Source organism: Streptomyces apricus (genome assembly GCF_008369065.1).
Taxonomy (GTDB): Bacteria; Actinomycetota; Actinomycetes; order Streptomycetales; family Streptomycetaceae; genus Streptomyces; species Streptomyces apricus.
This window is the reverse complement of record NZ_VDFC01000002.1, coordinates 1-44,145: the sequence shown is the minus strand read 5'-3', so window position 1 is coordinate 44,145 and position 44,145 is coordinate 1. Positions and strand designations below refer to the sequence as shown.

43 protein-coding genes and 3 pseudogenes are annotated in these 44,145 nt (G+C 70.5%); 27 read left to right on the top strand and 19 right to left on the bottom strand.

What is annotated here, in order from left to right; all coding sequences use genetic code 11:
• Nucleotides 1–928 (top strand): annotated as a pseudogene (locus tag FGF04_RS00380) (threonine synthase); the annotation flags it as partial.
• Here FGF04_RS00380 and FGF04_RS00375 read toward each other — a convergent pair.
• The 7 genes and pseudogenes from FGF04_RS00375 to FGF04_RS00340 form a co-directional block, all read right to left on the bottom strand.
• Nucleotides 911–1,372 (bottom strand): annotated as a pseudogene (locus FGF04_RS00375) (phage tail protein); the annotation flags it as partial. The pseudogenes FGF04_RS00380 and FGF04_RS00375 overlap by 18 nt on opposite strands.
• Entirely contained in the window at nucleotides 1,369–3,327 is a 1,959-nt protein-coding gene (locus FGF04_RS00370; protein WP_149509139.1) for a putative baseplate assembly protein, read from the bottom strand. The pseudogene FGF04_RS00375 and the gene FGF04_RS00370, both read right to left, overlap by 4 nt.
• Nucleotides 3,327–3,773: a GPW/gp25 family protein gene (locus FGF04_RS00365; protein ID WP_149509138.1), complete on the bottom strand. Its 447-nt coding sequence runs from the start codon at nucleotides 3,771–3,773 to the stop codon at nucleotides 3,327–3,329. Before FGF04_RS00365 ends, FGF04_RS00370 begins: the two co-directional genes overlap by 1 nt.
• 166 nt (nucleotides 3,774–3,939) lie before the next feature.
• Entirely contained in the window at nucleotides 3,940–5,841 is a 1,902-nt protein-coding gene (locus tag FGF04_RS00355; protein ID WP_149509137.1) for a VgrG-related protein, read from the bottom strand.
• On the bottom strand, nucleotides 5,841–6,566 hold the full coding sequence (locus tag FGF04_RS00350; RefSeq protein ID WP_149509136.1) for a CIS tube protein: 726 nt from the start codon (nucleotides 6,564–6,566) through the stop codon (nucleotides 5,841–5,843). Before FGF04_RS00350 ends, FGF04_RS00355 begins: the two co-directional genes overlap by 1 nt.
• A gap of 16 nt (nucleotides 6,567–6,582) precedes the next feature.
• The gene (locus FGF04_RS00345) at nucleotides 6,583–7,008 is read right to left on the bottom strand and encodes a phage tail protein (RefSeq protein ID WP_149509135.1); all 426 of its coding nucleotides are present in this window, start codon (nucleotides 7,006–7,008) and stop codon (nucleotides 6,583–6,585) included.
• 97 nt (nucleotides 7,009–7,105) lie between these two features.
• Nucleotides 7,106–7,411 carry a hypothetical protein gene (locus FGF04_RS00340; RefSeq protein WP_149509134.1) on the bottom strand — a complete coding sequence of 102 codons (306 nt, stop codon included), beginning with the start codon at nucleotides 7,409–7,411 and terminating at the stop codon, nucleotides 7,106–7,108.
• A 96-nt stretch (nucleotides 7,412–7,507) separates the two neighbouring features.
• On the opposite strand from FGF04_RS00340, the gene FGF04_RS00335 reads away from it, so the two are divergent.
• The 3 genes from FGF04_RS00335 to FGF04_RS00325 all read left to right on the top strand — a co-directional run bounded on the left by FGF04_RS00335 (nucleotide 7,508) and on the right by FGF04_RS00325 (nucleotide 10,097).
• The gene (locus FGF04_RS00335) at nucleotides 7,508–9,082 is read left to right on the top strand and encodes a cutinase family protein (RefSeq protein WP_149509133.1); all 1,575 of its coding nucleotides are present in this window, start codon (nucleotides 7,508–7,510) and stop codon (nucleotides 9,080–9,082) included.
• Between the two features lie 135 nt (nucleotides 9,083–9,217).
• Nucleotides 9,218–9,718, top strand: a complete 501-nt coding sequence (locus tag FGF04_RS00330) for a TetR/AcrR family transcriptional regulator (protein WP_149509132.1) — start codon at nucleotides 9,218–9,220, stop codon at nucleotides 9,716–9,718.
• A 28-nt stretch (nucleotides 9,719–9,746) separates the two neighbouring features.
• Nucleotides 9,747–10,097 (top strand): hypothetical protein, encoded by a 351-nt coding sequence (locus FGF04_RS00325; RefSeq protein WP_149509131.1) that lies wholly within the window; start codon nucleotides 9,747–9,749, stop codon nucleotides 10,095–10,097.
• A gap of 92 nt (nucleotides 10,098–10,189) precedes the next feature.
• Here FGF04_RS00325 and FGF04_RS41970 read toward each other — a convergent pair whose 3' ends face one another.
• Complete coding sequence (locus tag FGF04_RS41970) at nucleotides 10,190–10,270, bottom strand: hypothetical protein (RefSeq protein ID WP_408055571.1); 81 nt, start codon at nucleotides 10,268–10,270, stop codon at nucleotides 10,190–10,192.
• A gap of 558 nt (nucleotides 10,271–10,828) precedes the next feature.
• On the opposite strand from FGF04_RS41970, the gene FGF04_RS00310 reads away from it, so the two are divergent.
• From FGF04_RS00310 to FGF04_RS00290, 5 genes are all read left to right on the top strand, one after another.
• The gene (locus FGF04_RS00310) at nucleotides 10,829–11,047 is read left to right on the top strand and encodes a hypothetical protein (RefSeq protein WP_149509130.1); all 219 of its coding nucleotides are present in this window, start codon (nucleotides 10,829–10,831) and stop codon (nucleotides 11,045–11,047) included.
• 438 nt (nucleotides 11,048–11,485) lie between these two features.
• Nucleotides 11,486–12,565: an LLM class flavin-dependent oxidoreductase gene (locus FGF04_RS00305; RefSeq protein ID WP_149509129.1), complete on the top strand. Its 1,080-nt coding sequence runs from the start codon at nucleotides 11,486–11,488 to the stop codon at nucleotides 12,563–12,565.
• Nucleotides 12,562–13,230 (top strand): NADPH-dependent F420 reductase, encoded by a 669-nt coding sequence (locus FGF04_RS00300; RefSeq protein WP_149509128.1) that lies wholly within the window; start codon nucleotides 12,562–12,564, stop codon nucleotides 13,228–13,230. Before FGF04_RS00305 ends, FGF04_RS00300 begins: the two co-directional genes overlap by 4 nt.
• A 73-nt stretch (nucleotides 13,231–13,303) precedes the next feature.
• Entirely contained in the window at nucleotides 13,304–13,723 is a 420-nt protein-coding gene (locus tag FGF04_RS00295; protein WP_149509127.1) for an N-acetyltransferase, read from the top strand.
• A gap of 186 nt (nucleotides 13,724–13,909) precedes the next feature.
• On the top strand, nucleotides 13,910–14,218 hold the full coding sequence (locus FGF04_RS00290) for a GNAT family N-acetyltransferase (RefSeq protein WP_149509126.1): 309 nt from the start codon (nucleotides 13,910–13,912) through the stop codon (nucleotides 14,216–14,218).
• Nucleotides 14,219–14,454: 236 nt separating this feature from the next.
• Here FGF04_RS00290 and FGF04_RS00285 read toward each other — a convergent pair whose 3' ends face one another.
• Entirely contained in the window at nucleotides 14,455–14,871 is a 417-nt protein-coding gene (locus FGF04_RS00285; RefSeq protein ID WP_149509125.1) for a MarR family winged helix-turn-helix transcriptional regulator, read from the bottom strand.
• Between the two features lie 124 nt (nucleotides 14,872–14,995).
• Here FGF04_RS00285 and FGF04_RS00280 point away from each other — a divergent pair, with 124 nt between their 5' ends.
• From FGF04_RS00280 to FGF04_RS00270, 3 genes are all read left to right on the top strand, one after another.
• A complete protein-coding gene (locus FGF04_RS00280) occupies nucleotides 14,996–15,886 on the top strand; it encodes an alpha/beta hydrolase (protein ID WP_408055570.1) in 891 nt (296 codons plus the stop codon).
• Nucleotides 15,887–16,186: 300 nt separating this feature from the next.
• The gene (locus tag FGF04_RS00275) at nucleotides 16,187–16,846 is read left to right on the top strand and encodes a hydrolase (RefSeq protein WP_149509123.1); all 660 of its coding nucleotides are present in this window, start codon (nucleotides 16,187–16,189) and stop codon (nucleotides 16,844–16,846) included.
• Between the two features lie 196 nt (nucleotides 16,847–17,042).
• The gene (locus FGF04_RS00270; protein ID WP_149509122.1) at nucleotides 17,043–17,510 is read left to right on the top strand and encodes a MarR family winged helix-turn-helix transcriptional regulator; all 468 of its coding nucleotides are present in this window, start codon (nucleotides 17,043–17,045) and stop codon (nucleotides 17,508–17,510) included.
• An 18-nt stretch (nucleotides 17,511–17,528) separates the two neighbouring features.
• Here the strand turns inward: FGF04_RS00270 and FGF04_RS00265 are convergent, their stop codons facing one another.
• Nucleotides 17,529–18,461, bottom strand: coding sequence for a LysR family transcriptional regulator (locus FGF04_RS00265; protein WP_149509121.1), 933 nt, complete (start codon nucleotides 18,459–18,461; stop codon nucleotides 17,529–17,531).
• A 91-nt stretch (nucleotides 18,462–18,552) separates the two neighbouring features.
• Here FGF04_RS00265 and FGF04_RS00260 point away from each other — a divergent pair, with 91 nt between their 5' ends.
• Both FGF04_RS00260 and FGF04_RS00255 read left to right on the top strand, forming a co-directional pair.
• Entirely contained in the window at nucleotides 18,553–19,416 is an 864-nt protein-coding gene (locus tag FGF04_RS00260) for an alpha/beta hydrolase (protein ID WP_149509120.1), read from the top strand.
• A complete protein-coding gene (locus tag FGF04_RS00255; RefSeq protein ID WP_235882104.1) occupies nucleotides 19,413–20,924 on the top strand; it encodes an MFS transporter in 1,512 nt (503 codons plus the stop codon). Before FGF04_RS00260 ends, FGF04_RS00255 begins: the two co-directional genes overlap by 4 nt.
• Here the strand turns inward: FGF04_RS00255 and FGF04_RS00250 are convergent.
• The gene (locus tag FGF04_RS00250) at nucleotides 20,832–21,284 is read right to left on the bottom strand and encodes a carboxymuconolactone decarboxylase family protein (RefSeq protein WP_235882106.1); all 453 of its coding nucleotides are present in this window, start codon (nucleotides 21,282–21,284) and stop codon (nucleotides 20,832–20,834) included. The genes FGF04_RS00255 and FGF04_RS00250 overlap by 93 nt on opposite strands.
• A gap of 207 nt (nucleotides 21,285–21,491) precedes the next feature.
• Between FGF04_RS00250 and FGF04_RS00245 the strand changes: the two genes are divergently transcribed.
• The gene (locus FGF04_RS00245; protein ID WP_149509119.1) at nucleotides 21,492–22,481 is read left to right on the top strand and encodes a pirin family protein; all 990 of its coding nucleotides are present in this window, start codon (nucleotides 21,492–21,494) and stop codon (nucleotides 22,479–22,481) included.
• A gap of 157 nt (nucleotides 22,482–22,638) precedes the next feature.
• Nucleotides 22,639–24,378: pseudogene (locus tag FGF04_RS00240) on the top strand (pyruvate dehydrogenase).
• Between the two features lie 20 nt (nucleotides 24,379–24,398).
• On the opposite strand, the gene FGF04_RS00235 reads toward FGF04_RS00240, so the two are convergent.
• Nucleotides 24,399–25,823, bottom strand: coding sequence for an NAD-dependent succinate-semialdehyde dehydrogenase (locus FGF04_RS00235; RefSeq protein ID WP_149509118.1), 1,425 nt, complete (start codon nucleotides 25,821–25,823; stop codon nucleotides 24,399–24,401).
• Between the two features lie 240 nt (nucleotides 25,824–26,063).
• Between FGF04_RS00235 and FGF04_RS00230 the strand changes: the two genes are divergently transcribed.
• From FGF04_RS00230 to FGF04_RS00220, 3 genes are all read left to right on the top strand, one after another.
• The gene (locus tag FGF04_RS00230; RefSeq protein WP_149509117.1) at nucleotides 26,064–26,444 is read left to right on the top strand and encodes a DUF2267 domain-containing protein; all 381 of its coding nucleotides are present in this window, start codon (nucleotides 26,064–26,066) and stop codon (nucleotides 26,442–26,444) included.
• Nucleotides 26,445–26,614: 170 nt separating this feature from the next.
• The gene (locus tag FGF04_RS00225) at nucleotides 26,615–27,460 is read left to right on the top strand and encodes an aldo/keto reductase (RefSeq protein ID WP_149509116.1); all 846 of its coding nucleotides are present in this window, start codon (nucleotides 26,615–26,617) and stop codon (nucleotides 27,458–27,460) included.
• Nucleotides 27,461–27,745: 285 nt separating this feature from the next.
• Nucleotides 27,746–28,045, top strand: a complete 300-nt coding sequence (locus tag FGF04_RS00220; RefSeq protein ID WP_235882103.1) for a hypothetical protein — start codon at nucleotides 27,746–27,748, stop codon at nucleotides 28,043–28,045.
• Nucleotides 28,046–28,083: 38 nt separating this feature from the next.
• On the opposite strand, the gene FGF04_RS00215 is transcribed toward FGF04_RS00220, so the two are convergent.
• Nucleotides 28,084–28,968 (bottom strand): helix-turn-helix transcriptional regulator, encoded by an 885-nt coding sequence (locus FGF04_RS00215; protein WP_149509115.1) that lies wholly within the window; start codon nucleotides 28,966–28,968, stop codon nucleotides 28,084–28,086.
• A 186-nt stretch (nucleotides 28,969–29,154) separates the two neighbouring features.
• Between FGF04_RS00215 and FGF04_RS00210 the strand changes: the two genes are divergently transcribed.
• Both FGF04_RS00210 and FGF04_RS00200 read left to right on the top strand, forming a co-directional pair.
• Nucleotides 29,155–29,985: an SDR family oxidoreductase gene (locus tag FGF04_RS00210; protein WP_149509114.1), complete on the top strand. Its 831-nt coding sequence runs from the start codon at nucleotides 29,155–29,157 to the stop codon at nucleotides 29,983–29,985.
• A gap of 953 nt (nucleotides 29,986–30,938) precedes the next feature.
• Nucleotides 30,939–32,024: a pentapeptide repeat-containing protein gene (locus FGF04_RS00200; protein WP_149509113.1), complete on the top strand. Its 1,086-nt coding sequence runs from the start codon at nucleotides 30,939–30,941 to the stop codon at nucleotides 32,022–32,024.
• A gap of 362 nt (nucleotides 32,025–32,386) precedes the next feature.
• Here FGF04_RS00200 and FGF04_RS00195 read toward each other — a convergent pair whose 3' ends face one another.
• Entirely contained in the window at nucleotides 32,387–32,734 is a 348-nt protein-coding gene (locus tag FGF04_RS00195) for an STAS domain-containing protein (protein ID WP_149509112.1), read from the bottom strand.
• A 481-nt stretch (nucleotides 32,735–33,215) separates the two neighbouring features.
• On the opposite strand from FGF04_RS00195, the gene FGF04_RS00190 reads away from it, so the two are divergent.
• Together FGF04_RS00190 and FGF04_RS00185 are read left to right on the top strand one after the other, a co-directional pair.
• Entirely contained in the window at nucleotides 33,216–33,914 is a 699-nt protein-coding gene (locus FGF04_RS00190) for an ANTAR domain-containing protein (protein ID WP_149509111.1), read from the top strand.
• A gap of 395 nt (nucleotides 33,915–34,309) precedes the next feature.
• Nucleotides 34,310–34,774, top strand: a complete 465-nt coding sequence (locus FGF04_RS00185; RefSeq protein WP_235882102.1) for a hypothetical protein — start codon at nucleotides 34,310–34,312, stop codon at nucleotides 34,772–34,774.
• 132 nt (nucleotides 34,775–34,906) lie between these two features.
• On the opposite strand, the gene FGF04_RS39845 is transcribed toward FGF04_RS00185, so the two are convergent.
• The 4 genes from FGF04_RS39845 to FGF04_RS00170 form a co-directional block, all read right to left on the bottom strand.
• Nucleotides 34,907–35,332, bottom strand: coding sequence for a hypothetical protein (locus FGF04_RS39845; protein ID WP_188113904.1), 426 nt, complete (start codon nucleotides 35,330–35,332; stop codon nucleotides 34,907–34,909).
• 305 nt (nucleotides 35,333–35,637) lie between these two features.
• Nucleotides 35,638–35,814: a hypothetical protein gene (locus FGF04_RS41965; RefSeq protein ID WP_408055569.1), complete on the bottom strand. Its 177-nt coding sequence runs from the start codon at nucleotides 35,812–35,814 to the stop codon at nucleotides 35,638–35,640.
• 34 nt (nucleotides 35,815–35,848) lie between these two features.
• Nucleotides 35,849–36,883, bottom strand: a complete 1,035-nt coding sequence (locus tag FGF04_RS00175) for an SDR family oxidoreductase (RefSeq protein ID WP_149509110.1) — start codon at nucleotides 36,881–36,883, stop codon at nucleotides 35,849–35,851.
• 56 nt (nucleotides 36,884–36,939) lie between these two features.
• Nucleotides 36,940–37,989, bottom strand: a complete 1,050-nt coding sequence (locus tag FGF04_RS00170; protein WP_149509109.1) for an aldo/keto reductase — start codon at nucleotides 37,987–37,989, stop codon at nucleotides 36,940–36,942.
• A 75-nt stretch (nucleotides 37,990–38,064) separates the two neighbouring features.
• Here FGF04_RS00170 and FGF04_RS00165 point away from each other — a divergent pair, with 75 nt between their 5' ends.
• The 4 genes from FGF04_RS00165 to FGF04_RS00150 all read left to right on the top strand — a co-directional run bounded on the left by FGF04_RS00165 (nucleotide 38,065) and on the right by FGF04_RS00150 (nucleotide 43,717).
• Nucleotides 38,065–38,601: a TetR/AcrR family transcriptional regulator gene (locus FGF04_RS00165; protein ID WP_149509108.1), complete on the top strand. Its 537-nt coding sequence runs from the start codon at nucleotides 38,065–38,067 to the stop codon at nucleotides 38,599–38,601.
• A gap of 71 nt (nucleotides 38,602–38,672) precedes the next feature.
• Nucleotides 38,673–38,927, top strand: a complete 255-nt coding sequence (locus FGF04_RS00160; RefSeq protein ID WP_149509107.1) for a type II toxin-antitoxin system Phd/YefM family antitoxin — start codon at nucleotides 38,673–38,675, stop codon at nucleotides 38,925–38,927.
• Nucleotides 38,924–39,175, top strand: coding sequence for a type II toxin-antitoxin system RelE family toxin (locus FGF04_RS00155; RefSeq protein ID WP_149509106.1), 252 nt, complete (start codon nucleotides 38,924–38,926; stop codon nucleotides 39,173–39,175). Before FGF04_RS00160 ends, FGF04_RS00155 begins: the two co-directional genes overlap by 4 nt.
• A 630-nt stretch (nucleotides 39,176–39,805) precedes the next feature.
• Nucleotides 39,806–43,717, top strand: a complete 3,912-nt coding sequence (locus FGF04_RS00150) for a WD40 repeat domain-containing protein (protein WP_188113903.1) — start codon at nucleotides 39,806–39,808, stop codon at nucleotides 43,715–43,717.
• A gap of 236 nt (nucleotides 43,718–43,953) precedes the next feature.
• Here FGF04_RS00150 and FGF04_RS00145 read toward each other — a convergent pair.
• Nucleotides 43,954–44,145, bottom strand: a 192-nt coding sequence (locus FGF04_RS00145) for a transposase (protein WP_149509104.1), incomplete at its 5' end; no start/stop codon positions are given.

The window sequence follows — 44,145 nt, the reverse complement described above, 5'->3', positions numbered from 1 at the left end:
CACCCCGGCCCCGCTCAAGTCCCTGACGGGCCGCGTCAACTCGCTGTGGCGGTACACGGAGTGCCTGCCCCTGCCGGCCCCCACGGTCTCGCTCGGCGAGGGACGCACCCCGCTGGTGCAGCTGCGGGAGGGGGTCTCGGCCAAGCTCGACTTCCTGATGCCGACGCTCTCCTTCAAGGACCGCGGGGCGGTCATGCTCGCCGAACTGGCCCTGCGGCTGCGGCCGGGGCGGGTCGTCGCGGACAGCAGCGGCAACGCGGGCACGGCCGTCGCCGCGTACTGCGCCCGGGCCCGGCTGCCGTGCACGGTGTACGTCCCCGAGGGCACCTCCGCCAAGAAGCTGGAGCAGATCGGGGCGCACGGGGCCCGTACCGAGGTCGTCCCGGGCGACCGCGAGGCGGCGGCGTCGGCGGCCCGGGCGGCGGCGGACGAGGAGGGCACGTTCTACGCCTCGCACGTCTTCAACCCGTACTTCCTGCACGGCACGAAGACGTACGTCCACGAGGTGTGGGAGGAGCTGGGCGGACGGCTCCCGGAGGTGCTGGTCGTCCCGGTGGGGAACGGCACGCTGCTGCTCGGCGCGGCACTGGCCGTCGCCGAACTGCACGCGGCGGGCCTGATCGACCGCAGGCCCGCCCTGTACGCGGTCCAGTCGGCCGCCGTCGCCCCGCTGGCCCACGCCTGGCAGGAGGGCGCTGACGACCTGGTCGGGGTCACCCCGGCGGCCCCCACGTACGCCGAGGGCATCGCGATCCCCCGTCCGCCGAGGGCACGCCAGATCCTGCGGGCGGTCCGCGAGTCCGGCGGCACGTTCCTCACGGTGACGGAGGACCAGCTCCGCCACGCCCAGACGGACCTGGCCTCCCAGGGCCTGTACGTGGAATCGACAGCAGCGGCATGCTGGGCGGCAATCCGCGACTCCCCCCTCCGGCAGCCGCAGGTGGACGTGCAGGCGCGGGCGCCGCTCGCCGGGGACCGGGCCCAGCGGCCGGGCGTCCCAGGAGGCGCCGCCGCTCTCGGTGATCTCCGGGGCCACGCCGAACACCAGGCGCACCGCCTCGGACAGGCCGCGGCTGGTGCCCCGTACCCGGTGCAGGAACGCGGCGGCGGCGACGGCGTCCCGCAGCCGGTCCTCGGGCTCGCTGCCGTCGGTCTCGGCGCCCACCCAGCCGGCCAGCCACCGGGTGAAGTCCACCGGCGCGAGGCGCGGGTTGAAGTAGGAGTCCAGGTTGTCGAGGACGGCCAGGATCGGCGCGAGCACGTCGTCGAGCCCGCCGACGAACCGCTGCGCCAGGTCGTCGTCGGCGAACACGGCGGGCAGCGTCATCCCGATCGGCGCGGAGGACCCGAGACCGTCGACGGAGCCCCTCATGTCCGGTCCCCGATCACGCGGACCCGGTGGTCGAAGGAGAAGACCAGCGACGGGGCGTCCAGGTCGATGCGGTCGGTCGGGTCGCCGCGCTTGCCGGTCAGCGGGTCGGCGGGGTGCAGCTGGACCTCGTCGACCAGCTCCACGCCCGGCACGCGCTGCAGGACCGCGAAAACCTCACCGGACTGCACGGGCCGGCCGAAGCGCCAGCCGCGGCCGTCGGCGCCGCCGGTCAGCGGGTCGAGGTGGCGGTACAGGGCGTCGTGCGCCTGGCGGCGGACCCGGTCGGTGTCGGTGCCGCGGAAGGCGTGCACCGTCGCGACCACCGTGATGCCCTGGTAGAAGGGCGGGCCGACCGCCAGCCGGGTGCCGATCAGGCGCCGTTCGTCGAGGTGGCGGGTGATGCGGCGCAACAGGTCGTCGCCGGGCACCAGTTGCTCGAAGCGCAGCCGGCCGCCGGGGTCGGGCACGGCCTGCGGGACGACCAGCACCCGGACCGCGTACGCCCCGTGCTCGCCCTCGTCGCCCTCCAGGCAGGTGATCCTGGCCGTCTCGGGGGCCGCCCGGCGGGCCAGCTCCTCGTAGTCGCGCAGGGTCACCGCCCGCTCCTGGGCGCGCAGGGTGATCGGCGCGCGGGTCTTCGCCTCCTCGACCGTCTCGCCGTCGACCCCGCCGCGCGCGGCCTCCCGGTTGACGACCTCGGAGACGTACGGCACGGACGTGCGCAGCACCTGGACGGCGCCGCGCGCCACGTTCCCGGCCCGCCCGCCGCCGGTGCGGTAGCGCCGGGCGCGGATCACGGAGCCCTTGGGGGCCACCGCCCCGTACTGGCGCAGGGTGCCGTCGGGTTCCCGTACCGCCGGGCCGAAGGAGATGTCGCCGGTCGAGGCGTCCAGGGTGATGTGCCGGTCGTCCGGGGTGGACGCGGCGAACGACGGGACGACCTCCCAGTCGACCCAGCCGTCGTGCTCGGCGGTCTGCAGCAGCACCGGCGGGGTGTCGCCGACGACGGGCGCGTTGGCCAGCCGCAGCCGCTGCCCGGGCAGCCCGGTGGACTCGCCCAGCGCCTCGTCGTGCACGGTCTCCGCGTGCACGGCCGAGGTGGTGCCGCCGAGCGTGAACGCCTCCGCGGACCGCACGGTCGGCGAGGTCGTGTAGAAGGGCTGGCCGGGCAGCGGCTCGGTGACCCGGCAGCGCAGCCAGCCGGCCTCCTGCCCGCCGGTACGGGACAGGATGTGCGCGCCGGGCATGTGCAGGACGACCGCGCCCGGCCGGTTCAGACCGCCCGTGCCGTCCCGGTCGACCTCGCAGACGACCCAGCCGTCCTCGGTCCACGCCTCCCACAGCAGCGGGGGCTGGCGCGGGTCCACGCCGACACCGTCGACCCGGCTGTCCAGCTCCAGCGCGACCGCGCAGTGCGGCACGGCGGCGCTCAGCCCGAGCAGCATGCAGTCACCGGGCCGCGGGGACTCGGTGAAGCACATCAGGTCCTTGCCCTCAGCGAGGTCGGAGGTCCGGTCGGTGCCGGGCTCGCCGCTGCGCTGGACCACGAGGTGACGCAACTCGCAAGGCACGACGGTCAGTTCGCGCTCGGTGGCGAAGACCGCGGCCTCCTCGCTCTCGGTGCGCGTGGTGGCCACCTCGGTGCCCACCGGCAGCAGCACCGGCTCCTCCTGCGGCGCGGACAGCCAGAACGTGACGTCGGTGCGCGCGGCGGAGGGCGGGAAGAGCGTGATGCCCACCAGGTCCAGGAACGCCAGGTGGTTCTTCTCCGGCACCCGGTTGAGCCGGTAGACGATCTGGTCGGCCATGTGGGCGACCGTTTCCACCAGGGTGACCCCGGGGTCGGAGACGTTGTGGTCGGTCCACTCCGGGGCGCGCTGCTGGATGTAGCGCTTGGCGTCGTCGACGAACTGCTGGAAGCGGCGGTCGTCGAGGTTCGGGGAGGGCAGGGCCATCAGCGGTCGCTTTCAGGGGAGTCGCCCGGGCCGATGGCGTCGGGCTCCTCGTGGGAGGGGATGACGTAGAACGGGAAGACGAGGCTGCGCGGGTTGTTGGTGCCGCGGATCGAGTAGCGGACGTCGATGAAGAGCACGCCCTGCTCGGTCTCGGCGCCGGCGGTCACCTCGACGTCGCTCACCTCGATGCGCGGCTCCCAGCGGTCGAGGCTCGTGTACACCTCGTGCTGGATGCGGCCCGCGGTGGCCTCGTTGACCGGGGCGAACACCAGGTCGTGGATGGCGCAGCCGAACTCGGGGCGCATCGGCCGCTCGCCCGGCGCGGTCGCGAGGACCAGCCGGATGGCCTCCTCGACCTCGCGCTCCCCGCTGACCAGGGCGATGCCCCCGGTGGGCCCGATGCGCAGCGGGAACGCCCAGCCGGAACCGACGAACTGCTCGGCCATCAGGGAGCCACCCGCCCTCTCGTCGTCGCCCCGGTCGTCCCGGTCCCGGTCGTTCCGGTTCCGGTCGTTCCGGTCCCGGTCCTGTTCGTCCCGGTCGTTCCGGTCCTGGTCGTCACGGTCCTGCTTCTCCCTCCCGGCGGCACGCGCCCCGCGCAGCTCACGGCCGTCACGGGATCGGGTACGGCTTCTTGTTGACCGTCACGATGCCCATGAGGTCGATGTTGACGGCGCGCATGCCCACCTGGCCGATGGTGTTGATCTGCACGGTGCCCCCCGCGTTCACCGACGCCGCGCCGAGCGCCTTGAGGTTGAGGGCACCCATCGCGTCCACCGTCACCGCGCCGCCGAGCGACTTGAGGTTGACGATCCCGCGGCCCTGGAGGGTGAGCGGCCCGCCGCTCTTGATGCTGATGCTGCGCCGGGCGTTCAGTTCGAGGTCGGTGCCCGCGTCGACGGAGACCGAGGTGCCGCCCTTGATGCTGACGGCACCCTTGCTGTCCACGGTGATCTCGGTCTTGGTGCGGTCCAGGTTGATGACCAGCTTGTCGTTGCCGCTGGCCACCCGGACGCCCTGCTTGCGGGCGCCGGTCTGCTGGCTGAGCAGGTCCACCCGGTTGCCGTCCCGGTCGGACAGGGTGTGCCGGATCGCCTTCTTCTTGAGCGGGTCGTGCAGCGCCACGTCCTTCACGACGGTCGGCTTGTCGACGCCGTTGTAGAGGCCGCCGATGACGAAGGGATGGTCCAGCGCCCCCCGGTCGAAGGCGACCAGCACCTCGTCGCCGACGTCCATCGGGAAGATCCCGCCGCCGAGCTTCCCGCCCAGCTGCACGGACCGCACCCAGTCGCTGACGTACGCGTCGTCCAGCCACGGGAACTGCAGCTTCACCCGCCCCTGCTTGAGCGGATCCTGCACATCCGTGACCAGCGCGTTCGCCACGCTCGGCAGCCGGGGCGCCGTCGCACCGCCGCCCGACGCCAGGCCGAACAGGGAGCGCCACTGCCGGCCGCTGACGTTCACCAGCGTCTCGTAGTGGCTGCCCGCCTGGAAGGTGTGCCGTACGGAGGTGATCGTGTACTTGCCCTCGAAGGGGAAGCCCACGTCGGCGAGGGCGATGGTCACGCCGGGGCGCAGCACCGGATTGCCCTTCACCGTGACCTCCAGCTCGGCGAAGGACGCGGTGATGTCCTCCGCGAGCGAGGCCGCGGCCCGCTTCGCCTCGGGCCGGTCGTCGTACGGGGTGTCGGTCTCGACCAGCTTGGCGGCCTTGAAGGCGTTGGCCGCCTCCTGCGGGGTGCGCCCGATCGCGACGCCCGGGTAGGTCTTCGTGTTCTGGGGCTCGACGACCTTCTTCTTGGTCTTGACGTCCCAGCCGCGCACCTCGGCCTTGTCGACCTGGTCGGCGGCGGTGACGGCGGCCCGGCAGCGCAGGACCTCCTCCCGGCCCCGCAGCACACGGGGGTTGGCCTGGCCGGGGGTGGTGACCGGGGGCGCCGTGGACGCCGGGTCCGGCTTGCCGAACTGGAACTTCCCCTTGGCGTCCAGGGACATGACCATCTGGGCCTCGTCCGCGAGCCGCGCCAGGAAGTCCCAGTCCGTCACGTTGGACTGGGAGATGAACTCGTAGGGCTTCCCGGTGCTTTCGACCTTCCCGACGTCGACACCGTTCATCTTGGCCAGCTTGCGGGCGATGTCGGTGGCCGACTGGTTGGTGTAGGCGGCCACCCTGCGCACCCGCATGAGCCGGTGGCCGGGGTCGTAGCCGCGGACGACGGCGAACGTACCGGTGCCGTCGTAGTCGGCCTCCATGCCGGTGACCTCGCCGGTGAGCAGCGGTGTCGCCGCGCCCTTGCCGTTGGAGACGGGCGCGATGACCACCTTGGAGCCGAACCTGATGTTCAGCTTCTTGAGCACCTCCCGGTGCGGGTCGCGGAAGGTGAGCCGGAACTCGCCGGGCACGCCGGCCCCGAGGTCGACCCAGCCGGCGACGAGCAGGTGGATGTAGTCGACCGGGATCTTCTTGCTGTCGATGGTGACATCGATGATGTTGGAGAAGGACGGTTCGGGCATCAGAGACGCACCTCTTCGGCGGCCGGCAGCACCAGTTCGGTGCCGGGACGCAGCTGCGAGGGGTCGTCGATGCCGTTGTTCTCCGCGATCGCCCGCCACACGGCCGCGTTGCCGTACTCGCGCCAGGCCAGGGACTGCAGGGTGTCCCCCGCGACGACCCGGTGCACCCGCTGCGCGGTGAGCGAGCCCGAGGTCGGGTTCTGGCCCTTGACCGTCGTCGGGACCTCGTGCAGGGACACCCGGCAGGTGGCCCTGATCGGCACACCGGTCGTGCCGAACAGCGAGTAGGTGACGTCCACGGAGGCCACGTACGCGGTGAAGCGGGCCGTGGAGAACGAACCCCACTGGAAGATCACCCAGGGCGGCGAGGGCTGTTTCGCGGCGATGCTCTTGGCCGTCACCTCGCAGCAGTCCAGCAGGGACTCCACGTTCTTCAGCACCGCGTTGCTGCTCGGCTTGGTCGAGGAGTCCAGGAAGATCTCGACCGTCATCTCCCGCGGCTCGGGCCCCATGAACTCGGGGACCGTGCCGTTGCGCACCGCCGCGGCCGGGGTGGACTTCCACTGGGCGCGCCGGTTCAGCTGCAGCTGCGAGGGGTTGAAGTCGAAGTTGAACGTCTTGATCAGACCGCCCGGGGTGGTGCTGGAGCCGATGGGCGGTTCGTGGATGGCGAGCGTGGCGCGCACCAGGCTCTTGCCCGCGCCGCCCTTGCTTCCCTTGGCCATGTGGTGTCCCCGCCCTTCAGTCCGTGAACCCGTGGTGCGTGATCTCCAGGACCTCGGTGGCCACGCTCGGGTTGGCCGGGTCCAGGGAGGGGCCCGTCCAGCTCACCGGCAGCACGTCGATCAGCCCCCAGTGCGCCACCTCGGAGCCGTCCGCGCGCAGCGCGGCGATCTGGGCGGTCGGCCGCTTGATGCCCGTGGCCACCGACGAGATCCAGGCCGCGACCTTGGTGGTGTCGGGGGTCAGCGGCCGGGTCAGCCGGATGTTGGAGTACGTGACGCGCGACGGAAGCTGCCAGACGAACCCGTTGCTGCCGCCCTCCTGGCGTTGCTCGATCTCCACCGAGGACGAGAGCCCCTCGCACCCGTTGAAGTACCCGAGGCTCTCGCCGTCGATGGTCAGGGTGAAGAAGATGGTGGAGCCCGGGTCGAGATCGCGGGGCATCGGGGGCGGCCTTTCTGCGGACGTCGGTGGTGCGGGGTCGTGCTCTTGGGTTCCGGTGCGGGTCCCGGCCGCCGGTGGGCGGCCGGGCGGCGGAGGGTCAGCGGCGCGGGTCGCGCAGTCTGCCGATCCGCTCCCGGTCGAGCCGCAGCTCGGTGCGGATCAGCCGGGTGATCCGGCCGATCAGCCGGTGCGTGAGCTCGTCGAGCTGGAAGTCGGTCAGGGAGCGGGGGTCGAACTGCCCCTCGGCGACCGCCGTGTACCCGGGCGGCGGGTCCTTGGGGTCGTCGGGCGGCGACCCGCCCTTGCCGGATCCGGACGACCCGTGCGCCATGGTGCCGGTGGCCGTGACCGGGGCGACGGCCGTGGTGGCGCGGGCGGACGTGGGCAGCGGATTCCGCTGCACGGAGGGTGCGGGTTGGGCGGGCCGGCTCGGAGGTACGGGCGACCGAAACGATCAGAGGGAAAACGCACGCCACGCCGTGGGGCGATATGGACCGCGGTGCTCGCGCTGCTGGCCGGACTGTTCTCCATGGCCCAACTCGCCGGTGCCGACAGCGCGTCCGCGCTGCCGCCGCCTCCCCAGCCGGCCATGAACTGCGACAAGCCGTGGGTGATCATCAATGCCTACGGCACGGCTGAGTACGTACAACCGAACGTGACCACGCCCTACGGATCCGTCGGTGTGAACGACACCTACGTCCGGGCGGTGACCGCGGCGCTCAACGCGCGAGGCGTGCCGAGCAGCGACATCACCGCACGCAATCTGCCCTATCCGGCGTCGGCGGTCGACTGGGACCTGCCGTGGCCACCCTTCCTGGGCAACAACCCGGGGCCCGACGACTACTGGGAGTCGATGGGGAAGGGCCGCGACGAACTGGTCCGCGAGATCCAGTTCTACTCCGACTGCCCGAGCCGCCCGACGCTGGTGCTGATCGGGTACTCGCAGGGCGGTCAGGTGGTCAAGAACGCCCTCGCCGACCCTGCCGTCGCCGGGGACCAGCGGCGTTCCGACTCGGTGGGCGCCGCCATCKCCGTCGGGGACGCGTCCCGCCACAACGGCCAGGTCGGCATGGCGCAGAACAGGCAGATGCTCACCCTCAACCGCGACTACCAGGAGACCACCACCACCATCGACCGCGGCGGACTGATGCAGCGGGTGTCGGTGCCGTCGGTGTTCGCCGGATTCATCGGTGACGGGCGGTACTTCGACGTCTGCCGCACCGACGACCTCGTGTGCAACAAGCCGGGACGCCCCGGCACGGGCAACTGGCTGGCGGAGTTCGGCCTGAGCATCGACGACGGTACGACCAACCCGCCGCACGTCGCCTACCGGGACAACGCCCGGGTGAACGGGAACCCGGTGATCAGGTGGCAGAACGAGCAGGGCAGGCGTGTGGCGACCGACGTCGCCGGCCGTGCCGTCACCGCGGCGGTCGCCCAGCGGAACATCGTCCACCCACCGCCCGAGCCCGAAGTGCCGCCCGGCACCACGCCGGTCGAGATGTGGGCGACCGACGTCAACGTGCGCACGGCCCCGACGACCGACGCCGGGATCACTCATCGGTTCCCCGGTCCCACCACCGTCTACGTGCAGTGCCAGAAACATGCCGAGCCGGTGACGGACGGCGGTGTCACCAACGACGTCTGGTCCTACCTGCCCGTCCAGCACGGCTGGATCAGCAACCTCTATCTGCGCGGCCCCGCATGGATCCCCGGTGTGCCGGAGTGCGCGGGTTCCACGCCCCCGCCCGACCAAGGGCTCTACCACTGCGACATCGGGGGCGACCCCGAGAGCTGGTGCGCCCGGGTGACCGGCATCGACTCCGGATCGTTCCTCGGCATGTACAACCGGCCGGACTACGACCACGGGCGCAGTTCGTCCTACCAGGGCCACAACGGCGACGAGCTCATCGTGCTCTGCTGGACGACGGGAGCGGTCGACGCCGACGGAACGGGCAACCGGTACTGGTTCTTCGCCGACACCGGCGGAGCCCTGCCGGGTGGTTACGTCAACGACCACTACCTGACGACGGGCAGGTTCGCGGACTGGAGCCAGGTCATCCCGCCCTGCTGAACCGCGGCGGATGACACACACACCTACCTGGGGCGGCCGTGCGCGCACGGCCGCCCCAGGCTTGCCCGAAAGAGCGCGGTTTTTAGGAACGATCGTTCTTGACCGATCGTTCCTAAAGCGTCTACCGTGGTGGTCATGGGTAGGCCGAGGTCATTCGACGAGGACGAAGTGGTGCGCGCCGCCGTGGGGTTGTTCGGCGGACGTGCGTATGACGGTGTGTCCGTCGACGACCTCGTCAGCCACCTCGGCCTGCACCGCAACAGCCTGTACAAGACGTTCGGCAGCAAGCGCGGCCTCTACCTGATCGCCCTGCGCCGCCACCTCGCCGACGACGTTCGCCCGCTGCTCGACGCCCTCGCCGACGCGCCGGATGCCGCAGCCGTGCTGCGGCTGATCACGTCGGCCGACCTCGGCCTGCTCCTCCTCGCGACGGTCGACCGCGCGTCGGCCGACGAGGAGGTGGCCTCCGAGGTGGAGGCCGCCCTGGCCGCCGTCGACCGGGCGATCGCCGACGCGCTCGGCGTTCCCGCCGACCTGGCCGCCGCCCTCACCGCCGCCGCGCTGGGCCTTCTCCTGCGCGGCGCCCCCGACGGCGCCGCCACCGCGCTGTCCCGGCAGCTCATCCCCCCTACCTGAAACCCCCTACCTGAAAAGGGAGTCCGACATGGCACTGGTACGCATCGACGGCGACAACCTCGTCGTCGTGAACGAGGGTCTCGACAAGCTCTGGTCCTTCAAGGGCAGCCTGACCATCCCGCTGGCCAACGTCCGCGGTGCGACCGCCGACCCCGGCATCGCCGCCGACCCCAAGGGAATCCGCGCACCGGGCGCCCACGTACCCGGTCTGATCACCGCGGGCACCTTCCATCAGGAGGGTGAGAAGGTCTTCTGGAACGTCAAGAACGCGTCGAAGGCCGTCGTCGTCGAACTCGCCGACGAAGAGTACGCACGCCTGGTCCTCCAGGTGGACGACCCCCGCGCGACCGTCGCCCTGATCGAGAACGCCCTCGCGTGAAACCGCACGGGAAAAGGGACAGGCCGAGTTCCGCGACGTGGCCGCGGCTGTCCTGACGCCGGCCCGGCACCGGGGTGCTGCCGACGCGCGGGTCAGTCGGGCAGTTCCATCCGGAACACCGTCCGTACGTGGGGCCGGCTGCTGACGGAGACGTCTCCGCCGTGTGCCCGCACCAGTTGGCGGACGATGGCCGGCCCCAGCCCCAGCCCGCTGCTCCCTGTCCGTCTGCTGCGGGACGGTTCGGCCCGCGTTCGGCCCGCCAGAAGCGGTCGAACGCCCGGGGCAGGTCCTCATGATGAATACCGCTTCCCGTGTCCTCCACCTCGATCTCGACACCGGCCTCCACGCGGCGGGCGGCGAGACCGACGCGGCCGTGACATCGCCGCGCAACTGCCACGGGTGATCCGTATGCGCGACGGTCCGCCACCACCGGCTACGCGGCCCATCAGGGCTGACCCACGGTGATTCCCCCGGTGCCGGTCACGGGCGGCTGCCTCGGGGCCGCGCTGACAGGCATGCTCGCCGGCGCGTATCCCTCCGTCCGTGCTGCACGTCTCTCGCCCACGGAGGCGCTGACATCCGCGTGACCTGCCTGGTCGCGGGCACGATCACATCGTGGCCGGTCCTCTTCGGCGTGCCGTTCTCGCGGCTCCGATAACGCTCGGGTGGCGGAATGAACTCGTAACGGTGACCAGGCGTTACGGGGACCTTCTGAGGGACACCGGGAGCGAATGAGTGAAAAGAGAACGGATCTGCCGGTGACCGCCGTGTCCGACATGCACATGCCGGCCCATGGGCCTGAGACGGTCACCCACATACCCGGGACGGCCTCGCGTCGGCCACGCCTGACGCCCGCGGTCGAGCGCTCCCTCGACCGCGCGCGGGCGATCATGCTGCCGACCGCCGTGCTGACCACGGCCACCGCGCTCGTCCTCCAGGCCCTGGTCTGAGGCTGCGGCTGCTGCCGCTGCCGCGGCCTCATCCAGCCGTTCCCGGTCACTCACTGATCCCCCCACCCTCGCCGTCGGCCACAGGCTCGACGGCCTTTCCGTGTTCCGGTCCGGCCGCGGGCTCACGTGCCAGGTCACATGACGTGCGGTCGCGTCTGCCGCACCCCGATCTGGTTGACACGTAAACAGTCGAGTGTCATGGTTTACATGTCAACCAGATCGACGGAGGTGGCCGGATGACCCGTGAAGCGATGCCGCAGCCGCTTCGTCAGGCACACGCTCCCGCGTTCCCCGCCGTCGTACGGCCTGCCGACCGGAGATGACGACTCGTCACCCGACCGGCGGGGACGCCGCGCAGCCTGCCCGGTGGCGAAGGTTCCGCCTGCTCCTTGCGCACCGCGCACCGTCACGCCCCTACGAGCGAAAGCGCTGCAAGAAGTGAATACGACGGACGTTTCGCAGATCGAGTTCGGTATCGACAGCTTCGGGGACCGCCCTCGTGACGACCGGGGAGAGGTCGTCACGCACGCGCAGGCGATCCGGGCCGCCGTGGCCGAGGCGGTCCTCGCCGACGAGGTCGGTATCGATGTGGTGGCGTTGGGTGAGCACCACCGGCCCGAATACGCGATCTCCAGCCCCGAGACGGTACTGGCGGGGATCGCCACGGCCACGAAGCGCATCCGGCTCGCCTCAGGTGTGACGGTGCTGTCCTCGGACGATCCGGTGCGCGTGTTCCAGCGGTTCGCCACGGTGGACGCGCTGTCCGGCGGCCGCGCCGAGGTGATTCTCGGACGGGGCTCCTTCACCGAGTCGTTCCCCCTGTTCGGGTACGACCTGAAGGACTACGAGGTGCTGTTCGAGGAGAAGGTCGACCTGTTCCACCGGCTCCTGGACGAGAAGCCGGTCACCTGGAAGGGCACCACGCGCGCCGCCCTGCACGACGCGGACGTGTACCCGAAGACCGATTCGGGCCGGCTCACCACCTGGGTGGGGGTCGGCGGAACACCGAATTCCGTGCTCCGCACCGCTCAGCACGGCTTCGGGCTCATGCTCGCCATCATCGGCGGCGCCCCCGACCGGTTCGCTCCCTACGTGGACCTGTACCGGAGGGCGAGCCAGGAGTTCGGGACGGCCGCCCGGCCGGTCGGGATGCACTCGCCCGGCTTCGTCGCCGCCACCGACGAGGAGGCCAAGGAGCTCTTCCACCCCGGTTACAAGGAGATCCGCGACCGGATCGGGGCGCAGCGCGGTTGGCAGCCGCTGCGCCGGGAGGAATTCGACGCCGAGGTGGACCGCGGGTCGCTGTACGTCGGTTCGGTCGAGACGGTCGCGGCCAAGATCGCTCATGCTGTCCGGGCGCTGGACGTGGGCCGGTTCGACATGATCTACTCCGCCGCTGGCACCGTCTCGGCCTCCGCACGGCTGCGTTCGGTCGAGCTGTACGGCACCCAGGTCATCCCCCGGGTCCGCGAACTTCTGGCCGAGCGGCCCGCGACCACGGCAGGGGCGACGCGATGACCGACCCCGTCACCACGATCGGCATCCTGGGAGCGGGGAAGATCGGCACCGTCCTGGCGCGCCTGGCGGTCGGCGCCGGCTACCGGGTATTGATCTCCGGGTCCGGTGACCCCTCCAGGATCGCGCTGACCACGAAGATCCTCACTCCTGGGGCGACCGCTGTGTGGCCGGCCCAGGCCGCGGACGCCGCCGACGTGGTGGTCCTGGCCCTCCCTCTCGGCCGACACCGCGACCTCCCGGTCCCGCAGTTGGAGGGAAAGCTGGTCGTCGACGCGATGAACCACTGGTGGGAGGTCGACGGCCCCCGCGACACGATCCTGCCGCCCGGTGTCTCGTCGAGTGAAGCCGTCCAGCGGTTCCTGCCGGGCGCCCGTGTGGTGAAGGCCTTCAACCACATGGGCTACCACGACCTCGAAGACGAGGCCCGTTCGCCGGGCAGCGACCGGCGCAAGGCCATCGCGGTCGCCGGTGACGCGCCCGATGACCTGGACATCGTGTCCGTGCTGGTCGACAGGCTCGGATTCGACCCACTCGTCATCGGCGACCTCGCGACGGGCATCCGGCTTGAGCCCGGAACCCCCGCCTTCGGGGCCGACGTGGAAATCGACCAGCTCCGCACGCTGACCGGCAGCCCCGCTCCCACAGCACTTTTCGAGGACGCGTAACGCACCGGAAGCACCGCGGCCGAACCGGAAGACCGCGGCCACGCCATGACGCTCTCCCGAGAAGGACAGCCGGATGACGCGAGAAGTGACGGGCAACACCGGTGCGTCGATGACGGTCGAGCTCGATGGGGGCAGCCCCATGAGCTCCTACACCGTCAGACGCGCCGACCGGACATCCCTCGGCACGGCCGACTTCGTCGTCGTGTCCGACGTGCGCGAGGAGCGAATATTTTTCTGCACCGAGGTGTACCAGGATGTCGGCAGACGCGATCTGGTCGAGCTTCTGGTGCGCAAGGCGCTCGCTGACAGCATCCGTGAGAACGTCACCGTCGTGCCCATGTGCCCGATGTTCGCCCGCCATCTGCGGGAGAACGGCGACAGTTTCGTCGCGAGCGGTGGTGTGTTCCGCGAGCCCGTACCCGACGACATGGACGTGATCACGCGCGCCGCGTTCGGCGCGGGTGTCGCGGGTGTCGCGGGTGTCGCGGAGTGAAGATTCCCCTTACGTACGGAGAGCCGGCGGGATACATACCTGAGCTCGCGACCGCGGATCCCGGTCCCGACGCCGGTCGGCGCGGCACGGGAGCCGGCCGCGTAGGGAGCAGGGACTTTCTCTCGAAGTGACGGCGCATGACCGACTGTTCCTGTTGGACCTGAACGAGCTCATGAGGAGGGCGTAATGACGATCGACGTGAGGGACGTGCCCGAGGCGACGCGCTATGAGGCGCGCGTCGAGGGGGAGTCCGAGGTGGCCGGCATCGCGCAGTACATCCGTACGACGGAGCTGATCGCGTTCGTGCACACCGAGGTCGAGCCGGGGCACGAGGGCGGGGGAGTGGGGTCGGCGCTGGCCCGTACTGCCCTCGACCAGGCGGGGCAGGCGAATCTGCGCGTGCTGGCGACCTGCCCCTTCTTCGCGGGCTGGATCGCCCGCCACCCTGAGTACCAGGACTTGCTGTACCAGTCCCGCAGCAGGGTCAGTGACTGAAGAGAGCGACCGAAGAGGTGGACACGCCGCAAGGTCCGCGTGCCGAGGTCAGGGCCGTGTTGTGCGGCTGCGGGCAGAGCGGTCTTCAGCCGTACTGCGACCACGCGGGGTCCTGCGGGCGGTGACCTGCCTGCGTCTGCCTCTGCGCCGGCCGCGGTTCCAGCGGCCGTTCCAGCCCGGAAGGGACGCCCGCAGCCGAGCACGGGGCGTGCTGGTAGTTCGCCCTCGTCGTCGTCTCAGGCGGGCGGGACGAGCATCTCCTGAAGGATGCGCTGCAACTCCGTACGGTCCCGCGCGGTGATCCTCGCCAGCCTGCGGTCGTACTCCGTCGCAAGGGCCGCGAGTGCCCGGTCCCGCGCTTCCACACCTTCAGCGGTCGGTACGAGCCGATGGCGCCGCAGGTCCGCGTCGTCGATCTCTCGCCGGACGAACCCCTTGGCGACCAGGTTGCGGACGTAGACCGTCACGGATGCCTTGGGCAGCAGCAGTGCCGTCGCGATCTCGGCAGGGTACGGCGAAGCCTCGACCTCGGCCAGGACGAAGAACTCCTTGGTCTCCAGACCGAGTTCGGCCAGTTCCTGCGCGCAGGCACCCATCACGGCGCTCAGCAGCCGCTGGTTCAGTCTCCACAACTGCGCCCCGTCCACCGTCATGCGGGTTCCCCATCTCCAAGTGGTACAGTTCTGTATTAGTTTCAAACTGTACCAGTAGACATCTTGTACTGGTCGTCCATGGAACGACAACCTCGCGAAGGACGCCACTGTGATCCAGCGCATCATGATTCCGCGTGGGCCCATCGAACTCGTCGCCGACCTCCACCTGCCCGACAACGCCACCGCGCCGCGAACCGTGGTGCTCTCCACGCCCGGCAGCAGCGTGAAGGAGCAGATCGGCGCCAACTACGCTTCCCGTCTCGCCGCGCGCGGCATCGCGGCGCTCGTGTTCGACCCCGCCCATCAAGGCGAGAGCGGAGGCGAACCCCGCGACCTCGAAGACCCCTACCGCCGCGGTGGGGACATCTCCTACGCGATCGACGCACTCACCACGACCGACGGCGTCGACCCGGAACGCATCGGCGTCCTCGGTATCTGCGCCGGCGGTGGATACGCGGTGCACACCGCTCGCACGGACCACCGCATCAAGGCGGTGGGGACGGTCGTACCCGGCAACATGGGTACGTCGTTCCGCGGCTTCCAGCCGGACGGCCCGGTCGCCGCCCTGGACGCCCTGGCCGACGCCCGCACCGAGGAGTCCCGCTCCGGCGAGCTGACCCGGGTGAACTGGCTGCCCGACACCGTGGCGGAAGCCGAGGCAGCCGGTATGACCGACATCGACACGGCGCAGGCGATCACCTACTACCGCACCGGGCGCGGCGGCAACGAGCGCTCCACCAACCTCCGCCTCGCACGCGGCGACGCGCTCCTGCTGGGCTACGACGCGTACCACCTGGTCGACCCGCTCATGACCCAGCCGCTGCAGGTCGTCCTCGCCGGACGCATCGGCAACACCGGCTCCTACGAGTCCGGCATGCGGCTGTGGAAGCTGGCCCCCAACCCGGTCGACCTGATGGTGGTCGACGGCGCGGGCCACTACGAGATGTACGACGAACCGGAGTACGTCGACGCTGCCGTCGACCGCCTCGCGGGCTTCTACGACCGTCACCTGTAGGGCGGGCGGGGGAGCGGGCCGTGTTGTCGTGAGGCTCTGACGGCCCGCCGTCCGACGCTCCAACTGCCTTTCAAGCCAACTGAGTTCGCCGGTGCGGAGGGACGGGGTTCTGGTTGACGTATCAAGTATCCGTGCTTAATGTAGGTGTCACGTCATCCAGTTGAGGCCGGTAGCCGCCTGGTACCCCGGGCCGCCTCTCGTTCGGCCGGCTCGACTTCGGAGCACCTGTGCGCACGCGCGAAGCCCTGTCGGCGTCGCGCCGTCCGAGCGCCCACCATCCGTACCCCGGAGAGGGATTTCATGAGCAAGGAAGCCACGTCCGGACTGCAGGCACTGCTGACGCCCGAGGAGAGCGTCGTCGTCCTGATCGACCACCAGCCGTTCCAGTTCGCCAACCTGCACAGCCATGAACCCACGATGATCCTGAACAACGCGGTCGGCCTGGCCGAGGCCGCCAAGGTGTTCGACGTGCCGACCGTCCTGACAACCGTGCTGGAGGAACGCGGCGGCTACCTCGTCAAGGGGCTGCAGGACGTGTTCCCGGAGCAGAAGCCGATCAACCGCACGCTCATCAACACCTGGCAGGACGAGCGCGTCGTCGACGCCGTCAAGGCGACCGGACGCAAGAAACTGATCCTGGCCGGTCTCTGGACGGAGATCTGTGTCGCGATGCCGGCGATACAGGCGGCGGGCGAGGGCTTCGAGGTCTTCGTCGTCACCGACGCCTCGGGCGGTGCCACGAAGGAAGCGCATGACATGGCCGTGCAGCGCATGGTCCAGGCGGGAGTGGTGCCGATCACCTGGCTGGCCGTGGCGAGCGAGTGGCAGCGCGACTGGGCGCGTGAGGAGACCATCGCGGGCGTGACCGACGTCCTGCTCCAGCACGGCGGTGCCAGCGGCGTCGCCTTCGCCTGGGAGACGCAGCTGCTCGCCGGGGGGCGTGTCGGCAGCGGCGTCTGATTGCGAACGGCCCCTGGGGGATCCGGGGGCCGGTTCGCTGTCCGCCCCTGACGTCCACCCCTGACGTCCGCCCCTGGTGTCCACCCCTGAGCGTCCCGGCGTGTCTTTCGCCGCAGCCATCGCTGTGTCAACCGGTGATCATATGGCCGATTGATGCAAATAGGTGAGCTGTCAACAATTTTGTTAGGATGCGCTCATGGACGCGACGCCACACTGGCTCAGCCCGGAAGAGAAGGCCGCCTGGGACAACTTCATCCGTCTGCAGGAAAAGCTCATCGGACGGCTGTCCCGCTATCTCCAGGCCGATTCCGGGCTCTCCGCCTCCGACTACATCGTGCTCGTCAGCCTCACCGAGAGAGGCGGCGGGCGCATGCGTTTCCTGGAGCTGGCCAAACTTCTGGAGTGGGAGAAGAGCCGCACGTCCCACCAGGTCACGCGTATGACGAAGCGAGGACTCGTGGCCAAGGAGGACTGCCCCGACGACGGGCGCGGAGCCTTCGTCGTCGCCACCCCGGCCGGCTACAAGGCCATCGAGGAGGCGGCGCCCCAGCACGTCGAGCACGTCCGCCGGCTGTTCATAGACGCTTTGACTCCGCATCAGCTCAGCACACTCGGCCGTCTCTCCGGGCGCGTCCTCAAGCACATGGAGAAGCAGCCGGACTGAGCGGACGGAGTTCCTGATTCAGCAGGCGGGGCCCAGCCGCAGGTCGAGCGCGGCACCGACGTCGGGGCAGTTCCTGCGCACGGTGTCGAGGAAGGCACCCAGCGCCGGGGAGCGGTCCCGGTCGGCGAAGGACAGGACCAGGTCGGGCAGCGCCGTCCTCGGGGTCACCTCGCAGAACCGGACCCCCGGTCGCGGGACCGACCGCATGCGGGAGGGCCCGAGGCCCACCCCGATCCCGCAGGCCGCCAGACCCATGATCGTGTGCACGTCCCTGGCCACGGTGGCACCGTCCAGCGCGGCGACGTCCTCGCCCAGCAGGGTGCGCAGCCCGATGACGACGGCGGGCTCGTCCTCCCCGGCGGCCACGATCAGCTGCTGCCGTCGCAACTGGTCCACGCCGATCGACGCCTGCCCGGCATAGGGGTGCGCGCTGCCCACCACGGCGATCAGGTGGTCGTGCCCGACCGGGACCGACACCAGGCGCTCGGCCCCGGCGCCCCGGGGCGGCCCGAGGGTGACGGTCACGTCCAGCTCTCCGGCGACGAGCGCGGCCGTGCTGCGGCGGGACGCCATCTCGTGCAACTCCAGCCGTACCCCGGGCCGTTCGCGGCCGAACCGGCCCAGGACGTCCGGGAGCGGATCGAGCAGCGCGGAGGCGACGAACCCCAGCCGCAGCCGGCCCGTCTCGCCCCGTGCCGCCCGGCCGGCGTCGACCGTGGCCGCCGCCATCTCGTCCAACGCCCGCCGCGCCCGGGCGAGGAACGCCTCGCCCGCGGGGGTCGGGAACACGCCCTGGCGCGTCCGGTCGAAGAGCCGGGCTCCGGTCTCGCGCTCCAGGTCGGCGATCTGTTTGGACAGCGGGGGCTGCGCGATCCCCAGCGCGCGGGCGGCCCGGCCGAAGTGTCCGTGCTCGGCGAGGGCGAGCGCGTACCGCAGATGCCGTGCTTCCAAGACCGCTGCCTCCATACCGGCGAAGTATCGCCGGCCAGCCTTTCATATATCCGCCTGGATCGATCCGTCCTCACCGTCTGGGATGGGAGCCATGCACCCCTCCCCGAACAGCGCGGATCCCGATCTGCACGACACCGTCCTCGTCCTGGTCCACGGCGCCTGGCACGGCTCGTGGCAGTGGGCGGCCACCCAGCGTGCACTCGCCTCTCTCGGGGCCGCGAGCGTCGCCGTCGACCTGCCGGGGCACGGCTTCGACGCGCCCCTGCCCAGTGGCTACCTGCTGCCCGGCCGCCCCGGTCTGCTGACCGAGAGGTCGCGGCTCGCCGACGTGACGATGGACGACTGCGCCGACGCCGTCCTGGACACGCTGCGCCGGGTCCGGCGCTACCACCGTGTCGTGCTCGTCGCGCACAGCGCGGGCGGCGGTCCCGCCTCGCTGGCCGCGGAGCGCGCCCCCGAACTGGTCGACCGCCTCGTCTACCTCTCCGCGTTCGTCCCCGCCGGCCGCCCCCGCTTCTTCGACTACCTCACCGCCCCCGAGAACGCCACCGCACGCGGACGGATCCTCAACCTGGGTGACCCCGGGGCGCTGGGCGCCGTACGGATCGACCCGCTCTCCACGGACCCCGGCTACCTTGAGGAGCTGCGGCAGACCCACTACCACGACACACCCGCCGACCGCTTCGACCGCTGGCGCTCCGCGCTCAGCCCCGACCTGCCGCTGGCGGTCCCGGCGACCCCCGTCCCCCTGACCGCACGGCGATGGGGCCGTATCCCGCGCACCTTCCTGCGCTGCGCGGACGACCGGGCACTGCCGACGGCCGTACAGGACCTGATGATCGCGGAGGCCGACCGGGCCGTGCCGGACGAGCCGTTCACCGTCCGCACCCTGCCGGGCAGCCACAGCCCGTTCGCCGCCCGCCCGCGGGAACTCGCCGAGGCCCTGGTCCGGTGAACGGCCGACGCCTGCTGCTGCCGGTGCTGCTGAGCGCGACCTTCGTGCAACTGCTCAACGTCACCGTCGCGCAGATCGCCGCTCCGGCCATCCGGTCCGGCCTGGGCTCGGGCCCCGGTGCGATGCAGCTCGTGCTGGCCGGATACACCCTGGCGTACGCGTGCCTGCTCATCACCGCCGCACGGCTGGGTGACCGCTACGGCTACCGGCGGCTGTTCGTGCTGGGCACCGTGGTGTTCACGGCCGGCTCGGTGGCCTGCGCCGCCGCGCCCGGCGCCGGATGGCTGATCGCGGCCCGGCTGGTGCAGGGCGCGGGCAGCGGCCTGGTCGCCCCTCAGGTGCTCTCCCTCATCCGCGTCGGCGTTCCCCCGGAGCGCCGCCCACGGGCCCTCGCCCTGTACGGCGCCACGATGGGCGTGGCCTCGCTGACCGGACCGCTCGTCGGCGGGCTGCTCATCGGCGCCGACCTCTTCGGCCTCGGCTGGCGCACGGTCTTCCTGGTGACCGTTCCGGTGGCACTCGTCCCGCTGGCCGGAGCAGCTCTGTTGCCTCCTGCACGGGGCGGGGACGGTCAGCGCGTCGACCCGGTCGGCGCGGCGCTGGCCACCACCGGCTTCGCCGCCCTGGTCCTGCCGTGCGCGCTGGGGCGGGAGGTCGGCTGGCCCTGGTGGACCTGGGCCTCCTTCGCCGTGTCCGCGGCCGCCCTCACCTGCTTCGTCCGCACGCTCCGGCACCGGCCGGACCCGCTGGTCCACCCGTCGGTCCTGGCGGACGGGACCGCACGGCGGGGCGTGCTGCTGGTGTTCGTCTTCAACGCCGGGGTGCCGTCGTTCACGTACCTGCTCCTGCTGCACCTGCAGTCCGCCCTCGGGTACTCGGCGCTGTCCGCCGCGCTGGTGTCGGCGCCGTTCGCCGCCGCGGCCGTGGTGGGCAGTCGTGCGGCCCCGGCGCTCTCCCGCCGGCTGGGCCCGGCGGTGCTGACGGCCGCCGCGCTCGTCCTGGCGGGTACGGCCGCGGCGCTCGCCCCGCTCGTCGGCACCGGGCCCGGGCGCCGGGCTGCCCTGCCGGTACTGGCGGTGGGCGGCGCCGCGTTCGGCCTCTTCACCGCCGCGGTCTTCGCGCTGGTGCTGGCGGGTGTGCGGGGCGCCGCCGCGCCTTCGGTGTCCGGCCTGCTGCCCACGGCCCAGCAGCTCGGCGGCTCGATCGGGGTGACGGCGGCCGGGCTGGCCTACTTCGCACCGGCCGACGGGGCGAACGCGGCGTTCGCCCACGCCATGGTCTACGAGGCCGCGGTCTTCGCGCTCACGGCGCTGCTCAGCCTCCGTCCGCGGCGGGACGGTCCCGGGCCCTCCTCCGAGGTGGGTTCGTTCCGGCCGCCGKCCCCGACGCGCTCACTGAAGCAGTACGAACCGCCTCTACCCGGCCTGGGACGGCTTCACCGGGTGCTTGCTCATGATCGACACTCGATTGAACGCGTTGATGGTGACCGCCACCCAGATCGCGGCTGAGATCTGGTCCTCGGAGAGAGCCTGTCGGGCGGCCTCGTACGCGGACGCCTGGGACGCGGCGTCCGCCGGATTAGTGGTGGCCTCGGCCAGCGCCAAGGCGGCGCGCTCCGTGGGAGTGAACAGGTCGGTGTCCCGCCATGCGTTCAGGACTCCGAGTCTGCGCGGTGACTCGCCGGCGCGCAGGGCCGCTGCGGTGTGCACGTCGAGGCAGTAGGCGCAGCCGTTGAGCTGCGATACGCGGAGGTTGATCAGTTCCACGGCGGTGCGCCCGAGCCCGGCCTCGGAGGCCGTCGCCCGGACTGCTTCCGAGACCTGCACCAGGGCGTGGAAGGCCTGGGGACTCTGCTTGTCGATGAAGATCCTGCGGGCGGGAGAACTGCTGGCGGAAGAACTACGGGTGGGGGAACTGAGGGCGGGAGAACTGCGGGTGGGACTGCTCACGTCGGAGTCTCCTTCGGGCGGGGCGAGCTCGGAACGGCCTGGTCCCGTACGGGTGATGTGGTCATCGGCCCGCCTCCGTGGCATCATAGTTGACACGACAACAAGGCTGTGTGGAAGGTGTTCCAGGTGAGCAACGCGGAAACCGATGTCGCGGCTCTGCGCTGCGGTGCACCCGCCGAAGGTGAAGGAACGACCGGAGCCCCTCGGGTCGATGTCCTGACGGCGCGTGAGGTCCCCCTCGGCGGTCCGCGTGCGATGCTGGTGCGGCGGACGCTGCCCCAGCGCAGCCGCACCCTCATCGGCGCCTGGTGCTTCGTCGACCACTACGGCCCGCACCAGGTCGCCGCGTCGGGAGGCATGAACGTGCCTCCGCATCCGCACACCGGGCTGCAGACGGTGAGCTGGTTGTTCAGCGGCGAGATCGAGCATCGCGACACGCTCGGCACCCACGCCTTCATCCGGCCCGGCGAGATGAATCTCATGACCGGCGGGCACGGCATCGCACACTCGGAGGTCTCCACCCCGGACACCACCGTCATCCACGGCGTCCAGCTGTGGGTCGCGCTGCCGGAGGGACACCGGGCCGCCGCCCGGGACTTCCAGCACCATGTGCCCGAACCCACGCAGGTCGACGGTGCCGGGATCAGGGTCTTCCTGGGCTCGCTCGCCGGCCGGACCTCCCCGGCCCGGACCTTCACGCCACTTCTCGGCGCCGAGATCGTCATCGAACCGCACCGGACGCTCACCCTCGCCGTGGACGCGGCTTTCGAGCACGGCCTCCTCGTGGACAGCGGCCACGTCCGCCTGATCGACACCGCACTGCGGCCCACCGAACTCGGCTACGTTCCGCGCGGCTCGGACACCCTGACGATGACGAACGAGACCGACGCCCCGGCGCGGACCGTCCTCCTGGGCGGACCCCCCTTCGGGGAGGAGATCGTCATGTGGTGGAACTTCATCGGCCGCAGCCACGAGGACATCGTGAAGGCCCGCGAGGACTGGGAGGCCTCCGCCGACCGCTTCGGCGCCATCGAGGACTTTCCCGGCGACCGCCTTCCCGCACCGGCCCTGCCGAACGCCGTCATCACACCGCGCCGGAACCCGCCGACCCCCTGACCTCCCTCGCGGATCCGGTCACGCCCGACGTCCTGCGGTGGCTGCGGACGCGGCTCGACCGACTAAAGTGGATGCGTCAACTACATTGAGGCTGTCGGCTGTCAGCTGTCCGTTGTCGCAGGGGACAGGTGCGCAGCCCGAAGGGAGAAGTCCGGTGATGCGGAACCTGACCGTGGCGCAGCAGATGGTGGACATCCTGCGCCAGGCGGGCGTGGAGCGGATCTACGGCGTGGTGGGCGACAGCCTGAACTCGGTCGTCGACGCCGTGCGCCGTACCGACGGCATCGAGTGGGTGCACGTACGGAACGAGGAGGCCGCTGCCTTCGCCGCCGCGGCGGAGGCCCAGCTGACCGGCAGGCTCGCGGTGTGCGCCGGCAGCTGCGGCCCGGGAAACACGCACCTGATCCAGGGGCTGTACGACGCGCACCGCTCCGGTGCGCCCGTGCTGGCGCTCGCCTCGCACATCCCGTCCCACCAGATCGGCACCGGATTCTTCCAGGAGACCCATCCTGAGAGGCTGTTCACCGAGTGCAGCGACTACTGCGAGATGATCAGCACCCCCGGGCAGATGCCCCGGGTCCTGCGGATCGCCCTGCAGCGAGCCCTCGGCAACAGCGCCGTGTCGGTCCTGGTGATACCGGGCGACGTCGCACACGAGGAGGCGGCCGGTCCGACGGGAAGCAGCGACCTGGTCACCGAACGCGGCAGGGTCGTCGCGCCGGACACGCAGGTTCGGGGGCTGGCCGAGAAGCTGAACGCGGCACGGAAGGTGATGCTGTTCTGCGGTGCCGGAGTGCGGGACGCGCACGCCGAGGTCATGGCGCTCGCGGAGAAGGCCGCCGCTCCCGTCGGGCACACCCTGCGGGGCAAGGAGTGGATCCAGTTCGACAACCCGTACGACGTGGGCATGAGCGGTCTGCTGGGGTACGGAGCCTGCTTCGACGCGATGCACGAGGCCGACCTCGTCGTCCTGCTCGGCACCGACTTCCCGTACAACGACTTCCTGCCGCAGGCGCGGACCGTGCAGATCGACCACGACGCCGGCCGCCTCGGTCGCCGCACTCTTCTGGAACTCGGGGTCCACGGCGACGTCCGGGAGACACTGCGGTCCGTGCTGCCGCTGGTCGAGGCGAAACAGGACCGTGCCTACCTGGACCGGATGCTGCACAAGCATGCCAAGTCGCTGGAGACGGTGGTCTCCGCCTACACCCGCGACGTGGGGCGGCACACCCCGATCCACCCCGAGTACGCGGCCTCCGTCCTGGACGAACTCGCGGCCGACGACGCGGTGTTCACCGTGGACACCGGTATGTCCAACGTGTGGGCGGCGCGTTATCTGACCCCCAACGGGCGGCGCCGGGTGATCGGTTCGTTCCTGCACGGCACGATGGCCAACGCGCTGCCGCACGCCATCGGCGCGTAGTTCGCCCACCCCGGCCGTCAGGTGATCTCGATGTCGGGCGACGGCGGACTGGGCATGCTGATGGGCGAGTTGCTCACGGTGAAGCTGCACGACCTGCCGGTGAAGACGATCGTCTTCAACAACTCCTCGCTGGGCATGGTGAAGCTGGAGATGCTGGTCGAGGGGCTGCCTGAGCACGAGACCGACCACGAGCCGGTGGACTACGCGGCGATCGCCCGCGCCGCGGGCATCGAGGCGATCCGCATCGAGCGCCCGGGGGATGTCGTCGAAGGGCTCAAGCAGGCGCTCGCCCATGACGGACCGTTCCTGGTCGACCTGGTGACCGACCCCAACGCGCTGTCGATCCCGCCGCACATCTCGGCCGCTCAGGTCAAGGGGTTCGCCTTCGCGGCAGGCCGGACGGTGCTCGACGGAGGCGTGGGCAGGATGCTCGACCTGGCCCGTGCCAACCTGCGGAACATTCCCCGTCCCTGAGCCTGCCGCCGGCTCGCACGTCAGCCCAGCACTTCCGCGATCGGGGCATCGGCGTCCACGGAGCGCACGAGCTTGCGGTTGGCGAATTCCATGATGCCCACGTCGCCGAGTTCGCGCCCGTAGCCGGAGCGCTTGATGCCGCCGAAGGGCAGCTCCGGCCGGGACGCGGTCGGGTGGTTGATCCACACCATGCCCGCCTCCAGCCGGTCCGCGACCGCGCGAGCACGTCCCGGGTCGGCGGCGAAGACCGCGGCTCTCAGGCCGTAGGGGGAGGTGTTGGCCAGTGCCACGGCCTCGTCCTCGTCGGCGACCCGGTAGACGGTGGCGACGGGGCCGAAGAGCTCTTCCCGGTAGGCCCGCATGTCCGGGGTGACGCCGGTGAGGAGGGTCGGCTCGACGAAGGCGCCCGGCAGGTCGGGCCGCCCGCCGCCCAGCACCACCTCGGCTCCCTTGTCCACCGCGTCACGCACCTGCTCCATCAGGAGTTCGGCCGCGGCCTCGGAGGACAGCGGGGCGAGCGTGGTGGCGGGGTCGGCCGGATCTCCCGGGTGCACCTCGCTCATCCGGTCACGCAGCCCGGCGAGGAAGGCGTCGTGGACGTCGGCCAGGACGATGAAGCGCTTGGCCGCCACGCAGCACTGCCCGGTGTTGCCCATCCGGCCGAGGAACGCGGCGTACACGGTGCGTTCAAGGTGGTGTCCGTCCAGCACGACGAAGGGATCACTGCCGCCCAGTTCGAGGACGGACTTCTTGACATTGCGGCCGGCGGTCTCGCCCAGGCTCGTGCCCGCCCGCTCGCTCCCGGTCAGTGACGCTCCCTGCACCCGGGGGTCGTCGATGATCCGGCCGACGTCTCTGCCCCGTACGAAAAGATTGGTGTAGACCCCGCTCGGCACGCCCGCGTCCGTGAACAGCTGCTCGATCGCCAGTGCGGACCGAGGGCAGTTACTCGCGTGCTTGAGCAGGATCGTGTTGCCGAGGACGAGGTTCGGACCCGCGAAGCGGACGACCTGATACAGCGGGAAGTTCCAGGGCATCACACCGAGCAGGACGCCGAGCGGCTCGTTCACCAGCACGGCCGTGCCCTCGGGCACCGGCAGGGGGCGTTCCTCCAGCAGCTCGGGGCCGTGCTCGCCGTAGTAGATGAGGATGTCGGACGCGAGGTCGACCTCCGCACGGCTGGAGTCGATCAGCTTGCCGACCTCAAGGGTCAGGAGGTGTGCCAGCTCCTCCTTGCGCTCCCTCATGAGCCGGCCGGCGCGTTGCACGAGAGCCCCCCGGTCGGCCACCGACCGGCCACGCCAGCCCGGGAAGCTGCTGTGCGCCGCGTCTATCGCGTGCTTTACGTCCTCCGTGCTCAGCGCCGGAAACTCACGAACCCTTTCACCGGTGTACGGGTTGACCGTGGCGATGGGGCTTCCCTCGGCAGTGACATGGGCGTCCATGACGCCTCCCTGGAGATCGGGCACCCCGGGTTCCCACGGCCGGACCCGCTCACACCCGCTGATTCCTCCTATATAGTGACAAAACCTGTCACCCGGGCCCTCCCCGTGAACGCTTGAGCGCCGGACCGGCGGTGGGAGTCGCCGCCGCCGTCCGTGCGCGGGCGCGGGCCGGGTCGGCGTGGCAGGCTGGCAGGGGGGCCGCGCCGTTCGTCGCACCACAGCAGCGAAGGAGGCCGACGCATGAACGAGCACGAATTCACACGTACCGTCGCCGAGCGCACCGGACTGAGCCGGCAGGAGGCGGCCGACCTGACCTGGGCCACGCTTGAGACGCTGGCCCACCGGCTGAGCCCCGGCGAGGCCAGGGACCTGAGCGCCGAACTCCCCGAGCGTCTCGCGGACGCGGTGCGCCGGGGAGGCACGGACCACATCGAGCGCTTCGACTACCACGACACCGTGCGGCGCGTGGCCGAACGCACCATGCTCAAGAAGGAGGAGGCCGACAAGGGGGTGCGGACCGTACTGGCCGTGCTCCGGGAGGCGGTCAGCGAGAAGGAGTTCAACGACATGATGTCGCAGCTCGGAGCGGACTTCTCCCAGGCCCTCGAACCCGCCGGGTGACGCCCGCGCGTCGCCGAGGCTGTCGGAGACCACCTGGACGGTGCCGAACGAGACTCAGGTTGTTCGGGAGGCACGGACCCGGGTACTCGGCGCGGCGCGGGTGCGCGTGACACAGATCTGCGTGACACGGATTCGCGTGACACGGATCCGCGGCGGACGGGAGGTCCGGGATGACGGCGGAATCGGCCAAAACGATCACGCTCCCCGACGGTGAGCGGATCGCGGCACTCGGGCAGGGCACCTGGTACCTGGGCGAGGACCCGGCCCGGCGCGAACAGGAGATCGCCGCGCTGCGGCTGGGCGTGGACCTGGGCATGACCGTCGTCGACACGGCGGAGATGTACGGCGACGGCGCGGCCGAGGAGCTCGTCGGGGAGGCCCTCCGGGGACGCCGGGAGGAGGTCTTCCTCGTCAGCAAGGTGCTGCCCCACCACGCCGACCGGAAGGGCACCGTCGCCGCCTGCGAGGACAGCCTGCGGCGGCTCCGTACGGAACGGCTGGACCTCTACCTGCTGCACTGGCGCGGACGGTGGCCGCTTGAGGAGACCCTCGCGGGATTCACCGACTTGATGGAGGCGGGGAAGATCCGTCACTGGGGCGTGAGCAATCTCGACGTCGCCGACCTGGTCGAGCTGACGGCGCTCCCGGGCGGCGACGCCGTGGCCGTCGACCAGGTGTTGTACAACCTCTCCCGGCGCGGCATCGAGTGGGACCTGCTCCCCTGGTGCCGGGAGGCCGGGGTGACGGTCATGTCCTACTCCCCGATCGAGCAGGGGCGGCTGCTGAAGGCCCAGGCCCTGGGCGCCGTGGCCCGGTCGCTCGGGGCGACGCCGGCCCAGGTGGCCCTCGCCTGGGTGCTGCAACAGGGGGTGGCTGCGATCCCGCGTTCCGGATCACCCGACCATGTGCGGGAGAACCGCGGCGCGCTGGACCTCCACCTCCCCACCGAGGCGCTCGACGCCCTCGACAAGGCGTTCCTGCCGCCCCGCGGGCCCACGCCCCTGGAGATCCTCTGAAGCAGCCGCTGGGCGACGGTGGGCCGCTGTAACCTTGGACACCAGCCCTTGACCTGCAGAAAGCAGGCAGGGAGCCGTCTTTCGGGAGTCCTCCATGCTGCGCACCATGTTCAAGTCCAAGATCTAGTATCTGGGCGTTTGTGCAGGTCAGAGGCGTAGTAGGGCCGCTCGGGTCAGCAAATGGTCAGCATCGGGTGCGAGGGCGTCCTGGCTTGCTGACTTGGTGACCGTCGCGGCGGGTTGCCTGGGCGCAGATGTCCGGCTCCCGTCTGGAAGGCGCGTCACGTGGCTCGACAGCTCGCCCGCGGTATGGGGTCGTTCTTCAAGGACTGCGGCTGTGCCAGGCCGACGCGGTGCCCGCACCCGTACACGGTCCGCTTCCGCAACGGTCTGGGAAAGCAGGTCGAGGAGGGCGGCTTCACCACGCAGGACGACGCGATCGAGCGCCGCACGCAGATCTACGTCGAGAAGAAGCGCACGGCGCCATCGGTCGCGGAAGCGCGCCGGGAATTGGGTCAGAAGACCGTCCTTGGTACGGCTTCACCGGCAGCGACACTCAGCCCCGAAGCATCCTGCCACACCTGAACAAGAGGGAACGCGGCGAGCAGAAAGCCCACTGTCGACTACCCGCGGTGGTGCAGGCCGCGCTCGCGTTGATGCGGATCCGCTGCGTCCTCGGACCAGGAAGCCAGCAGGCGCAGGGCTTCGTCGGTGCGGGAGCCGGGGTCGGCGAGGAAGGCGAACAGCGTCTGATCGGGATCGTCGGGGAAGGTCAGGGCCTCGGTGCGCAGGGTCAGCTCACCGGCGACCGGATGGTGCAGCACCTTGGTGTCGTGGCTGATGCGGACGACCTTCTGCACCGCCCACCAGCGGCGGAAAGACTTGCTGCACATGGAAAGTTCGCCCACCAGTTCCGCTGTGCGGGTGTCGTCGGGGTGACGGGCGGCATCCATGCGCAGCGTCCCTACGAACATAGCGGCCACCTGCTCCCAGCTCTGTGCGAACACCGCGCGGGCGGTCTCGTCGAGCATGATCCACCGCACCGCGTTGCGTTCACGGGCCGGCATGGCATCGAAGTCGGCGAGCAGCAGGCGTGCCATCCGGTTCGTCGCCAGTATGTCGGTGCGGCGGCCCAAGACGAACGCGGGAGTGTCTCCGAGCCGGGCAAGGAGCGCGTGCACGCCGGGGCGCACCTTCTGCGGGGTGCGTCTTGCCGGGCGGCGCGGATCGGAGGGCTGGTGGGCCACGGCGTGCAGGTAGCTGCGCTCAGCGTCATCCAGGCGCAGTGCCCGGGCCAGGGCGTCGAGCACGGACTGCGACGGGGTGATCGGCCGGCCCTGCTCCAAGCGCGTGTAGTAGTCGACGCTCACCCCCGCCAGGGCTGCCAGCTCCTCCCGGCGCAGCCCGGGTACCCGGCGCGGGGTCGTGTCCTCGATGCCCAGTGCACGGGGTTCGAGCGCGGCGCGGCGGGCGCGCAGGAAGTCGGCGAGGTTGTCATTCCGCTCCATGGAACAAGGATCGCCGCACGGCGTGGCGGGGGCCGGCAGATGGGTAGCCCTCTCAGACCCAGGATGTACGAGATCACCTTCGCTCTCGCCGGATCCTGCTCGGGCGGTTTGGCTTGGTGACGGAGCCAGCCGGCTTCGTCACCTGCGATCGATTCTTCGGTCGCCCAAGCCCTTCAGGGATCCGCCATGTCTTCTGCCACCTGGCTCGTTACCGGAGCGACCTCCGGCTTCGGCCGCCTCGTCACCGAACGTGCGCTCGCCGCAGGCGCCCACGTGATCGCGGTGGGCCGACGCCGGGACCGCCTGCAGGAGCTTCTCGATTTCGCTCCGCAGAAAGCACTGACCGCCGTGGAACTCGACCTCACCAGCCCCGGCGCCGAGACCACCCTCGCCGACACCGTCCGTGCCGCCGGTCGCCTGGACGTCCTGGTCAACAATGCCGGCTACGGCCTGTTCGGAGCCGTCGAGGACGTCAGCGCCGACGAGGCCCGCGCCGTCCTGGAGACGAACGTCCTGGCCAACCTCACGGTCCTGCGCGCTTCCCTCCCCGCCCTGCGCGCCGCACAGGGCCGCGTCGTGCAGACCTCCTCCCTCATCGGCCAGTTCGCCTGGCCGTCCTCCGGCCTGTACGCGGCCTCCAAGGGCGCGGTCMAGCTGATCAGCGAAGCCCTCGCCCACGAATTGGCCCCCACCGGCGTCAAGGTGACGATCATCGAACCCGGCACGTTCGGCACCGAGTTCGGGACCAACCTGCACGTCGTGCCGCCCACCGACGCCTACACGCCCACCGTCGGGAAGTTCCTCACCGACTTCTCCGCGCTGCCGCCGGAGGCATTCGGCGATCCCCAGGCCGTCGCCGACGCCGTCATGACCGTCGCCGCCCTCGCCGAGCCGCCCCTGCGCCTGGCCGTCGGTGCCGACGCGGTCGAGCACATCCGCGCCTCTCTCCGGTCCCGCCTGGAGGAGCTGGCGCGCTGGGAGTCGTTGTCCCTCAAGGGCGAGGTCCGGGCAGCCTGATGGCCTTTCTCGCCGTGCTCCACTACCGGGGAGGGTTGGCAGCGATGAGGCCCAGCAGAAGGGGGTCGGATGAGGCCCAGCAGAAGGGGGTCGTAGGTGCGGTGGTCGGTACGGATCCCTGAGGCACTGATGGCCCGCTCGCGCCGCTCGGCTTCCGCAACCTTGTCCGCCACCTGCTCCACACTCAAGCCGTCGCCCTGCTGATCGTGACTGCTGTTCACGTAGTTGGCACACACGGGATGATCACGTCCGGCTGCGGACGTGATCATCCCGTGTGTGCGTAGCTGCGCCGTCAGGTGCGCCCGTAGGACCGTAGGAGGGGGCGGCGCGGTGATGAGCCGGCGGCCTGCGCATCTGACGGAGGGCGAGGAGCAGATCCTGTCCTGCATCCAGCAGTCGATCCGCAAGCACGGGAAGGGTCTGAGCGCGGCTCACACCTGGTCGGCGAGTTGGGCCAGGATCTGCTCGGTACCCCCTGCTCCGTAGCGACCACCACGCCCACCCACTCCCAGCCCTCGCGGAAGCTGTGGCACGAAGCCGGCCACCGCGCGGTTCTCGGCTTCGCCGGATCCATCGGCGCCGTCCTCGAATGGTGGCTCCCCACCCGCTGACCTCACGTGGTCCCAGCCGCTCTCCAGCAGGATGCCCTGTACTCGCCAGCCCGCGAGTACAGGGCACCTCCCATACGGCAGGTGAGATTCCAAGCTCCTTGGACCGGTGTCCCCGTCGCCCCCAACCTGTACCGCCCATGCCCTCGATGCCGCCCGGCCGCCAGCCTGAGTGTCACCGGCCCTACCCTGTGCGCCTGGCAGGCCACACCCGCACGCCCTCCCGCAAGAACCTGGAGCGCATCGAGCAGGCGGACCGGACCATGCGGCGTGAGAACGTCGCCCGCTACCCAGGTTCGTCAGGCCAGTTGCAACCATGGCCTTCCATCCCTTGTCCTGATCGTCATGACGATCAGTCGAAAGCCACGAGCGGTGAATGAGCGGCAGCTGCGGTTGTGGGGGGTCGGTCGGGCATTGACCCTCACCTTCGCCGCGGCACTTCTGGCCGCAGGCGGTGTCTTTTACGGCCTGGTCGTACTGCTCGACTTCCAGGCCATCGACACCACCGCGCAGCTGGATGCGAAGACGCTCTTCGACCTGATGAAACTCTCCTTCGGTGTGGTTGCCGGCTCTGGCGCGCTCGTCGCCCTGGTCGTCGCCTACCGCCGCCAGCGCGTCGACGAGGCCGGCGCGCACCGCGAAGCCACCCGTCTGCACACCGAACGCTTCACCACCGCAGTCGAGCACCTCGGCTCCGACTCCCCGGCTGTCCGCCTCGGCGGCGTCCACGCCCTGGCCGGCCTCGCCGACGACGCCCCCGACCAGGGCCTGCGCCAGACCTGCGTCGACGTCCTGTGCGCCTACCTCCAGCTCCCCTTCACCCCCGACCCCGGCAACGACCCCGCCGACCAGGCCGAACACCACCGCTACCTCGCCGCCCGCAACGTCCGCCATACCGTCCTGCGTCTGATCGGCGACCACTACCGGCGCCCCCGGGGAACCCACCGCTCCTGGCAGGACTGCGACCTGGACCTACGCGGGGTCACCATCGACGGGATCATGGACTTCGAAGGCGCGGAGTTCTCCGACGGCATGGTCAACTTCAGTGGCGCGAAACTCTCCGACGGATCCGCAATCAACTTCAACAATGTGGCCTTCTCCGGCGGCACGGTGCTCTTCAACCACGTGGTGTTCTCGGGCGGCGTAGTGAGCTTTATGAACGCGACCTTCTCCGGCGGCACGGTGAACCTCAAACAGGCTGAGTTCTCCGGAAGCACCGTGCTGTTTCACAGCACGGTGTTTTCCGGAGCCATGGTGGACTTCGACCGCGCGGAGTTCACAAGCGGCACGGTGCTCTTCCATAGCGTGGTGTTCTCCGGAGGCACGGTGAACTTCGACCGCGCAAGCGGTCACCCTCCCACCGGGCTTCAGGACGCAGTCGGCCCTTCTGCTTCTGCGACGGTCACTCTGCCCTCCGCCTGGCTGTCCTGACCGCTGCAGACGAGGGAAAGTCGAATCAGTCGCCTGTGCCTCCCGCTGCACACATTCCCGGAACAGGGGCTGTGGGAAGTTCGCAGCCCTCGCTCCGGGCTCCACCCGCGCATGCCGAGCTCATCGAGCGCCGTCCCGCTCGGGGCTGAGCTTGGCGGCCCGGCGCCAGCTGTTGTCCACGAACGCCCCGAGTTTCATGGCCTCCTGCTCGGCCTCTCTGTCGTTCATCTCGACGTGCTTGCGCGCAATGGTGAGGTGTCCTTCGCGTCCCGCATTGCCCGCGGGTGCGGGGGAGTCCTTGCGTGGCCGTGGTGGTTCGCAGGGCCGGTAAGGGGCGGCCGGTTGAGCGCCGCAGGGAGGCTTCAGTGGCCAAGGGCGGTTGTGGCGTCGGTGACGGTGCCGTAGTGGGGCAGGAGCTGATCGACTCCGGTGATCTGCAGAATCCGCTGCACCGGTCCGGGTGTGCAGGCCAGCACCAGTTCGGTCCCGTTCTCCTCGGCTTCTCGCCAGATGCTGATCAGGGTGTTGAGTCCTACGGAGTCGCAGAAGGAGACGTCGGACAGGTCCAGCACGACGGAGTCCTTGTCCTGGCAGAGCAGTTCCTCGAACTGCGGGCGCAGCACCGGACCGGTGGCGTGGTCCATCTCGCCGCTGACTTTTGCCACCAGGTACCGGCCGGAGGCGGTCGTCTTGATGGAAGCATCGGGCACAACACTCTCCTCACCGTCTCCCTCAAAAAAGACACCGCGGTGGAATCCTGAAGCAGGAGGCTACTGGCTGCGTACCCCGCTGCGGTCACCGTACGCAGCCGGGCGCAGTTCAGGGCGAAGCGGCCCGCGTGAACGATCAGCCCGGTGCCGGTCAGCCTTCACCGTGCGCGCCTGCCGATGACGTCGCCGGGCGCGGGCCGCTGCGCCCGCCCAGCCCAGTGGGAGCCGGGCGGGCGCGAGCTGAGGCTCTGTCGCGCAGCAGGCCGCTCTGCCGGGTCTGCCTGCCCATGGTCATTTTGTGTGCGGTGTCTGCGGCGGGTGGTTGCCGCTTGGGTGATGTCATGGGTGTAGTCGAATCACACACCCTCGTGCCGACGGGCTGTCATGGAGCCTGCCGCTTATTGTCCTGGGCTGTATGCGACTTGTAACCGCAGTGTCGCACAAGGTAGTTGCCGGGATGTGGAGAGGGGAGCGGCACGGGGTGAGGGGCGACTCGGTCAAGGAACTCCTGCAGAGCCTGCACACAACAGCGAACGAGGAAGAGCGCCGGCTGTGGGCGGCTGCCTGCGCGCAGGCTTTGGGCCTGGGCGGCATCACCATCTCGGTGGGTCGGGAGCTGGTGTGGTTCAGTGATGCGACCAGCAAACGCCTGGAGGACCTCCAGTTCGTCCTGGGCCAGGGTCCGGGTCTGCTCCTCGACGACGAGAGCTCGGTGCGCGAGGTGCCTGACCTTGAGCAGGCCCTGGCGCAGCGGTGGCCGCAGTACGCCACTGAGGCCACGCTGCTGGGGATCGCGGCGCTGTTCGTGTGGCCGGTGCACATCGGAGCCGTTGAGGTAGGGACGATGACCGGCTACCGGCGCACCCCCGGCCTGCTCGGTGAGCGGCAGTCGGCCAACGGCTGGCTGGTTGCCGAGGCTCTGGCTGAGTACGTCCTCAACCACTGGCCCGCCACCGTCGGCGACCGCGAGGGTGACGGCCTTCCCGGCGGGGTGGGCCTGCACCGGGCCGAAGTACACCAGGCCACCGGCATGCTCAGTGCACGACTGCGCATCCCGCTGCCTGAAGCCCTGGATCGGCTGCGCGCCCAGACCTACATCTCCCGCCTGTCCCTCACCGACACCGCCCACGCCGTCCTGCGTCGCGAACTGCTGTGGGAGACGGGCGGCGACACCGACTGACCAGGCCACGACACCGCTCTCGCCGACCGGTCCATGATCTTCTGTCTGCAGACCTGCTCCCCGCGCCTGCGGAGATGGTCCCTTCACCGTGTAGGGAGCCCCGTACTCGTCATACTGCGGGTTGAGCCGAAGCGCGGAAGTTGTCGCCAGGGGAGGCAGAAGAACCGGTGTACAGGGCCGGTTAAAGCGGCCTGGTGGTCACCGGCGAAGCACACGGCTTGCCTCACCTGCTCACTCGGCAGCCCTTCTGTCCCCACAAGCGAAGGCCGACAGCCTCTGGCTCTTTGAGGCGGTTCCATGCGGCGACACTTCACCACAACCGCGTCCTGTTCCTGCGCGTCCTCTTACTGAGCGCCGACAGGAGTCGGCTACCCCGGGGGATCAGGACGCGAGTCATGCAGAAGTACGCGATCGGCCAGCACATCCCACCGTTCTTCTGGCTCCCGCGTGGTGCGAGGCGACAGCCACCCACGTCCGTCCGGCGACTGGTGGGGTTCTGGCTGTTCGTGCTTGCCTTCGGGGCCGGGCTCACCGCACTCGACTGGGACGATGATTTCGGCGGCAGCCACCTCATGGCGCTGCTGCTCCTCTTCCATATCGTCGACGACATCAGCGACGGGGTACGGCACCGCTGGCCGGCCGCACTGGCCGCGGCAGCAGTCTTGTGGGGCGCCACCCGGCTCACCAGCGCCGTCCTGCCCGGCTCCCTCGACGACCTCTGGGCGCAGAGTGCCGCCGCCGCTGCCGGTGTCACGCTCGGGCTGGCGGTGAGCGCCGCGATCACACGGCTTCCGGCGCGCCGACTGCATCGGCCCACTGGGGGACACGACTCCGGGGCCGGCGGACAAGACTCTCGGTAAAGGACATGGCCGCCGACCTCGGCGACAACACACCTGCCTTGGTGACACCTGTCGCGCTTCAGCTCAGGTGCGGGGCGTCCTACAGCGTCACAGCACCCGCTACCAGCGCATGCCGAGCTCAGCGAGCGCCGCTCACCGTTCCGGGCTGAGCTCAGCTGCCCGGCGCCGGCTGTTGTCCAGGAACGCCCCGAGCGTGGCCTCTTCAGCGTCAACCAGTCCGACGTGCTTACGCCCCGGCCGCGTACGTCCTTCGCCGCAGCCATGGGCGATGGGGCAGTGAGCTATGGGTGCCACGGCCGGTGTGGACAGGGTCAGGCGCCACGCCGGGCGGTGACCATGTGGGTGGCGGTCAGCACCGCAGCCGGGGCGACGACAGCGGCCAGGACCAGGCCGATGTACACGCAGGCCGTGCCAGAAGCTGGCCGTGCCGGAGATCAGTACGCCAAAGACGGCCACGGCCAGGGCGCCGACGATCTGGCCGCTGGTGTTGAACACCTCGCTGGTGGTGCCGCCGGCCAGCACGTGCTCCAACAGCACCGCGGTGGCCGGCGGCACCACCAGCGGTCCATCCAGGCCCCGCGTCCGCCAGGGCTGTCGGTCACCGGCTCGGGGCCCATCGAGGCATCTCACAGGGCCGTCCCGCTCTCGGGCCAGCCGCATCGCTCAACTCTGCCGCAGGGACGGGGGAGAGGGCTTACGGGCTGCCGGGCCGGGTCGGTCGGTGTCGGCCTGGTCGGCTTCTTCCTCATGAAGACGGGCTGCATGAAGACGGGCTGCGAGGTCATCGGCCCACTGAACAGCCCAGGTACGCAGGACGGCGATTGCTTCGTTGTCGAGACCGTAGGCGGTGAATCGTTGTCGATCTATTCGGCGCCGGCGAGGTTGGCCTGGAGGTCTTCTTTCCCGAAGCGCCCGCGGGCGTGGCGGCGGCCGAACTCCTCCAGGTCGGCGGTGGTCCAGCACCGGGAGGCGGCGAACACGTCGATCAGGTCCCGCGGTGCGCCGCGCTCGGCCAGCGCGCGGACCTTCGTGCCGATCACGTCCTCCTCGGCGAGGACGGGTCCGTAGACGGTGTTACGGGCCGGTCTTGGCCCCGATGCCGTGGGCGAGGAGGCTCTCGGCGGTCTGCGCGATGGTGTCCTCGATGGGACGTGCCCGCCATCCCAGGAGCTGCTGCGCCTTGGCGCTTGTGGCGTCTAGGTCCTGGCCGAGTTGGTGTCTGAGCAGGCGCAGTTCCGGGTTCACGGTGCCCAGCGCGCGTGCGAGCCACACGGGCAGTTCGCGGGTCGGGGCCTTCGCGGCGCGTTCGCCCAGGCGCTCGTGCAGGATGCGTGCGATGTCCAGGACGCGCAGGCTGTGCCCGGCGATGGCGAGGAAGCGCTCGCCGGCGGCCGCCGGATCGGTCATCGCGCGCACGTGCAGGTCCGCGACGTCGCGCACGTCGACGAAGCCCATCGCGAAGGGAGGACAGGCGGGGACCCGGCCTTCGAGCATCCTGCGCACCAGGCGCAGGGAGGGCGGGTCGTCCGGTCCGAGGAGCGGTCCCAGGACGCCCACCGGGTGGATTGCCGCCAGTTCCATGCCGGCGCCCTCGTCGGCGACGAACTGCCAGGCGGCGCGCTCGGCGAGCGTCTTGGAGCGCTGGTAGGGCGGGATGTCGGCGTCGACGTTCGTCCAGTCCTCCTCGGTGAACGCAGCCGTACGCTTGGGGTGCCCGATGCCGACGGCGCCGAAGGCGCTGGTCAGGACGGTCCGGCGGACACCGGCGTCGCGGGCGGCGCGCAGCACCCGCAGGACGCCCTTGCGCGCGGGGACCACCAGTTCGTCGTCGTTCGCCGGCGTGTGGCGCAGGGTCGGCGAGGCGACGTGCAGGACGAAGTCGCAGCCGGCGACGGCGTCGTCCCAGCCGTCGGGGTGCTCAAGGTCGGCGCGCACGACCGTGAGCCGGTCGTCGTCGAAGGGCGCTGCTGCCTGGAGCCAGGAGCGCAGTTCCGGCTCGCGTCGCAGGTCGCGAACCGTGGTGCGTACGGTGTGTCCGGCATCCAGCAGGGCCAGGACGCACCAGCTGCCGACGAATCCTGTTCCGCCGGTGACCAGTACCTGTGTCATCTTCTTCTCCTCAGTTCGCCACTCGCATGTCAGGGGGCTGGGGCACGCGACGGTCCTCATGCGAGGGCCATGCCGGGCACGCGCTGACGGATGGTCTCCATCTCGGCCTCGTCCGAGACGCCCTGCCAGTCGTAGCGGGGGGTGTACGGGGCCTCCAGGGCGCGTATGTCGTCGTCGGTGAGTTCGATGTCGAGGCAGGCCACGGCTTCGTCGATCTGCCGGATCGAGCCGGCGCCGACCAGTGGCGCGGTGACGGCCGGCTGGTGGTGCAGCCAGGCGAGCGCGACCTGGGCGCGGCTGGCGCCGTGGGTGTGCGCGATCTGGCCGACCGCGTCGACGATCGCGCGGTTGGACGCCTCCTGGGCCGGCGAGTAGAGCAGGTCCGCGTAGGCGCCGTCCGTTTCGGAGCGCACCGTGGAGCGGGCGTCGTTCCAGGCGCGGGCGAGGCGGCCTCGGGCCAGCGGCGACCAGATGATCGTGCCCACGCCCTCATCCAGGCACAGCGGGATCATCTCCCGTTCCTCCTCGCGGGCGAGGAGGTTGTAGTGGTTCTGCATCGACACGAACCGCGCCCAGCCGTGCCGCTTCTGCAGGTGCAGCGCCTTCGCGAACTCCCAGGCGTGCATGGACGAGGCGCCCAGGTAGCGGACCTTTCCGGCCTTCACCACGTCGTGGAGCGCTTCGAGGGTCTCTTCCCAGGGGGTGGAGTGGTCGTTGCGGTGGATCTGGTAGAGGTCGATGTGATCGGTGCCCAGGCGGCGAAGGGAGTGGTCGACCTCGGTCATGACCGCCTTACGCGACAGGCCGCGGCCGTTGGGTCCCAGGCGCATCGGATGGCGCAGCTTGGTGGCGATCACCACTTCGTCGCGGTCGGCGAAGTCCTTGAGCGCGCGGCCGAGGATCTCCTCGCTGGACCCGTTGGAGTACATGTTGGCGGTGTCGAAAAAGTTGATCCCCGCCTCCAGCGCGTGCCTGATGAGCGGGCGCGCCTCGTCCTCGCCCTTCGACCAGACGGGGTGACCCCGGTCGGGTTCGCCGTAAGACATCGCGCCGATGGCGATCGGGGACACGTCGAGGCCGGTGGTGCCCAGCTTGATGTACCGCATGACGCTCCTTAAAGTATGCGGAGAGGTCTCCACATAAGGTAGTGGAGAGTTCTCCACTTAGCAAAGCGAGGTCCCGTGGTCCGCTCGGACGCCCGCGAGAACAGGGCACGCATCCTTACCGCCGCACGCGAGGCACTCGCGGCGGACGGCAGCACGTCGATGAACCAGATCGCCCAGCGTGCGGGGGTCGGCCCGGGCACCCTGTACCGCAACTTCCCCACCCGCGAGTCACTGGTCCTGGCCGTCTACCAGGACGAGGTCGCCCGCATCATCGCCACCGTGCCCGGCCTGCTGGAGCGGATGCCGCCACTGGAGGCACTCCGCCACTGGACCGCCGACCTCGTCGAAGCCATGCGCAGGAAGCACGGCCTGGGCGACGCCCTCAGTCCGGGTGCCCACCAGGCGATCAGCGAGCAGAGCTACGGCCCGGTCATCGCCGCCATCACGCAACTCCTCGACGCAGGCAAAGAGGACGGAACCATCCGCGCGGACGCCGATGCGCGCGACTTCCTCCAGCTCACCGGCGCTCTGTGGCGCGCCGCCCCCGGCCCCGAAGACCGCTCGTCCCACATGCTCGCGCTCATCCTCGACGGACTGGGCGCCCGCAGATAGGGGCCGTGCGTGCGGCAAATCTCTGCGCGATAAAGAAGCCGTGCGGGCGCGTGAAGTGTACAGTTCTGTACATGAGAGACACGCTGCCGATCACCGAGGCGCGGGCGAAGTTCGGATCACTGGTCCGTCGCACGTCCCATGCCCGCGAACGCATCACGATCACCGACCACGGCCAGCCCGCGGCCGTGCTCATCAACCCCCAGGAACTGGCCGATCTGGAGGACGCTCTGGCCCTGGCCAGGTACCGCGAGCGCCAGTCCGCCGGCGCCGCCGTGGCCGTGCCCCACGATGACGTGCGTGCCCGGCTCGGTCTGGAGCGCGGGTGACCTACTCGATCGTCTGGGACGAGCCGGCCATCGACGCGGCCGCCCGGTTCCTCAAGGACGACGCCGACGGGCTGCGCCAGCTCATGGACGCCGTCGACCTGCTCGCCGACCAGCCCCGGCCCGAAGGCAGCACCGCGTACGGCCCCCCGGACCTGCGCCGGATGCACGTGGGGCGCTACCGGGTCATGTACGAGATCACCGAGACCACCGTCACCATCATGGTCATCCACATCGGCCGCCTCGGCTGACACCAGCAACAGATGATGAGGGACCGCACCGACCATGGTCCGACCCCTCATACGCGGTGCACCACCGCCTCGACGATCCGGTCGAACACCGGCTGCCCGCCGCGATCCCATTCAACTGCCACAACCGCCCCCTGCCGCTCAGCACGTCACGGGGTGATGGTCTTACCCGGCACCGACAACCACAGGACGTGCGGCATACGCCCGTGCCCCGGCGGCCCCCGGGGCACGGAGGAGGCCAGAGGATCATCGCACCAGGTGCAGGGGTTGGCCGGTGGCCGGTTGCCCGGGCGGGCCAGCAGGCCGCGGTCGGGGCGCTCGTGCAGGGGCTGGCCGACTGCGCCTGCACCTGCGGGCAGGCGCGACAGCAGTGAATTGTCCGGCAGCGGTACTTGGTCACCATGGACAATCGGGGCCGCCCGGCTGGGGCTTCACACTATGAGCTCGGTTGGTGCACCGTCGTCCGCTCCTGCGGTGGATTCTGGTTAGCGTCCGTTGCCGTACGGGAGTACGGCGGACCAGGCGGACCGACGACCGAGACAGCATCAGGGGGAACGAATGGAGAGATCACAGGGGAGCCCGCGGCCGCGGGCGGGCCGTCCGCAGAGCCCCGTCGACCGAAACTCCGGTCCTGTGGCGAAACTGGCATGGGGACTGCGGGAGTTACGGGCACACGCGGGTTCGCCCGCCTATCGGGTCCTGGCGAAGAGAGCGCACTACGCGGCAAGCACCTTGGCCGATGCGGCCAAGGGGGACCGGCTCCCCACGCTGGAGGTGACCCTCGCGTATGTGCGGGCCTGCGGCGGCGATGTGGGTGAATGGGAGGCGCGGTGGCTTGCGGCCGCGCAGGCGCTGAACCGTGACGTGCCCGACCAGGCCCCCGAGGGGGCTGCCGACGAGAGACCGCCCTGCCCCTACCCGGGACTGGCCGCCTACACCGAGCAGGACGCCGAGGTGTTCTTCGGCCGCCGAGAGCTGGTCGAGCAGGCCGTCCTGGCAGTCGAGCGCCCGGCCCAGACCTCGCTGACCGCGGTGTTCGGGGCTTCCGGAAGCGGCAAATCCTCGCTCATCCATGCCGGGGTACTGCCGGCGCTACGACCGCGGTTGCGTCACTGCCTTCTGACGCCAGGCGCCCGGCCCCTGAGCGAACTGGCCCGGGCAACCGTGCATTTAACCCACGATGCGGCCGGACCGGCCCAGGTCAAGCGTGACGAGCACACTGACCGGGCGCCGGTAACGGACTCGCCCGCAGACCTGCCGAAGACCACCAGGCGGGAAACGGGCAGGTACCACGACGAAGCGGCTCAGTCACTGGCCGCACGCCTCAGCGATGACCCGACTGCCCTCCGCGCCGAACTGAGTGTCCGGCGGGCCGGACACGGCTCGCCGGACGGCGGACTCCTGCTTGTCATCGACCAGTTCGAGGAGGTGTTCACGCTGTGCCCGGACGCGGCCGAGCGGGACGCGTTCCTCACCGCCGTGGCTGCCCTGGGCAGTGCCCCCGATAACGGGGTCCATGTCCTGCTGGCCGTTCGCGCCGACTTCTACGCCCACTGCTGCGCACATCCCGGCCTCGCAGCCGTGCTGCGCGAGAGCCGACAACTGCCCATCGCGGCACCGTCCGGCGCCGAGCTGCGTGAGATCGTCACCGGACCGGCCACGCACCTGGGCGTGACCGTCGATCCGGACCTGGTCGGCACCCTGCTCGCCGAGGCCGACGGCCGGCCCGGATCCCTTCCACTGCTGTCACACGTACTGCGCCAGACCTGGCTGCGAGGTGGCGGACCGGCACTGCGGACGGCCGACTACCAGGCCAGCGGAGGCTTGCACGGCGCGGTGGCCCAGAGCGCGGAAGCGGTGTACACGTCGGCCGACGAGCGGGAACGGGAGGTGCTGCGCACCGTCTTCCTGCGGCTGACCGCGCTCGGTGAAGGGACCGAGGACACCCGGCGCCGGATCTCCCGGGCCGAGCTGACCGGACTCGCTGACCCCGGCACCGTCGACAGACTGCTCGACACACTGGCCGCCGCACGACTGGTCACTCTCGGCGAGCACGGCGCGGACAGCGTGGAAGTATCCCACGAGGCGGTGATCGGCGCCTGGCCGCGACTGCGCGGATGGCTCGCCGACAACCGCGAAGACCTGCTCACCCACCGCAGACTGACCGAGGCAGCCGCCGTTTGGGAAGAGTTCGACCGCGACCGGGAGATGCTCTACCGCGGCGGCCGGCTCGCCGCCGCTCAGAGCTGGACGCAGCGCCACGGCAGCAGCATGAACCAGCTGGAGAGAGCCTTCCTCGCCGCCAGCATGGGCGGCGAGCGCAGGCGCACGCGCCGCTCCCGTCAGGTCACCGGCGGTATGGCGGTGCTGCTGGTGCTGGCTCTCATCGCGGCCGTGGTCGCGGTCCGGGCCGAGCGGTCGGCGAGCGACCAGCGGGATCGCGCCCTGTCCGAGAAAGTCGCCGAAGAGGCCGCCGACCTGCGCCGCGTCGACCCCGCGCTGGCGGCCCAGCTGAGCCTGGCCGCGTACCGCCTGTCCCCCACACGTGCCGCCAGGGGCGCGCTGCTGAGCAGTTTCGCCACGCCCATGACGACCCGTATGCGTCACGAGGTGAACACCGTGGCGTTCGCCCCCGGCGGCCGGCGGATGGCCACCGGAGGGGACGACCGCAAGATCCGCATCTGGGACGTCACCCGGCCCCACCGCCCGAAGACGGTCGCGACCGTCCCCGGGGATCAGCCGGAGGACATCGAGTCGCTGGCGTACAGCGCCGACGGCCGGATCCTGGTGAGCGGTGCGTACGACGGCTCGGTCCGGATCTGGGACACCACAGCAGGGGACACACCGGAGCTGCTCATCGGGTTCCCCGCGCACCGCCAGGCGGTCTTCCGTGCGGTGCTGAGCCCGGACGGGCGGACCCTGGCCACGGCGAGCGCGGACAACACCGTAGGGCTGTGGGACGTCTCCCGCCCGCGCTCCCCGCGCCGCCTGAAGTCACTGACAGGTCATACGGCGACCGTCGGCGCGGTCGCCTTCGCCCCGGACGGCCGGACGGTGGCGAGCGCATCGGAGGACGGCCGTACCGCGCTGTGGGACGTGACGGACGCCCGCCGTCCGCGCCGAGCGGCCTGGCTGCCCGCGCGTGAAGGTGCGGTGTCCGGGGTCGCGTTCAGCCCCGACGGACGTACGCTCGCGGCGGCCGGCGCGGACCACCAGATCCAGTTGTGGGACGTCTCCGACCCTGCCGAGCCTGCTGTACGTACTCCGCTGAAAGGGCACACCGCGCCCGTCCTCTCCGTCGCCTTCAGCCCGGACGGCCGGACGGTGGCCACCGGCGACTACGACGGGGCCGTACAGCTGTGGGACCTCTCCGACCGCCGCCGACCCCGCCCGCTGGGACATCTCGCCATTCACACCAACACCATCTGGTCCCTCGCATTCACCCCGGACGGCCGGACACTGGCCTCGGCGAGTTCAGATCACACCGCCGCTCTCACCGGCATACCCGGAGCGGTGCTGGGCGGCCACGGAGAGGCCCTGGCGGCCGCGGCCATCAGTCCGGACGGACACCTTGCCATCGTCGGCAGCGACGACTCCACCGCACGGCTGTGGAACATCCACGGCCCCGAGCGGCGACCTGTCCCGCTGGCCACCCTGACCGGGCACACCGGGCAGGTCGAAGCCGTGGCGTTCAGCCGAAACGGCCGCACGGCGGTGACCGGGAACATCGACACCACGGTCAAACTGTGGGACGTCACGGCTCCCGCCCGACCCGTGCGCGTGGCATCCATCAGGACCGGCGTGGAGGTGCGGACCGTCGCGCTCTCACCCAACGGCGACCTGATGGCCGCGGCCGGAGGTGGCGTCCCCCGGGTTCGGCTCTGGGACGCCAGCGACCCGCGTCGGCCGCGGGCCGTCGGCGTACTGGAAGAGGACGCCGGCTCCATCTCCGTGGCGTTCAGCCCGCGCGGCAGCGTGCTGGCCGTCGCCATCCTGAACGACGTGCACCTGTGGGACGTCCGCCGCCCCTCGAAGCCGCGACGGCTGGGTGTCGTGGCAGGGCACGGTGACACCGTGCAGGCCGTGGCTTTCGACCCCGATGGCCGCACCCTGGCCACTGTGGGACTCGACGGCACCGCACGGCTGTGGAACGTTGTCGATCCTGACCGGCCCCGCCCGCTCGCCAGGCTGACCGGCCATGTCGGTGGCGTCCAGGGTGTGGCCTTCGCTCCCGACGGCCGAGCCCTCGCCACCGCCGGGCAGGACAGCACTGCCCGCCTGTGGGACGTCAGCGACCTGCGCCATCCACAGGAAAACGCCGTGCTCACCGGCCACACCGGCCAGGTATTCGCCGTCGCGTTCACCCCGGACGGCGGCACGCTGCTCACCTCAAGCGAGGACCGGACCGCCCGGCTGTGGCCAACCCGCCCTCAGGCGACGACAGCGCGGATCTGCACCCTGGCGCACCCTCGCATCACACCCGCCGAGTGGCGCCGCTACTTCCCCGCCCTCGCACACAACCCGCCCTGCCCCACCGCCCGCTGACACCACACGCGACATCCCCGGGCCCGGTCTCCACCTGACGCATCAGTCCATCAATCGACAGCCGACAGCCGACAGCCGACAGCGGGCCGGGCCGGGGCGCGACGCAACTCCAACTCCGCGAACAGGCAATACCCGTAGGGATTGGTCAGGTTCGTACAGGGGTGGATATGCCGTAATGGCTAAGGGTTGTCCCGTAAATGATCTACGGCATGCTCGGTGACCTGCTGGTTTCTGCGTCACCCGGCGAGGGCGAGGTTGTGCAGGCGGGCGATGCCGAGCGTGGCGTGGTGAACGCCGTCGCCTTTCAGGCGGCAGTCGCGGAGGATCTTCCAGCCCTTCATGCGGGCGAAGACGTGCTCCACGCGGGCGCGGACCTTGCGGTGCGAGGCATTGTGTTCCTCCTTCCAGGCCGGGAGTTCGGCCTGGCC

What these genes read in the sequence shown, in the direction of transcription:
- FGF04_RS00370 (WP_149509139.1), bottom strand. Translation starts at nt 3,327, where the DNA reads ATGGCCCTGCCCTCCCCGAACCTCGACGACCGCCGCTTCCAGCAGTTC.
- FGF04_RS00365 (WP_149509138.1), bottom strand. Translation starts at nt 3,773, where the DNA reads ATGGCCGAGCAGTTCGTCGGTTCCGGCTGGGCGTTCCCGCTGCGCATC.
- FGF04_RS00355 (WP_149509137.1), bottom strand. Translation starts at nt 5,841, where the DNA reads ATGCCCGAACCGTCCTTCTCCAACATCATCGATGTCACCATCGACAGC.
- FGF04_RS00350 (WP_149509136.1), bottom strand. Translation starts at nt 6,566, where the DNA reads ATGGCCAAGGGAAGCAAGGGCGGCGCGGGCAAGAGCCTGGTGCGCGCC.
- FGF04_RS00345 (WP_149509135.1), bottom strand. Translation starts at nt 7,008, where the DNA reads ATGCCCCGCGATCTCGACCCGGGCTCCACCATCTTCTTCACCCTGACC.
- FGF04_RS00330 (WP_149509132.1), top strand. Translation starts at nt 9,218, where the DNA reads ATGGGTAGGCCGAGGTCATTCGACGAGGACGAAGTGGTGCGCGCCGCC.
- FGF04_RS00325 (WP_149509131.1), top strand. Translation starts at nt 9,747, where the DNA reads ATGGCACTGGTACGCATCGACGGCGACAACCTCGTCGTCGTGAACGAG.
- FGF04_RS00310 (WP_149509130.1), top strand. Translation starts at nt 10,829, where the DNA reads ATGAGTGAAAAGAGAACGGATCTGCCGGTGACCGCCGTGTCCGACATG.
- FGF04_RS00300 (WP_149509128.1), top strand. Translation starts at nt 12,562, where the DNA reads ATGACCGACCCCGTCACCACGATCGGCATCCTGGGAGCGGGGAAGATC.
- FGF04_RS00295 (WP_149509127.1), top strand. Translation starts at nt 13,304, where the DNA reads ATGACGCGAGAAGTGACGGGCAACACCGGTGCGTCGATGACGGTCGAG.
- FGF04_RS00290 (WP_149509126.1), top strand. Translation starts at nt 13,910, where the DNA reads ATGACGATCGACGTGAGGGACGTGCCCGAGGCGACGCGCTATGAGGCG.
- FGF04_RS00285 (WP_149509125.1), bottom strand. Translation starts at nt 14,871, where the DNA reads ATGACGGTGGACGGGGCGCAGTTGTGGAGACTGAACCAGCGGCTGCTG.
- FGF04_RS00280 (WP_408055570.1), top strand. Translation starts at nt 14,996, where the DNA reads ATGATTCCGCGTGGGCCCATCGAACTCGTCGCCGACCTCCACCTGCCC.
- FGF04_RS00275 (WP_149509123.1), top strand. Translation starts at nt 16,187, where the DNA reads ATGAGCAAGGAAGCCACGTCCGGACTGCAGGCACTGCTGACGCCCGAG.
- FGF04_RS00270 (WP_149509122.1), top strand. Translation starts at nt 17,043, where the DNA reads ATGGACGCGACGCCACACTGGCTCAGCCCGGAAGAGAAGGCCGCCTGG.
- FGF04_RS00260 (WP_149509120.1), top strand. Translation starts at nt 18,553, where the DNA reads ATGCACCCCTCCCCGAACAGCGCGGATCCCGATCTGCACGACACCGTC.
- FGF04_RS00235 (WP_149509118.1), bottom strand. Translation starts at nt 25,823, where the DNA reads ATGGACGCCCATGTCACTGCCGAGGGAAGCCCCATCGCCACGGTCAAC.
- FGF04_RS00230 (WP_149509117.1), top strand. Translation starts at nt 26,064, where the DNA reads ATGAACGAGCACGAATTCACACGTACCGTCGCCGAGCGCACCGGACTG.
- FGF04_RS00225 (WP_149509116.1), top strand. Translation starts at nt 26,615, where the DNA reads ATGACGGCGGAATCGGCCAAAACGATCACGCTCCCCGACGGTGAGCGG.
- FGF04_RS00215 (WP_149509115.1), bottom strand. Translation starts at nt 28,968, where the DNA reads ATGGAGCGGAATGACAACCTCGCCGACTTCCTGCGCGCCCGCCGCGCC.
- FGF04_RS00200 (WP_149509113.1), top strand. Translation starts at nt 30,939, where the DNA reads ATGACGATCAGTCGAAAGCCACGAGCGGTGAATGAGCGGCAGCTGCGG.
- FGF04_RS00185 (WP_235882102.1), top strand. Translation starts at nt 34,310, where the DNA reads ATGCAGAAGTACGCGATCGGCCAGCACATCCCACCGTTCTTCTGGCTC.
- FGF04_RS00175 (WP_149509110.1), bottom strand. Translation starts at nt 36,883, where the DNA reads ATGACACAGGTACTGGTCACCGGCGGAACAGGATTCGTCGGCAGCTGG.
- FGF04_RS00170 (WP_149509109.1), bottom strand. Translation starts at nt 37,989, where the DNA reads ATGCGGTACATCAAGCTGGGCACCACCGGCCTCGACGTGTCCCCGATC.
- FGF04_RS00160 (WP_149509107.1), top strand. Translation starts at nt 38,673, where the DNA reads ATGAGAGACACGCTGCCGATCACCGAGGCGCGGGCGAAGTTCGGATCA.